This is a genomic window from Ensifer sp. GW823-FHT05D09 (genome assembly GCF_058795755.1).
The window spans coordinates 839,453-897,123 of sequence record NZ_JBXAIA010000001.1 but is presented as its reverse complement, the minus strand read 5'-3'; the positions used below and the strand labels follow the sequence as shown (position 1 = coordinate 897,123).

The 57,671-nt window shown below is 62.6% G+C and carries 48 protein-coding genes and 1 riboswitch (2 of these 49 running past the window's edge); of the genes, 24 read left to right on the top strand and 24 right to left on the bottom strand.

Annotation, left to right across the window (positions count from 1 at the left end; translation table 11 throughout):
• Together tldD and AC1Q80_RS04350 are read right to left on the bottom strand one after the other, a co-directional pair.
• A protein-coding gene (gene tldD, locus AC1Q80_RS04355) for a metalloprotease TldD (RefSeq protein ID WP_173419213.1) crosses the window boundary here: on the bottom strand, positions 1-754 show its 5' portion. Its footprint begins 662 nt before the window's first position; 754 of the gene's 1,416 nt are visible here — the first part of the coding sequence; the start codon lies at positions 752-754; its stop codon lies off the left edge, out of view.
• A 78-nt stretch (positions 755-832) separates the two neighbouring features.
• Positions 833-2,032, bottom strand: a complete 1,200-nt coding sequence (locus AC1Q80_RS04350; RefSeq protein WP_492359712.1) for a winged helix-turn-helix domain-containing protein — start codon at positions 2,030-2,032, stop codon at positions 833-835.
• A 115-nt stretch (positions 2,033-2,147) separates the two neighbouring features.
• Here AC1Q80_RS04350 and AC1Q80_RS04345 point away from each other — a divergent pair, with 115 nt between their 5' ends.
• From AC1Q80_RS04345 to AC1Q80_RS04325, 5 genes are read left to right on the top strand one after another with little or no spacing between them, the layout of a single operon-like run.
• Positions 2,148-2,828, top strand: a complete 681-nt coding sequence (locus AC1Q80_RS04345) for an energy-coupling factor ABC transporter ATP-binding protein (RefSeq protein WP_492359711.1) — start codon at positions 2,148-2,150, stop codon at positions 2,826-2,828.
• Positions 2,822-3,427: an energy-coupling factor transporter transmembrane component T family protein gene (locus AC1Q80_RS04340; protein WP_492359710.1), complete on the top strand. Its 606-nt coding sequence runs from the start codon at positions 2,822-2,824 to the stop codon at positions 3,425-3,427. Before AC1Q80_RS04345 ends, AC1Q80_RS04340 begins: the two co-directional genes overlap by 7 nt.
• A 36-nt stretch (positions 3,428-3,463) precedes the next feature.
• Positions 3,464-4,027: a biotin transporter BioY gene (locus AC1Q80_RS04335; RefSeq protein WP_173419209.1), complete on the top strand. Its 564-nt coding sequence runs from the start codon at positions 3,464-3,466 to the stop codon at positions 4,025-4,027.
• A 3-nt stretch (positions 4,028-4,030) separates the two neighbouring features.
• Positions 4,031-5,527 carry a class I adenylate-forming enzyme family protein gene (locus tag AC1Q80_RS04330; RefSeq protein ID WP_492359709.1) on the top strand — a complete coding sequence of 499 codons (1,497 nt, stop codon included), beginning with the start codon at positions 4,031-4,033 and terminating at the stop codon, positions 5,525-5,527.
• Positions 5,511-6,698 (top strand): thiolase family protein, encoded by a 1,188-nt coding sequence (locus AC1Q80_RS04325; RefSeq protein ID WP_173419207.1) that lies wholly within the window; start codon positions 5,511-5,513, stop codon positions 6,696-6,698. The genes AC1Q80_RS04330 and AC1Q80_RS04325 overlap by 17 nt, the downstream gene beginning before the upstream one ends.
• A 5-nt stretch (positions 6,699-6,703) precedes the next feature.
• Here the strand turns inward: AC1Q80_RS04325 and AC1Q80_RS04320 are convergent, their stop codons facing one another.
• Positions 6,704-7,105: an acyl-CoA thioesterase gene (locus tag AC1Q80_RS04320; RefSeq protein ID WP_173419206.1), complete on the bottom strand. Its 402-nt coding sequence runs from the start codon at positions 7,103-7,105 to the stop codon at positions 6,704-6,706.
• Between the two features lie 16 nt (positions 7,106-7,121).
• On the opposite strand from AC1Q80_RS04320, the gene AC1Q80_RS04315 reads away from it, so the two are divergent.
• The 5 genes from AC1Q80_RS04315 (at position 7,122) to dxs (ending at position 12,556) form a co-directional block, all read left to right on the top strand.
• Positions 7,122-8,096 (top strand): zinc-dependent alcohol dehydrogenase family protein, encoded by a 975-nt coding sequence (locus AC1Q80_RS04315; RefSeq protein WP_492359708.1) that lies wholly within the window; start codon positions 7,122-7,124, stop codon positions 8,094-8,096.
• A 63-nt stretch (positions 8,097-8,159) separates the two neighbouring features.
• Entirely contained in the window at positions 8,160-9,089 is a 930-nt protein-coding gene (locus tag AC1Q80_RS04310; protein ID WP_492359707.1) for a histone deacetylase family protein, read from the top strand.
• A 2-nt stretch (positions 9,090-9,091) separates the two neighbouring features.
• Complete coding sequence (locus tag AC1Q80_RS04305) at positions 9,092-9,343, top strand: exodeoxyribonuclease VII small subunit (RefSeq protein WP_025426149.1); 252 nt, start codon at positions 9,092-9,094, stop codon at positions 9,341-9,343.
• Positions 9,344-9,458: 115 nt separating this feature from the next.
• On the top strand, positions 9,459-10,382 hold the full coding sequence (locus AC1Q80_RS04300) for a pirin family protein (RefSeq protein ID WP_492359706.1): 924 nt from the start codon (positions 9,459-9,461) through the stop codon (positions 10,380-10,382).
• A gap of 260 nt (positions 10,383-10,642) precedes the next feature.
• A complete protein-coding gene (gene dxs / locus AC1Q80_RS04295) occupies positions 10,643-12,556 on the top strand; it encodes a 1-deoxy-D-xylulose-5-phosphate synthase (protein WP_173420962.1) in 1,914 nt (637 codons plus the stop codon).
• A 103-nt stretch (positions 12,557-12,659) separates the two neighbouring features.
• Here the strand turns inward: dxs and AC1Q80_RS04290 are convergent, their stop codons facing one another.
• A complete protein-coding gene (locus tag AC1Q80_RS04290; protein WP_492359705.1) occupies positions 12,660-14,873 on the bottom strand; it encodes a methyl-accepting chemotaxis protein in 2,214 nt (737 codons plus the stop codon).
• A gap of 250 nt (positions 14,874-15,123) precedes the next feature.
• On the opposite strand from AC1Q80_RS04290, the gene AC1Q80_RS04285 reads away from it, so the two are divergent.
• Both AC1Q80_RS04285 and AC1Q80_RS04280 read left to right on the top strand, forming a co-directional pair.
• Positions 15,124-15,894, top strand: a complete 771-nt coding sequence (locus AC1Q80_RS04285) for a TlyA family RNA methyltransferase (RefSeq protein ID WP_173419201.1) — start codon at positions 15,124-15,126, stop codon at positions 15,892-15,894.
• The gene (locus AC1Q80_RS04280; protein ID WP_492359704.1) at positions 15,891-17,141 is read left to right on the top strand and encodes a class I SAM-dependent RNA methyltransferase; all 1,251 of its coding nucleotides are present in this window, start codon (positions 15,891-15,893) and stop codon (positions 17,139-17,141) included. The genes AC1Q80_RS04285 and AC1Q80_RS04280 overlap by 4 nt, the downstream gene beginning before the upstream one ends.
• Before the next feature lie 53 nt (positions 17,142-17,194).
• Here the strand turns inward: AC1Q80_RS04280 and AC1Q80_RS04275 are convergent, their stop codons facing one another.
• The 4 genes from AC1Q80_RS04275 to AC1Q80_RS04260 all read right to left on the bottom strand — a co-directional run bounded on the left by AC1Q80_RS04275 (position 17,195) and on the right by AC1Q80_RS04260 (position 24,725).
• On the bottom strand, positions 17,195-19,405 hold the full coding sequence (locus AC1Q80_RS04275; protein ID WP_492359703.1) for a methyl-accepting chemotaxis protein: 2,211 nt from the start codon (positions 19,403-19,405) through the stop codon (positions 17,195-17,197).
• Between the two features lie 337 nt (positions 19,406-19,742).
• Positions 19,743-21,842 carry a methyl-accepting chemotaxis protein McpU gene (gene mcpU, locus AC1Q80_RS04270; protein ID WP_173419199.1) on the bottom strand — a complete coding sequence of 700 codons (2,100 nt, stop codon included), beginning with the start codon at positions 21,840-21,842 and terminating at the stop codon, positions 19,743-19,745.
• A gap of 340 nt (positions 21,843-22,182) precedes the next feature.
• Positions 22,183-22,935 (bottom strand): crotonase/enoyl-CoA hydratase family protein, encoded by a 753-nt coding sequence (locus tag AC1Q80_RS04265; RefSeq protein WP_492359702.1) that lies wholly within the window; start codon positions 22,933-22,935, stop codon positions 22,183-22,185.
• Positions 22,936-22,946: 11 nt separating this feature from the next.
• Positions 22,947-24,725 (bottom strand): acyl-CoA dehydrogenase family protein, encoded by a 1,779-nt coding sequence (locus tag AC1Q80_RS04260; protein WP_492359701.1) that lies wholly within the window; start codon positions 24,723-24,725, stop codon positions 22,947-22,949.
• 198 nt (positions 24,726-24,923) lie between these two features.
• On the opposite strand from AC1Q80_RS04260, the gene AC1Q80_RS04255 reads away from it, so the two are divergent.
• A complete protein-coding gene (locus AC1Q80_RS04255; RefSeq protein WP_492359700.1) occupies positions 24,924-25,913 on the top strand; it encodes a transporter in 990 nt (329 codons plus the stop codon).
• A gap of 63 nt (positions 25,914-25,976) precedes the next feature.
• Here the strand turns inward: AC1Q80_RS04255 and AC1Q80_RS04250 are convergent, their stop codons facing one another.
• Positions 25,977-26,420, bottom strand: a complete 444-nt coding sequence (locus tag AC1Q80_RS04250; protein WP_492359864.1) for a BA14K family protein — start codon at positions 26,418-26,420, stop codon at positions 25,977-25,979.
• A 417-nt stretch (positions 26,421-26,837) separates the two neighbouring features.
• Between AC1Q80_RS04250 and AC1Q80_RS04245 the strand changes: the two genes are divergently transcribed.
• Complete coding sequence (locus AC1Q80_RS04245; RefSeq protein WP_492359699.1) at positions 26,838-27,902, top strand: glycoside hydrolase family 25 protein; 1,065 nt, start codon at positions 26,838-26,840, stop codon at positions 27,900-27,902.
• 98 nt (positions 27,903-28,000) lie between these two features.
• Here AC1Q80_RS04245 and AC1Q80_RS04240 read toward each other — a convergent pair whose 3' ends face one another.
• On the bottom strand, positions 28,001-29,098 hold the full coding sequence (locus AC1Q80_RS04240) for an FAD-binding oxidoreductase (RefSeq protein WP_492359698.1): 1,098 nt from the start codon (positions 29,096-29,098) through the stop codon (positions 28,001-28,003).
• A 1-nt stretch (position 29,099) separates the two neighbouring features.
• Positions 29,100-30,344, bottom strand: coding sequence for an aromatic ring-hydroxylating oxygenase subunit alpha (locus AC1Q80_RS04235; protein ID WP_173419193.1), 1,245 nt, complete (start codon positions 30,342-30,344; stop codon positions 29,100-29,102).
• A gap of 106 nt (positions 30,345-30,450) precedes the next feature.
• Positions 30,451-30,652, bottom strand: a riboswitch (cobalamin riboswitch).
• A 316-nt stretch (positions 30,653-30,968) separates the two neighbouring features.
• Here AC1Q80_RS04235 and AC1Q80_RS04230 point away from each other — a divergent pair.
• The 3 genes from AC1Q80_RS04230 (at position 30,969) to AC1Q80_RS04220 (ending at position 34,215) form a co-directional block, all read left to right on the top strand.
• Positions 30,969-31,568: a DUF6656 family protein gene (locus AC1Q80_RS04230; RefSeq protein ID WP_173419192.1), complete on the top strand. Its 600-nt coding sequence runs from the start codon at positions 30,969-30,971 to the stop codon at positions 31,566-31,568.
• Between the two features lie 86 nt (positions 31,569-31,654).
• Positions 31,655-32,629, top strand: coding sequence for an L-threonylcarbamoyladenylate synthase (locus AC1Q80_RS04225; protein ID WP_173419191.1), 975 nt, complete (start codon positions 31,655-31,657; stop codon positions 32,627-32,629).
• A gap of 152 nt (positions 32,630-32,781) precedes the next feature.
• On the top strand, positions 32,782-34,215 hold the full coding sequence (locus AC1Q80_RS04220) for an FAD-binding oxidoreductase (RefSeq protein ID WP_492359697.1): 1,434 nt from the start codon (positions 32,782-32,784) through the stop codon (positions 34,213-34,215).
• 12 nt (positions 34,216-34,227) lie between these two features.
• On the opposite strand, the gene AC1Q80_RS04215 is transcribed toward AC1Q80_RS04220, so the two are convergent.
• Positions 34,228-36,678, bottom strand: coding sequence for a DUF1217 domain-containing protein (locus tag AC1Q80_RS04215; RefSeq protein ID WP_173419189.1), 2,451 nt, complete (start codon positions 36,676-36,678; stop codon positions 34,228-34,230).
• A gap of 325 nt (positions 36,679-37,003) precedes the next feature.
• Between AC1Q80_RS04215 and AC1Q80_RS04210 the strand changes: the two genes are divergently transcribed.
• Positions 37,004-37,570, top strand: coding sequence for a DUF6101 family protein (locus AC1Q80_RS04210; RefSeq protein ID WP_112808618.1), 567 nt, complete (start codon positions 37,004-37,006; stop codon positions 37,568-37,570).
• A gap of 376 nt (positions 37,571-37,946) precedes the next feature.
• Here AC1Q80_RS04210 and ubiA read toward each other — a convergent pair whose 3' ends face one another.
• From ubiA to AC1Q80_RS04195, 3 genes are all read right to left on the bottom strand, one after another.
• Positions 37,947-38,906 (bottom strand): 4-hydroxybenzoate octaprenyltransferase, encoded by a 960-nt coding sequence (ubiA, locus tag AC1Q80_RS04205; RefSeq protein WP_492359696.1) that lies wholly within the window; start codon positions 38,904-38,906, stop codon positions 37,947-37,949.
• Positions 38,907-38,981: 75 nt separating this feature from the next.
• A complete protein-coding gene (locus AC1Q80_RS04200; RefSeq protein ID WP_173419187.1) occupies positions 38,982-39,788 on the bottom strand; it encodes a MipA/OmpV family protein in 807 nt (268 codons plus the stop codon).
• 163 nt (positions 39,789-39,951) lie between these two features.
• Complete coding sequence (locus tag AC1Q80_RS04195; protein ID WP_173419186.1) at positions 39,952-40,767, bottom strand: AraC family transcriptional regulator; 816 nt, start codon at positions 40,765-40,767, stop codon at positions 39,952-39,954.
• A 109-nt stretch (positions 40,768-40,876) separates the two neighbouring features.
• Here AC1Q80_RS04195 and AC1Q80_RS04190 point away from each other — a divergent pair, with 109 nt between their 5' ends.
• The 5 genes from AC1Q80_RS04190 to AC1Q80_RS04170 all read left to right on the top strand — a co-directional run bounded on the left by AC1Q80_RS04190 (position 40,877) and on the right by AC1Q80_RS04170 (position 47,697).
• Positions 40,877-42,076, top strand: coding sequence for an MFS transporter (locus tag AC1Q80_RS04190; RefSeq protein ID WP_173419185.1), 1,200 nt, complete (start codon positions 40,877-40,879; stop codon positions 42,074-42,076).
• Between the two features lie 169 nt (positions 42,077-42,245).
• On the top strand, positions 42,246-43,286 hold the full coding sequence (locus AC1Q80_RS04185; protein WP_209787267.1) for an ABC transporter substrate-binding protein: 1,041 nt from the start codon (positions 42,246-42,248) through the stop codon (positions 43,284-43,286).
• On the top strand, positions 43,283-45,646 hold the full coding sequence (locus AC1Q80_RS04180) for an EAL domain-containing protein (protein ID WP_173419183.1): 2,364 nt from the start codon (positions 43,283-43,285) through the stop codon (positions 45,644-45,646). Before AC1Q80_RS04185 ends, AC1Q80_RS04180 begins: the two co-directional genes overlap by 4 nt.
• Before the next feature lie 147 nt (positions 45,647-45,793).
• Positions 45,794-47,065 (top strand): phosphoribosylamine--glycine ligase, encoded by a 1,272-nt coding sequence (gene purD, locus AC1Q80_RS04175; RefSeq protein WP_492359695.1) that lies wholly within the window; start codon positions 45,794-45,796, stop codon positions 47,063-47,065.
• 107 nt (positions 47,066-47,172) lie between these two features.
• On the top strand, positions 47,173-47,697 hold the full coding sequence (locus AC1Q80_RS04170) for a plant virulence effector HPE1-like domain-containing protein (RefSeq protein WP_492359694.1): 525 nt from the start codon (positions 47,173-47,175) through the stop codon (positions 47,695-47,697).
• A 117-nt stretch (positions 47,698-47,814) separates the two neighbouring features.
• Here the strand turns inward: AC1Q80_RS04170 and AC1Q80_RS04165 are convergent, their stop codons facing one another.
• The 5 genes from AC1Q80_RS04165 to AC1Q80_RS04145 form a co-directional block, all read right to left on the bottom strand.
• A complete protein-coding gene (locus AC1Q80_RS04165; RefSeq protein ID WP_492359693.1) occupies positions 47,815-48,330 on the bottom strand; it encodes a 2-thiouracil desulfurase family protein in 516 nt (171 codons plus the stop codon).
• Positions 48,331-48,343: 13 nt separating this feature from the next.
• The gene (glyS, locus tag AC1Q80_RS04160) at positions 48,344-50,509 is read right to left on the bottom strand and encodes a glycine--tRNA ligase subunit beta (RefSeq protein WP_492359692.1); all 2,166 of its coding nucleotides are present in this window, start codon (positions 50,507-50,509) and stop codon (positions 48,344-48,346) included.
• A gap of 113 nt (positions 50,510-50,622) precedes the next feature.
• On the bottom strand, positions 50,623-52,563 hold the full coding sequence (locus tag AC1Q80_RS04155) for a DUF2207 domain-containing protein (protein ID WP_492359691.1): 1,941 nt from the start codon (positions 52,561-52,563) through the stop codon (positions 50,623-50,625).
• Positions 52,564-52,670: 107 nt separating this feature from the next.
• Complete coding sequence (locus AC1Q80_RS04150; RefSeq protein ID WP_492359690.1) at positions 52,671-53,939, bottom strand: 3-phosphoshikimate 1-carboxyvinyltransferase; 1,269 nt, start codon at positions 53,937-53,939, stop codon at positions 52,671-52,673.
• An 87-nt stretch (positions 53,940-54,026) separates the two neighbouring features.
• Entirely contained in the window at positions 54,027-54,575 is a 549-nt protein-coding gene (locus AC1Q80_RS04145; RefSeq protein WP_077504170.1) for a LemA family protein, read from the bottom strand.
• A 354-nt stretch (positions 54,576-54,929) separates the two neighbouring features.
• On the opposite strand from AC1Q80_RS04145, the gene AC1Q80_RS04140 reads away from it, so the two are divergent.
• Positions 54,930-55,133 carry a hypothetical protein gene (locus AC1Q80_RS04140; protein WP_492359689.1) on the top strand — a complete coding sequence of 68 codons (204 nt, stop codon included), beginning with the start codon at positions 54,930-54,932 and terminating at the stop codon, positions 55,131-55,133.
• A 2-nt stretch (positions 55,134-55,135) separates the two neighbouring features.
• Here the strand turns inward: AC1Q80_RS04140 and AC1Q80_RS04135 are convergent, their stop codons facing one another.
• The 4 genes from AC1Q80_RS04135 to AC1Q80_RS04120 form a co-directional block, all read right to left on the bottom strand.
• Entirely contained in the window at positions 55,136-55,684 is a 549-nt protein-coding gene (locus AC1Q80_RS04135) for an AAA family ATPase (protein WP_492359688.1), read from the bottom strand.
• Positions 55,681-56,643 carry a glycine--tRNA ligase subunit alpha gene (locus tag AC1Q80_RS04130; protein WP_173419174.1) on the bottom strand — a complete coding sequence of 321 codons (963 nt, stop codon included), beginning with the start codon at positions 56,641-56,643 and terminating at the stop codon, positions 55,681-55,683. Before AC1Q80_RS04130 ends, AC1Q80_RS04135 begins: the two co-directional genes overlap by 4 nt.
• A gap of 110 nt (positions 56,644-56,753) precedes the next feature.
• Positions 56,754-56,945 (bottom strand): membrane protein, encoded by a 192-nt coding sequence (locus AC1Q80_RS04125; protein WP_025426113.1) that lies wholly within the window; start codon positions 56,943-56,945, stop codon positions 56,754-56,756.
• A gap of 141 nt (positions 56,946-57,086) precedes the next feature.
• On the bottom strand, positions 57,087-57,671 hold the 3' portion of the coding sequence (locus tag AC1Q80_RS04120; protein WP_492359687.1) for a S49 family peptidase. It continues 282 nt past the right edge of the window; the window shows 585 of its 867 coding nt (coding positions 283-867); its start codon lies off the right edge, out of view; the stop codon is at positions 57,087-57,089.

The window sequence follows — 57,671 nt, the reverse complement described above, 5'->3', positions numbered from 1 at the left end:
CGTGCAGCATGACGCCCGGCCAGCCAGAGGCCAGCACCACGTCCATCGTGCCGGCAGGCGCATCGATCGCGTCGAGATTGACGAGCGCCTGGCGCAGCGCCTCGTCCGCACCCTTCTTCCAGTTTTCCGCAGTGATGAAATCGCCGAAACCGCGCCGCCCGCCGATACCATAGGAGCCGCTTTCCTGACGATCGCCATCACCGGCAACCACCGAGATGTTGATACGCGTCATCGGCCGGATGTCCTGAACGCGGTGGCCGTCGGCGCGCAGGATGTCGACGAGCTGCCAGCTCGCGGCGATCGAGGCTGTTACCTGTCGGACCTTGGGGTCCTTTGAGCGCAGATAGGCATCGATTTCTTGCAGCAGTGCGACCTTCGCTTCAAAGCTCGGTTCACCGATCGGGTTTTCATCGCCATAGAGCTTCTTGTTGGTGCGCTGCGGAGCCGCCGCATAGGAGCCGGCATAACCGCGCGTTACCTGGCCGACCGCATCGGCGGCGCGGCCAAGCGCTGCCAGCGACAGCTCGCCGGCATGGGCATACCCGACTGATTCGCCGGCCACCGCCCGCAGGCCAAAACCCTGGTCGGTGTTGAAGCTGCCGCCCTTCAGCCGGCCGTTGTCGAAGGAGAGCACTTCGGCCTGAGCATGTTCGAGAAACAGCTCGCCATCGTCGGCGCCGGCAAGCGTCTCCGACAGAACCTTGCGGATCGCTGCCTCATCGGCATCGAAGAGGCTCATCAGATCGGTGTTCATGGTCGTGCGCTCCCGCGTCATAAAATTCGATGGCCTTCATTTAGGAAGGCGAGCGGTTCAAGCCAAGGAAAATATCGATCAGGAGAGCGACGCGTTCCAGCCGTCGAGGCGTTCGATGCGCTCGACGCCGGTGAAGCGGGCAACGCGTTCCAGTTCCGCATCGATACGCTCCATGCGGCCGGAAGACGCCTTGACGCCGCGCTCCAGCCAGAGCCGCCGCACGTCAAGGCTACCGCGCTTGCGGTCGGCCTTCATGTCGATGCGGCCGATCAGCCGGTCGCCCTCGATCAGCGGGAAGACATAGTAGCCATATTCCCGCTTCGGCTCGGGCACGAAGATCTCGATGCGATAGAAGAAGCCGAACAGCCGCTCGGTGCGATTGCGGTCGCGCAGCAAGGGATCGAAGGGGCTCAGGACACGAACACGGCCGGGCGGCTCGAGAATGTCGCCAAGCGTGTCGGGAAAGCCGGAAAGCGCATAGGACGATCGCGGCTTGCCACCGTCGAGCGGCTCGATCGCCACGTCGATCAGTTCGTCGCGATGTTCCGCCACCCAGGTCTTCGCTTCGTCCGGCGAAACCAGATCCCAGAAGGCGGCGATCTCACCATGGGTGGCAAAGCCCAGGCGTTCGAGCGCGCTGCGGCAGGCCCAGTCGATGAACTCGTGATGCTCCACCTCGGCATCGTGATGGTGGGGCGGGATCACCCGCTCGGTCAGGTCGTAGACCTTCTGGAAATTCTCGCGCCGGGCAATCGCCAGCTTGCCGGTGCGCCACAGGATTTCGAGCGCGGTCTTCGAGGGGTGCCAATTCCACCAGCCGCCCGACGTGTGTTCGGCCTCCTTGAGCTCGCGGGCAAGCACCGGGCCGCCCTTGGCGATGCGCTCATAGGTGTCGTCACAACTTTTCTCAAAACCCTCGCCGCGCCACTTGCTCCAGCGCTCGACGATGGTTTCGCCTTCCCATTTGAAGCGGTGCTTCCAGTAGCGGTAGAAGCTGCTGGGGATGATCGATGCATCATGGGTCCAGTGCTCGAACAATTCGCCGTCGTCTTCGAGCAGCGATATCAGGTGCTCGCGGCGGTAGGTCTGGTTGCGCGAAAATAGGATCTGATGATGGGCGCGCTCCACGGTCGCGATGCTGTCGACCTGCACGAAGCCGATGTCATGGATCAGCTTCAAGAGCCCGTCCTTGCCGAGCGCGCGGTGCGGCGCGCCGGAAAGACCCTGCTTTGCGAGGAAGATGCGCCGGGCATCGCTATTGGAGAGCCGAATCGTCATGAGAGAAAGAATAGGCTTTTATTCCCATATTTCAAATGGGAAGCTTGACCCGAAGCGCATTGCCCTTCTGCGCCGTCTTGGCCTATAGAGCAGACCGCAAACCGCGAGGGACGGGATGGACATCCGCTTTACCGATTGCTCGGTCCGCTTCGGCGAACGGGTGGCGTTGCAGCCGCTGACGCTGGAAATCACCGAAAGGCGTGTCGGCATTATCGGCCTCAACGGCTCCGGCAAGACCACCTTCGCGCGGCTGATCAACGGCTTGATGAAGCCTTCCGCCGGCCAGGTCACCGTCAATGGCCTCGATACGGTCAAGGACGAGCGCGCGGTGCTCTCCGAAGCCGGCTTCATCTTCCAGAACCCGCAGCACCAGCTGATCATGCCCGTCGTTGCCGACGATATAGGTTTCGGGCTGAAGAACCGCGGCCTCAAGAGTGAGGAAATCGATCGGCGAACGCAGGCCGTCCTGTCGCGCTTCGGCGTCGAACACCTGGCGCGCCGCCGCGTCCACGAACTCTCAGGCGGCGAGACCCAGTTGATCGCCATGGCGAGCGTTGTCGTTACCGACCCCAAGATCCTGATCCTCGACGAACCGACCAACCAGCTCGACCTGCGCAACCGCCGGCGGGTTGCCGACACGATCGCGACACTGGACGAAGATACGCTGGTCATCACCCACGACCTGCCGCTGGTCGAAAATGTCGAGCGCCTGCTGCTTTTCCACGAGGGCCGGCTGGCGGCCGACGGCAGCCCACACGAAACGATCCGCCGCTACCACGAGATCGCCGGATGCTGACGAGCCTGCACATCGAGGGCAACAGCTGGCTGCATCGCCTTCCGGTGCGCGCTAAGCTTTTGACTTTGGTGGCGCTGAGCATTCTGCTTTTCCTCAGCGGCTCGCTGCCTGTGCAACTGACTGCGTTCGTGATCTCGGGTGGGCTCTATCTCTCGGTTGGCCTTTCCTGGCGCGAAGCGCTGAAGCGCGTCGGCTTCGTCTTCTTCACCATCTTCTTTCTCGCGGCCGTGAACCTCTTTCTTCTGCCCTTGAGCGAAGTCTCCGTGCTGACCCTGCGGCTGATGGCGCTCGTGCTGTTTGCCGCGGCCGTCACCGCAACAACGACGATCGGCGCCTTCATGGACGAGATCACGGTGCTGCTGACACCGTTCGAACGACTGGGCTGGGTTCGTGCCGCCGATGTCAGCCTGGCGCTCGGGCTCGTCCTGCGCTTCGTGCCCGATATTTTCGCGCGCTACCAGGCCATCCGCGAAGCACACCGGGCGCGTGGGCTGCCGGTGCGGCCGTTGACGATCATCGGTCCACTGATCATCCTGACACTCAAAGATGCGGATACGATCGCTGCGGCGATTGACGCCCGCGGTTTTCGTCGCCAATAAATTCGCGCACCCTAATAAACAAGGAACAGGAACAGCATGAACACCAGAGACCTCGTCCTTATCGCCCTCTTTGCCGCGATCGTCGTCGTGCTCGGCCTCATTCCGCCGATCACGCTCGGCTTCATTCCCGTGCCGATCACCGCGCAGTCCATGGGCGTGATGCTTGCCGGCTGCATCCTCGGCGCCAAGCGCGGCGCGCTGGCTTTCCTGCTCTTCCTGCTGCTCGTCGCGATCGGCCTGCCGGTCCTCTCAGGAGGTCGTGGCGGTCTTGCCGTTTTTGCCGGCCCGTCCGGCGGCTTCATCCTCGGCTGGGTCGTTGCCACGTTCGTCACCGGCCTGATCGCGCAGCGCTTCGTCCGTGAGGGCCAGCCGGAAGTCCGACAGTTCGTCGGCTTTTTCCTCGCCTCGATTATCGGCGGCATCGTGGTGCTCTATGCCATCGGCATGCCCTGGGTATCGGCCGTCACTGGCACGCCGTTCATCACGGTTGCGACCGGTTCGCTCGCCTTCCTGCCCGGCGACATCTTGAAGGCCGCCATCGCGACGCTTGCGGCACGGGCCGTCTTTGCCGGCTATCCGCTGCTGCACGTTCGCGCCTGAGCCATGCCGTTTGCCGCCGCGCTTGCGCGCCACACGGACCAAAATCCGCATGCCCCGGCCTTCCATATGGAAGGCCGGGTTTTCACATTCGGGGAGCTTGCGCTTTGCGCCGGCCAGCTCGTTTCAGCGTTCGGGAAACTGACGGTAGACGCACCGAGTGAAAACGCACTGCCCGGCACCACGAGGCTGATCGCCCTCGAGATCGGCAACCATCCCCTTTTCACGGCAGCCTTTCTCGCCGCAACATCGGGCGGCTATTGCGTCGCATTGATCGATCCGCATCTGCCGGAGGCGACGCGCGCCGCGATGCGGGAGCAATTGCGCCCCGACATCGTCGTTTGCGCCGACGGCGACGGGCTGCTGCTGGGCGCACCCCTTGCCGGCAACGACAAGGCCTTCATCGCCGGTTCCGGCGACAACACGTCGCCGCTTGTCATCGGCGCCGATGAAGAACCGTTTCTCGTCGTCTTCACCTCCGGCACAACAGGCATGCCGAAAGCGATCGTGCGCGATCGCGGCTCCTGGCGGCGCAGCCTGAAGACGGGGCAGGATTTTTTCGGCATCGGCAGCGATACCCGCACCTTCGCGCCCGGCCCGCTGGCCCATGGGCTGACGCTTTATGCCCTCGCCGAAACCCTTGTCGCCGGCGCCGAATTCATCGGCATGGCGCATTTCGATGCGACGCGCGCCTCCGAAATCATCACGTCGCTGGAAGTCAGACGGCTCGTGCTGGTGCCGACGATGCTCCGGCGGCTCTGTGCGTCGTCCTCAGTTTTGACCTCCGTCCAGAAGATCACCGTTGCCGGCGCCAAGCTGACACCGGCAGACCGCGCCGCCGCGGCGGCAACTTTTCCGCTGGCCGACATCGTCGAGTATTATGGCGCCTCCGAGCTCGGGTTCATCAGCGTTGCCGGCCCCGGCGATACCGCATCGGCAACCGCCGTCGGACGTGCCTTTCCCGGTGTCGGCCTCATCGTACTTGACGAGAGTGAGAGGCCGCTGCCAGCAGGCGAGACCGGCACGATCTTCGTCGACAGCGACCTGATTGCGAGCGGCTATATCGGCGCCGGCGACGGCGCGGGCCTCCGGCGCGTCGGCAAACTCGCAACCGTTGGCGATCTCGGCTTCCTGAATGCCGACGGCACGCTGCATCTCGTCGGTCGCTCCGGCGGCATGGTGCTTTCCGGCGGCAACAACATCTATCCGCAGGAAGTCGAGGCGACGCTTGCCGGGCATGTCGATGTGCATGCGGCCTTCGTTCTCGGCCTCGACCATCCCGACCTCGGCAGCGAGCTGGTCGCGGTCATCGAGCCCAACGCTGGTGCAATCGACCGGGCGGCCCTCGCCCGTCATCTCGATATCCATCTGCCGCGCTATAAACATCCGCGGCGAATCTGGCTTTGCCGTGCCTTGCCCATGACACAATCTGGTAAGGTGGCGGCCGGCACCCTCAAGCAATGGATTGTGGATGGACATGACGCCCTTGAGCCCTTCGTCTGACCCAGAGCGCATCCCGGTGATCGTGGCGGCCCTGCGCACGCCTGTTGGACGCGTGCGCGGCGTGCTCGCAGAGGTCGAGCCGGCACGCCTCGCCGCGCCCCTGATCAACCGCATCCTGAGCGACGTCGGCCTGGCTACCGATGTGGTCGACGACGTTATCCTCGGCAATGCCGCCAATTGCGCCGGCAATCTCGGGCGGCTTGCAGCACTCGAAGCCGGGCTTCCGGTATCGACGTCGGGCCTGACCATCGACAGGCAATGCGGCGCCGGTCTGGAAGCCATCATGCTCGCCGCACGCCTCATTCAGGCGGGCGCCGGACGCTTCTATCTCGCCGGCGGCACCGAAAGCGCCAGCCGCGCCCATATTCGCCTGAGGCCGCCAACAGCGCCGGGCGAAGAACCTCAACCGATCAAACGCTCGCGCATGGCTCCGGACGAGATCGGCGACCCCGATATGGGCGTTGCGGCGGAAAACGTCGCCACCGCCTGCGGCATTTCCCGCGAACGACAGGATGCTTTCGCGCTCGAAAGCCAGCGACGTGCTGTCGCCGCACAGGTCGCAGGCCGGTTTTCGAGCGAAATCGTACCGATCGAAACGACAGCCGGGACCGTCGACACGGACGAATGCCCGCGCGCCAACGCGTCGCTCGAAACCCTGCAGCGGCTGAAACCCGTCTTCGTCAAGGACGGCACGGTGACGGCGGGCAATGCCTGCCCGATCAACGATGGTGCGGCGATGGTTCTTGTGACCAGCCTTGCCGAAGCGCAGCGCCGCGGCCTTCCCTTTGCGCTCGAATTCGTCGACGCGGCAACCGCCGGCGTGCATCCTGACCTGCTCGGGCTCGGTCCGGTGCCGGCGATGGACAAGCTGAAAGCGCGAAATCCCGGGCTCGATGCCGACGCGGTCGACTTCATCGAATTCAACGAAGCCTTCGCTTCGCAGGTGCTCGGCAGCCTCGACCAGCTGGGCATTTCACCGGATAAGGTCAACATCGACGGCGGCGCTATTGCGCTTGGCCACCCTTACGGCGCGTCCGGAGCGATCCTCGTGGTCCGGCTTTTCACGCAGATGCGGGCGGTCCTACAGGAAACGCGGGCACTGGCGATGATGGGCATCGGCGGCGGCATGGGCACCGTTGCGCTGTTCCGCAGCCTGCGGCCTATCGGTTAGCATTGTCAGAGAATGTAGCTGCCGAGCCATTCGCGGGTTGCGGCCGGCACCGGCAGCGGCGTGTGCCGCTCGCGATCGACGGCGACCCAGACGACCTCGAGCTCGGCCGCAAGCTGGCCGGCCGCCTCGACCCGCACGGCAAAGCTCACCGAGCTGCCGCCGATCTTGGCTACGGTGACGATGAAGCGCGCCGGCTCGTCATAACGCAGTCCCCGATGGAAGACGCAGGCCGAGCGGCGAACGAGATAGGCCGGCTCGTGAACGACCGAAGGACGATGCCGCCAGAGATGAGAAAGGGCCGCTTCGGCGTGGGCATAGTAGGCGGCATTGTGCATGTGGCCATGCATGTCTATATCGCGAAACGGAATGCGGATTTCCGTGACGTTGTCCCTCTCCCTGCCGTCCATGCGAGGCCCTCTTAAAATGCGCTCCACCCTCGTTAGCCAGTTCGGCGGTCCGCGACAAGTGATTGCACTCGTCGATGCCGAGCGCGTCGCGCCGGGGCCTGGCGAGGTCGAGGTCATGCTCTCCCTGGCGGCCATCAATCCCTCCGACCTTATTCCCGTGACAGGTGCCTACAGCGCCCGGACCACCTTGCCCTTCGTGCCCGGCTTCGAGGGCATCGGGACAATTGCCCGCGTCGGCGCCAGCGTTACGACGTTGAAGCCCGGCGATCGTGTGATCCCGATCGGCGCGAGCGGCCTCTGGCAGGAATATCTGGTGCGACCCGCCGCATGGTGCTTTTCCGTGCCCGACGATATCGACGACCGCCAGGCGGCCACCAGCTACGTCAACCCGCTGACGGCACTCCGGCTGATCGAAGCGCTGAAGGCGCATTTCGGGTCGATCGCCGGCCGCTGGATCGGTGTGACCGCCGCAGGCTCGGCCATCGGCGGCATGCTGATGCAGCTCATCGCAGGCGAAGGTGCACGCCCGGTTGGGATCGTGCGCAGCCAGCGCAGCGCCGAACGACTGGCTTCCGGCGCACCCGGCGAAGTCGTCGTGGCCGATCAGGACAATATCCCTTCGCCTCTCGCCTTCGACGCCATCCTCGACGCGGTCGGCGGCCCTTTTGCCGGAGACCTTATAGGCCAGACGCTGCAGCCCGGCGCTGCATTCATCCAGTATGGCGCCCTCAGCGGCGTGCCCGTGCCGATCCAGGCGATCCAGGCGCGGCCGGGCGTGCGCTTTTCCTTCCTGTGGCTCAGAACCTGGGTGCACGCGGCCGGGCGGCCAGCCATCGAGGAGGCTTTCGCTGAGAGCTTTGCCGGGCTTCGAACCGGCCTCTTCTCAAGCCGGATTGCGCGAACCTATCCGCTCAGCCGCCTTGATGAAGCCTTGACGCATCAGGAGGACCCCAAACGCGACGGCAAGCTGCTCCTCGATACGCGCTGTTGAAAATCAGGACTTTCCCTTGGGCGTGCCATGGACCTTGGCCGGTTGCAGCACTAGTTTCGGCGCATGACCACGCTGCTCTATGAAAATCCGGTCTTCCTGGAACACGAGGTTCCGGAAGGTCATCCCGAACGGCCGGACCGGCTGAAGGCGCTGAACCTTGCGCTCGAACACCCGAATTTCGCCGACCTCAAGCGCATAAAAGCAGCGAAGGCGAGCGAAGACCTGGTGCTTCTGGTGCATCCGGAGGAGCATCTGCGCACCGTCAAGCGCGCCATCCCCGACGAAGGCATCAACGATCTCGAAGCCGACACCTATGCCAGCCCCTTGAGCCTCGAGGCGGCACTGACCGGCATCGGCGGCGCCGTCGAAGCGGTGGATGCGGTTTTCACAGGCAAGGCCGACAACGCCTTCGTCGCCGCCCGTCCACCCGGCCACCACGCCGAGAAGAACAAGGCGATGGGCTTCTGTTTCTTCAACACGGTTGCGATTGCCGCCCGCCACGCGCAGGTGGCCCATGGCGCCGAGCGCGTCGCGATCGTCGATTGGGACGTGCACCACGGCAACGGCACTCAGGACATCTTCTGGGACGATCCGTCGGTGCTTTTCTGCTCCACCCACCAGATGCCGCTCTATCCCGGCACCGGTGCGAAGGACGAGACCGGCGTGAAGTGCAACATCGTCAACGCGCCGCTCTCGGCCAACACCGGCAGCGAGCATTTTCGCGAGGCGTTCCGGTCGCGCGTGCTTTCAGCGCTGACCAATTTCCGGCCGGACTTCATCCTGATCTCGGCCGGCTTTGACGCCCACCACCGTGATCCGCTCGCGCAGATCAACCTCGTCGCCGAGGATTTCGACTGGGCGACCGGTCGCCTGCACGAGATCGCCGACCGCAGCGCCGGCAACCGAATGGTCAGCCTGCTCGAGGGCGGCTATGACCTGCAGGGGCTCGCCGAGTCGGCCGGCATACATATTTTGAGATTGATGAGAGGGTAACCATGACCACCACCACGCAACCGGACGTTTCGGCCCTCTCGTTCGAGCAAGCCGTCGAAGAACTGGAGCGCATCGTCTCGGCGCTGGAGCGCGGCGACGTCGCGCTCGACAAGTCGATCGAGATCTATGAGCGGGGCGAAGCGCTGAAGAAACACTGCGAGGCATTGTTGAAGGCGGCCGAGGACCGGATCGAGAAGATCAGGCTCGACCGCGCCGGCAAGCCGCAGGGCGTGGAACCGCTCGACGCGGAGTAATCGGCCCGGGATTGGTCAACGTCCGGAAACGCTGCGTCTTTGCCTTGTGCCTACCGGTAATCCGCGTCAGGCGCTAGGCTCGCTCAAGACGATACGAACAACGGGAGCGTGCACCATGTCCTTCTTTCCTGGCCCCGACCCGCTCGCGGGCGACAAGCCCGCCTGCGACGCCATCGAACATCTGATCATTCCGCGCACCAGCGACATCGGCGGACTTCAGGTTCGCCGGGCGTTGCCGACCGCCAAGCGTCGGCTCGTCGGGCCGTTTATCTTTTTCGATCGCATGGGCCCGGCGCTCCTGCGCGCCGGCGAAGCCATCGACGTGCGGCCGCATCCGCATATCGGCCTTTCGACCGTCACCTATCTGTTCGACGGCGAGATCAAGCATCGCGACAGTCTCGGTACCGAAATGGTCATCCGCCCCGGCGACGTGAACCTGATGACCGCCGGCCGCGGCATCGTTCACTCAGAGCGCTCGCCGGAAAACCAGCGCGGGCATGAACGTTCGATTTCTGGCTTGCAGACCTGGCTGGCGCTGCCCGACCACAAGGAAGAGATCGACCCGATCTTCGACCACACGGAACGGCACATGCTGCCGCAGCTCAAAGACGGCGGCATCGATGCCCGTGTGGTCATCGGCAGCTTCGAGGGCCAGAAATCGCCGGTCTCGGTCTTTACCGACACGATCTATGTCGACTTGAACATCGCACCCGGCAAAAGCGCGCCATTTGCGGCGAACTGGGAAGAGCGCGCGCTCTATATCCTCTCAGGCGAAGCGATCATTGCCGGCGACCACTTTGCCGACAATCAGTTGCTGGTCTTCCGTCCGGGCGACAACATCACCGTCACCGCCGGTCCGCTTGGCTGTCATATCATGCTGTTCGGCGGCGCCGCACTCGGCTCGGCCCGCCATATCTGGTGGAATTTCGTGTCGTCGTCGAAGGAGCGTATCGAAATGGCCAAGGAGGAGTGGCGCACCGGCCGCTTCGATATCGTGCCCGGCGACGAGGAGGAATTCGTGCCTCTGCCGACCGGTTGAGCGTAAGAGACAACAGCGGCGAGTTGCCGCTTCCAGTTGCCGCATGTTTCCTTAAATCGATTTCGATTCAGGGAATCATGCGGTAGTGTCTTGGATGACGACGCGGTAGTGTCTTGGATGACGACGCAGGAAAGCCTACTTTTGCATTCAGCAACAATTGCGTCTAAAGAGCCGCTTTAACTATACCACCAACTATTCGCGCACCCGATCCGTGCGGTGCGCATGAGGCATGCAGCGTGACACAACTGCCAACCACCCCGATGCCGGCAACACCCTTGCTCGACAAGGTGACCTTTCCCGACGATCTGAAGAAGATCGACGACAAGGATCTGCCGCAGCTTGCCGGCGAAGTTCGTGCAGAGATGATCGACGCGGTCTCGCGCACCGGCGGCCACCTTGGTGCCGGCCTGGGTGTGGTCGAATTGACGATCGCCATCCACAAGATATTCAACACGCCGCATGACCGCTTGATCTTCGACGTCGGCCATCAGTGCTACCCGCACAAGATCCTGACCGGCCGTCGCGACCGCATCCGCACCCTGCGCCAGGAAGGCGGTCTCTCCGGCTTCACCCGTCGCGCCGAAAGCGAATACGACCCCTTCGGCGCGGCCCACTCTTCGACGTCGATTTCCGCCGGCCTCGGCATGGCCGTTGCTGCCGACCTCGACGGCAAGAACCGCAATGTCATCGCCATCATCGGCGACGGTGCGCTTTCGGCGGGCATGGCCTACGAGGCGCTGAACAATGCCGGCGCGCTCGACGCCCGCCTGATCGTCATCCTCAACGACAACGACATGTCGATCGCCCCGCCGACCGGCGCGATGAGTGCTTACCTGGCGCGCCTCGCCTCCGGCCGCACCTATATGGGCATTCGCGAAGTCGGCAAGAAGCTGACGGCCTATCTCGGCAAGACGGTCGACCGGGCGATCACCCGCGCCGTCGAACACGCCCGCGGCTACGTTACCGGCGGCACGCTGTTCGAGGAGATGGGTTTCTATCATATCGGCCCGATCGACGGTCACTCCTTCGAGCACCTGCTGCCCGTGCTGCGCAACGTGCGCGACAACGCCAAGGGCCCGGTGCTGATCCATGTGGTGACACAGAAGGGCAAGGGCTATCCTCCCGCCGAAGCTGCTGCCGACAAGTATCACGGCGTCAACAAATTCGACGTCATCACGGGTGCGCAGGCCAAGGCAAAGCCCAATGCCCCGGCCTACACGTCGGTCTTTGCCGAAGCTCTGACGCAAGAAGCCGGGTTCGACGACAAGATCGTCGCAGTCACGGCAGCCATGCCGTCCGGCACCGGGCTCGACAAGTTTGCGCTTGCCCACCCCAAGCGCTGCTTCGACGTCGGCATTGCCGAACAGCACGCCGTGACCTTTGCGGCCGGTCTTGCCTCCGAAGGCTACAAGCCGTTTGCAGCGCTTTACTCCACCTTCCTGCAGCGCGGCTACGACCAGGTGGTCCACGACGTGGCGATCCAGGGCCTGCCGGTGCGTTTCCCGATCGACCGTGCCGGCTTTGTCGGCGCCGACGGACCGACCCATGCCGGTTCATTCGACACCACCTATCTCGCCACCCTGCCCGGCTTCGTCGTCATGGCGGCGGCCGACGAGGCGGAGCTGAAGCACATGGTGCGCACGGCAGCAGCCTACGATGCCGGCCCGATCTCGTTCCGCTATCCGCGTGGCGAAGGCGTCGGTGTCGAGATGCCCGAGCGCGGCCAGATCCTGGAAATCGGCAAGGGCCGTGTGGTCAAGCAGGGCTCGAAGGTGGCGCTGCTTTCCTTCGGCACCCGTCTTGCCGACTGTTTGATGGCCGCCGAAGATCTCGATGCGGCGGGCCTTTCGACGACCGTTGCGGACGCACGCTTTGCCAAGCCGCTCGACCATGACCTCATCCGTCAGCTTGCGCGCCATCACGAAGTGCTTGTTACCATCGAGGAAGGCGCTGTCGGCGGCTTCGCCAGCCACGTGCTGCAGTTCCTCGCTGAAGACGGCCTGCTCGACGGCGGCCTGAAGGTTCGCCCGATGGTGATGCCCGATATCTGGATGGAACAGGCCAAGCCGGAAGCGATGTATGCCGCCGCCGGCCTCGACCGTGCCGGCATCGTTTCGACCGTCTTCAAGGCGCTCGGCCAGAAGCACGATATCGGCCTTGGCGCGGCCGGCTAAAAGCTAGAGACCCGAGAGAGAAACAGACGACCGCCGCGACAGCAGGCAGTCCGAAAGACAGAGACCCCGGCGCTGAACCGGGGTCTTTTGCTTTGCAATGCGATCAGAATTCCTGCCAGTCGTCCTGCGCCACGGCCGCATTGCCATGTGATATCGGACGTGCGGCACTCGCCGCGCGCACTGGTGCCGCGGGCGCCGCCATCGTGCGCGCCATGGCGCGCAGGTCGCTTGCCGCAGTCGCACCATTCGTTCGACCCGGCAGGGTGAAGCGGGCAATAAGCTCGCGCAGGCGTCCGGCTTCGCTGGCAAGCTGAGCGCTGGCGGCGTTGGCCTCTTCGACCATGGCCGCATTCTTCTGCGTCACCTGGTCCATCTGGTTGACGGCGGTGTTGACTTCGTTGAGGCCCACCGACTGTTCGCGTGCCGAAATGGCGATCGCGTCCATGTGCTGGTTGATCGTGGCGACGTGGCCACCGATCGCCTTCAGTGCCTCGCCGGTATCACGCACCAGCTTGACCCCACCTTCGACCTCGACGCTGGAATTGCGGATAAGCTCCTTGATCTCCTTGGCGGCCTTGGCCGAGCGCTGGGCAAGTTCGCGCACTTCCTGAGCAACGACGGCAAACCCCTTTCCGGCATCGCCTGCCCGCGCCGCCTCGACGCCGGCATTGAGCGCCAGGAGATTGGTCTGGAAGGCGATTTCATCGATGACGCCGATGATGTTGGAGATCTGGCCTGAGGAGCTTTCGATCCGGCGCATCGCCTCCACGGCGCTTGCGACCACGACACCGGATTTGGCAGCGCTTGAATTTGCCTCGCCGGCCACGGCGCGTGCTTCTTCGGCACGCCGGGTCGAGCTTGTAACATTGGCGGTGATCTCGTCGAGGGCCGCCGCCGTCTGCTCCAGCGAGGCGGCCTGCTGCTCCGTGCGCCGGGACAGGTCGTCCGCACTTTCGCTGATTTCGCGCGAGCCGCCGTCGATCGAGCCGCTGGAATCAGCCACCGCTGCCAGCGCATCGCCAAGCCGGGAAACAGCCGAATTCAGATCATGACGCAGTTGTTCGAAGTCCGGCGCAAATGGCTCGGACAATTGGAAGGCGAGATCGCCAGCCGCCAGCCGCTGAAGGCCCCCGGCAAGACCTGAGGTCGCCTGGCGAAGGCGTGCCTGGGCGGCAGCTTCGGCCTCCTCCTGCAGGCGCACGCGCTCCGCATCGGCACGGGCGCGGTTTTCCGCAGCTTCCGCCTCCAGCCTCTGGTTGGCGATCGCCGCCTGCCGGAAGATTTCGACAGCGCCGGCCATCTCGCCGATTTCGTCCTTCCGGCCGGCATAGGGAATAGCGGATGCAGTGTCGCCCTCGGCGAGACGCGTCATCGAACGGGTGGTGGCGACGATCGGTTTGGAAATTGTCCGACCGACGAGGAAGACGGTGGCGGCGATGATCGCGATCGCTGCGAGAATGGCGCCCAGCGCGATCTTCTCCACGAAAGCCTGCATTGAAGCGCTCTCCGTCTCGGCTTCAGCCTTCTCAGCCTCAATCGCGGTCGCCATCTGCTCGAAGATTGGCTCGACGTTGGAGAAAGTCTCGGACATCCGCCTGCGCAACGCAGTCTCGTTCTCGGCCAGCGCGGCGTAGTCCGCAAAGGCAGCCCCATAATTTTTCAATGCTGCCAAGATCTTGGCTTGGTTTTCCTTGCCACCGAACAATTCGGCCGGGAAACCGGCGAAGGTCTTCACCTCCTCGGCATGTTTCTCGACGTATTTGTGATCGCGCCGCATGATGAAGTCTTTCTCGTGGCGCCGCATCGTCAGCATGCTCGCCTGCAGCCCTTTGTCCGAAACGGACTTCAGCGCCTCCTCGATCGCGTGGACCGCGGCCCGCATCGCGCCTTCCTTGCCGGCCGACGGTTCAAGACCGAGTGTGCGATTGGCATCGGCAACGGCCACGAATTCACCGAGGTAGCGTTTGTACCCTTCGGAAATCAGCTTGAGTTGCGCCTGCGTCGACTGGCTGTCGAGCAGGTTGCCGAGCGCGGTGATCGTCCCGTTCGCCTTGGCGGCGACGTCCTGATGCGAAGCGGCATACTTCTCCTCCCGCCGCAGCAGAAAGTCCTTTTCGGCGCGACGATTCTGCAGGAACTGGCTTTCTAGGATCAGGAGCGCCCTGTCCGCGTCGCGATGCACCTGGACCTGCTCACGATACCCCTCCTCGATATCCCGCTCGACGATGAAGATGCCGACGATGGCGAGAATGCCGGCGACGGCGATCGGCACCAGCAGGCCGATACGGTGCGAAAGCCTGAGATGAAAGCGGGGCATGCGGAAACTCCTTGCGCCAGACGGCGTCAGGTCGAGGGATGATCAGATGTGTCGGGAGGTCCGATTAAGGGGCGGAGATCCTGCTTCATGCAGGTTGCGACATTTGGTGAAATTGCCACGCATCATTTAAGGAGGCGTGAATATTAGCCGGGTTTCTTGGGGGTCTTTATTGCTGCGTCTTTCCCGCCGCAAAGCTCGCTTGACAGCGAAGGGGCTTGCCATAAGGCCAGCAAGCCGCCATGAGAGGCACATGTCAGAAGATCGTCAGAATGAAGAACACAAGAACAGGGTCCGCCTGGACCAGTTGCTGCTCAACACGGGACTGGTCGCCAGCCGCGCCCGTGCGCGCGACGCGATCCAGCGCGGCACCGTCAAGGTAGACGGCCGCACGGTCACCAAGCCATCCCTGGCTTTTGCCGAAAGCGTGACCATCACCATCGACGATCCGGCGCAGGATTATGTTTCGCGCGCCGCGCTGAAGCTTGCCGCAGCGCTCGATCATTTCGGGCTCGATCCCTCAGGCGATAGCTGTGTCGATATCGGCGCCTCGACCGGCGGCTTCACAGAGGTGCTGTTGAAGCGCGGCGCCGAGCATGTGGTTGCGATCGATGTCGGCCATGGCCAGATCCATCCGCGCATCGAGAGCGATCCGCGTGTTACCAGCATCGAGGGCCTCAACGCCCGGGCGATGACCGAAGACGACATCGACAACCGCGACGTCACCTTCATCGTTTCCGATGTGTCCTTCATTTCCTTGAAGCTCGCCTTGCCGCCGGCACTCGAAATGGCGCTGTCCGGCGCGCACTGCATCCTGCTTGTCAAACCGCAGTTCGAGGCCGGCCGCGATGCGATCAGCAAGGCGGGCCTCTTGAAGGATCCCGACAGCGCACCCGCTGTTGCCGCCGAACTTGAGCGCTGGCTGGTCGAAGACATGGGCTGGCAAAGCCTTGGCCTCATCCCCTCCCCAATTGCAGGCGGTGACGGCAACGTCGAATTCCTGCTGGCCGGGAAAAAGCCATGAGCACGCAGACCCTGACGATCGCCCGCCTCGGCGCGCAGGGCGACGGCATCGCCGAGACCGAAGACGGTCCGGTCTACGCACCCTTTACGCTGCCGGGCGAAAGTGCTGCCCTTGCGGTCAACAAATCCCACGGCACGCTGATTTCGCTGCGCGAAGCGTCGCCGGATAGGGTCGAGCCGCACTGTCGGCACTTCGGCCCGGATGGCGAGAACGGCACCTGCGGCGGCTGCACGCTGCAACATGCCGGCGATCCCCTCTATCAGACATTCAAGCGCGACCTGGTGATCAACGCCCTGAAGTCGAAGGGCTTGAAGCCGGACGTCGCGCCGCTGATCACAGCCCATCCGGGCGAACGCCGCCGCGCCGTCTTCACCGCCCGCAAGACCGAAAAGGACCTGCTTCTCGGCTTCAACCAGGCGGAAAGCCACCACATCGTCGCGATTTCGGAATGTCCCGTCGCGAGCCCGGGTATTGTCTCGCGGCTCGCCACCATCAGCAAGATCGGTGCGGCCATGGCGGTCAACGCCGAGCCGTTCCGCATCACCGTTCTCGAAACGCTTTCGGGCCTCGACCTCTCGGTCGATGGCATCAAGGGATTTGGCGACCGCGAACGCCGGCGCACGGTCGAGACGGTTCTTGGCGAACGCGGCATTGCTCGCGTCAGCCTCAATGGCGAGATCATCGTCGAGCCGACCAAGCCCATCATCGAATTCGGAGGTGTCGCCGTTTCACCGCCTCCTGGCGGCTTCACCCAGGCAACACTTGCTGCGGAAGAGGCAATGGCGGCGCTGGTGCTCGATCATATCGGCAAGGCAAAACGCGTTGCCGACCTCTTCGCCGGCAGTGGCACATTCGCCCTTCGCCTGGCCCGCAAGGCCCGGGTGCATGCAGTCGAAGGCGAAGACAAGGCGCTGAAGGCGCTCGACTTTGCCGCCCGCAACACGCAAGGGCTGAAGCCGGTTACGATCGAAAAACGAGATCTCTTCCGCCGCCCGCTGATGGCGCAGGAGCTGAAGGTCTACGACGCCATCGTCTTCGACCCGCCCCGCGCAGGTGCTGACGTGCAGTGTCAGGAGATCGCCCGCTCCGGCGTCAAGAAGATCGTCGCCGTCTCCTGCAATCCGATCACGCTTGCGCGCGATCTCGCAATCCTCGTTGCCGCCGGCTATCGCATCACCTCGGTGACGCCGATCGACCAGTTCCTCTGGTCGGCCCATGTCGAGGCTGTTGCCACATTGGAGAAATAGAAAAGGCCCGGATCTCCGGGCCTTTTCTCATTGTTCGTGCCGATATCGCAGCGTTACGCCGCGCGACGACGGGGCGCCGGCGCGTAGGCGCTCTGGGTGTTGCCGAGGTTGAACTGGGCAAGAAGCGCGTTGAGCGAGGCAGCTTCGGAAGCAAGGCCATGGCTCGCCGCCGTCTGCTCTTCCACCATCGCCGCGTTCTGCTGCGTGCCCTGGTCCATGGTGTTGACCGCCGTGTTGATCTCCTGAAGACCCGTCGACTGTTCGCGCGTCGCCGTCACGATCGCGCTCACATGCTTGTTGATCTCTTGGACTTCGGCAACGATCGTTTCCAGTGCCTTGCCGGTATCGCCGACCAGCGTCACGCCGCTGCGCACCTGGTTGCCCGAGGTGGTGATCAACGCCTTGATCTCCTTGGCGGCATTGGCCGAGCGCTGAGCAAGTTCGCGTACTTCCTGGGCGACGACGGCAAAGCCGCGGCCCGCATCGCCTGCCCGCGCCGCCTCGACGCCGGCATTCAGTGCCAAAAGGTTGGTCTGGAAGGCGATCTCGTCGATGACGCCGATGATGTTGGAGATTTCACCCGAGGACTTCTCGATGGCGTGCATCGCATCGACGGCGTTGGCAACGACCTCGCCGGACTTTTCGGCACCAGCCCGGGTGCGGGCGACCAGCGAACCGACTTCCTCGGCGCGGCGGGCGGAGTCCTTGACCGTGGTGGTGATCTCTTCGAGCGCCGCTGCCGTCTCTTCGACGGAGGCTGCCTGTTGCTCGGTGCGGCGGGCGAGATCGTCGGCCGCCGAGCGGATTTCCGTCGCGCCGGCATCGATGCCGCGGGCGTTCGCCCCGACGGCGCAGAGCGTGTCGTGCAGCTTGGCGACCGAGTTGTTGAAGTCGGCGCGCAGGCGATCGAGACGATCGGCGAAGGGATTGTCGATGCGGTAGGCGAGATCGCCCTCGGCGAGACGACCGAGACCGGTTGCCAGACCGTCGACGGCCTGCTGCACTTCGGCTGCCTCACGCGCATCCCGCGCCTGGCGTTCCAGACGCTCACGCTCCGACAGCGAACGGTTCGCATCCGCTTCGTCTTCGAGCTTGAGCTTGGCGATGGTCGCATCACGCAAGACCTGCAATGAACGGGCGAGATCACCGATCTCGTCCTTGCGTTCTGCTTCCGACAGGTCGACATCGGTCTTGCCGGCAGCGATTTCACCGGTGACGCCGATGACCGCTGCAACGCGCTTGCGGAAGCGGGTGGCGAGCGTCCAGCCGACCAGGATCATGATCAGCGCTGCGACGGCGATAACCGCGACGGAGATCATTGCAAGCTGCGAGAGACCGGCAAACACGGTCGCCTGCGGCACCGATACCACGACGTACCAGGTCGTATCCGGCAGAAGCTTGACTGGCACGGCAACGGCGATATGCACCGAGCCATCCGTATGGGTGAGTTCGAGCGCATGCTCGGTCTTGCCCAGAAGCTGCCCCCAGCCGCCGGCATCGAGCCCGGTGTCCTTCAGCGATTTACCGAGGAATTTCTCGTCAGGGTGGCTGATGATGCTGCCGCCCTGGCTGACCAGCGAAACGAAACCGGTACCGAACGGCGCCAGCTTGCCAAGCTCCTTGGAGAGCTGGCCAAGCGCCATGTCGACGCCATCGACGCCAACGAAGGCATTGTCGAGCTTCAGCGGCACCATGATCGACGTCATCAGCACGTCCTGGCCGTTGATCTTGTAGAAGTAGGGCTCGGTGATCATGTCAAGGCCGGTCTTCTTGGGAACCTGATAGTAGTCACCCGCGCCCGGCTTGTCGTAGTCGATCAGCGCCTCGTGGACGATCTGGTCGCCGGAGCGCGCGATGTAGGGGATAAAGCGACCGCTGGCGTCATGGCCCGGCTTGCCGACATATTCCGCATCCTTGCCGTCGAAGGCGTTTGGCTCCCAGGCGGTGCTGAGGCCGACGGCCAGAGGGTTGTCGCCGATCAGCGTCTTCAGCAGTGCGACCGTACCTTCGCGAGATGCGGTGCCACTGTCCTTCATGGCGTAGAGGGCGGAGCGCATGTTGCTGGCGAGCGTCTTCGTCTCTGCGAACCTCGCTTCGACATTGGCAGCACTTGCATAGGCGGCGTTGGTCATCTCCGCGATGCTGCGCTCTTTTAGCTGCTGGTAGGATAGCCAGAACACGATGGCAGCCGTGACCATACAGGTCAAAAGGCCAGTCATTACGATGGCAAACATGTTGCGTGCGGTCGCAGTCTTAAGAATCACCGTTCGTCTCCCTTCGCGCGATCGCTTGAAAAGCGGATCACGAGCAAACTTCGAACGCGTGATGGAAAAGCCAAAACACGCGCAGCGTGAGGCAGGTGTCTGGAACACAGCGCGGCGGTCCTGAGGCGTTTTCAGGAGATGGACCCGATCGGCGGATGTGCGGTGCGAAGTCATTTCGCGGCAATCGGACGGTAGGCCCCGACACTTTATCAAAACGTAAAAAAGCAGAGTTCGAACAACGAATTACGGTTTCCGCGCTGGATTTTCGAGAAGCGGCGTCAAAACGCAAAGACCCGGGGTTGTGCCCCGGGTCTCATTTCGCATCCAGGATGTTTTATTATGCGGCGCGACGGCGCGGTGCTGCGGTCGGCGCGTAGGCGCTCTGGGTGTTGCCGAGGTTGAACTGGGCGAGAAGCGCGTTGAGCGAGGCGGCTTCGGACGCCAGACCATGGCTTGCCGCCGTCTGCTCTTCCACCATCGCGGCGTTCTGCTGCGTGCCCTGGTCCATGGTGTTGACCGCCGTGTTGATCTCCTGAAGACCCGTCGACTGTTCGCGCGTCGCCGTCACGATCGCGCTCACATGCTTGTTGATCTCCTGGACTTCGGCAACGATCGTTTCCAGTGCCTTGCCGGTATCGCCGACCAGCGTCACGCCGCTGCGCACCTGGTTGCCCGAGGTGGTGATCAACGCCTTGATCTCCTTGGCGGCATTGGCCGAACGCTGCGCCAGCTCACGCACTTCCTGGGCAACGACGGCAAAGCCCTTGCCCGCTTCCCCGGCGCGCGCCGCTTCGACGCCGGCATTCAGCGCCAGGAGGTTGGTCTGGAAGGCGATGTCGTCGATGACGCCGATGATGTTGGAGATTTCGCCAGAGGACTTCTCGATCGCATGCATCGCCACGACGGCGTTGGCGACGACCTCGCCGGACTTTTCCGCACCGGCGCGGGTGCGGGCGACCAGCGCGCCGACTTCCTCGGCGCGGCGGGCGGAGTCCTTGACCGTGGTGGTGATCTCTTCGAGCGCCGCTGCCGTCTCTTCGACGGAGGCTGCCTGTTGCTCGGTGCGGCGGGCGAGATCGTCGGCCGCCGAGCGGATTTCCGTCGCGCCGGCATCGATGCCGCGGGCGTTCGCCCCGACGGCGCAGAGCGTGTCGTGCAGCTTGGCGACCGAGTTGTTGAAGTCGGCGCGCAGGCGGTCGAGACGATCGGCGAAGGGATTGTCGATGCGGTAGGCGAGATCGCCGTCGGCAAGACGGCCGAGACCGGTTGCCAGACCATCGACGGCCTGCTGCACTTCGGCTGCCTCACGCGCATCCCGCGCCTGGCGTTCCAGACGCTCACGCTCCGACAGAGAACGGTTCGCATCCGCTTCGTCTTCGAGACGAGCACGTTCGACCGCATTGGCCTTGAAGACGGCGACGGCAGCAGCCATCGAGCCGATCTGGTCGGTACGCTCTTCACCGGGAATTTCGACGTTGTGGTTGCCCGAAGCGAGCTTTTCCATCGCGCCGGTCATGTCGGTGACGGGGCGGATGACCAAACGGTTGAGGAAGGTTGCAAGGAAGACGAGCATGACGCCGACCGCAAGAATGGTCGCGACGGTGGCGGCAATGCGGAACTGATCGATCGCGGAATAGGCGACATCGGCATCGATCACGAAGCCGACATACCATTCGACGGAAGGCAGGCCCTGAACGGGCACGAAGCTGACGATCATCGGCTTGCCGTCGAGTTCGGTGTTCATGATGCCGGAGCTGATCGTCGGTGTGTCGATCGGGAAGGCATCGGCAAGCGTCTTGGTAACAAGCTTGGAATCCGGGTGGACGAGGATCTGACCGTTCTTGCTGGCGAGGAAGGCAAAACCTTCACCGCCGACGTCGATGCCCTTGACCATCGAGACCAGTGTTTCCAGCGAGAAGTCGCTGCCGGCGACGCCGTATAGCTTGCCGTCACGCTTGACCGGGATGGCCGCGCTGATGATGAGTTCACCGGTCGAGGCGTCGACATAGGGCTCGGTGAGGACGCGCGCGTCGGCCTTTACCGCCTGCTGGTACCACGGACGCTGGCGCGGGTCGTAGCCGGCGGGCATCGGATTGTCAGGCCAGGTGATGAACTTGCCCGCCTCGTTGCCGACATAGGTCGACATGAACTCGCTGGTCAGGACGTCGTTCTTGAGGATCGGCTGGACGCCGGCGTCGTCAGCCGCACGGCCGGCGGCATCGGCCACCATCGCCGTCAAGGTGACGCGACCGTTCAGCCACTTGGCAACGCTCTGTGCCGCCTGATCGCCGGAGGACGAAATGTTTTCTTCGACGGCCTTCGTCGTGGTGTCGTACTGGAGGCTGTCGATGTAGACGGAAAAGCCGGCGAAGGCGGTGACAACGACACCGGACGCGGCAACCAGAATGCGCGTCATGAGGTTCGATCGCTTGGACAAGATGGGCTCCTAACAGGGGCCGGCGTGCTTCGCCGGACATGAGCTCTCGATGATTTTCACGCGCAGCATCGCTCAGCCGCCGGAATGGCGGTTGGGGCAAGCCTCGGGAAAACGTTGAACATGCCAAAAGGCGGAAGCGGCCATGCTTCATGCGGCCGGGGCCACCCTCGTGAGGATAGGCCTATCGCGCCGCACGCTAGCGTTTGCTATTTAAGAAGCGATTAAAATTGACATATGCGAGTTCGGGATGCCGGCAGCAACGCGATCTTCACAATGGGACGGCTAGAAGGTCGCCCCCGCCTTTGCATTTCAGGCGCCGAAAACGACGTCTGGCAGAGATTTAGCGGCGCATGAAGGCTTCAAAGGCCGCCCTCGCCTCGGCGCTTTTTAGCTGTGCTGCGAAGTGCTTCGCCTCTTCGTCGATGCGCGCCAACACGTCGCTGCGGTCGCCGCGCACGAGATCGCGGGCAATACGCAGGGCCTCCGGCGGCTTCTTGGCAAGGCGGGCGGCGAGCGACAGGGTCTCGTCTTCGACCGCATCCTGGCCGACGATCTTCCAGATCAGGCCGGCCTCGAGCGCATCACGCGCCTCCAGCGGCTCGCCGGCGGCAAGCAGGGCGAAGGCCCGCTGGTGGCCCATGACGCGCGGCGCGATCAGGCTCGAAGCCGCTTCCGGCACCAGAGCCAGATCGACGAAGGGCGTCTTGAAGACCGAACGGGCAGAAGAGATCGTCAGATCGCAATGCAGGTGGATCGTCGTGCCGATGCCGATCGCCAGCCCGTCGACACCGGAGACGACCGGCTTGGCCGCGCTCGCGAGAGCCTTCAGAAAATCGATGACCTCCGTACCCATCGAGCCGCCCATGGCAAACGCCAGGAAGTCGGCCATGTCGTTGCCGGCGGAAAAGCAGCCGTCCGTGCCGAGAAACGCGGTGACGCGAACGGCCGGATCGCTACCGGCGACGGTCAAGGCATTGGTCATCTTCGCGTACATGTCGCGCGTGATGGCATTCTTCTTTTCCGGCCGGTTGAGGCGGATGAGCTGAACACCGGGATAGGCGTCCGGACGCTCGACGAGGACGTGGTCGGTCATGATATTTCCTCTCAACCCAAGACAGCACGTGCGGCAGCGAGGCTGTCGGCACCGGTAACGACACGATCCTTCAAGGCGGAGGTTTCCGCCAGCATGTTTTCGGCGGCGAACCGGCTGAGCGCGATGCGCTGCTCGTCCTTGCCGTCAGGCGCTTCGGCAAGACCACCCTTGGCAAGGTAGGCGCCGGTCAAAGCGAGGCCGAACAGGCGCTGATAGGCAGTGGCGCCTGCCAATGCCTCTGAGAGCTTGCCGGCTGACACGGCCGCGAGCAGCCATTCCGTCGCATCGGAGAGATCGTCAAGCGCTGCATCGAGCCGCGCGGCCGTCGCGCCGAAACCTTCGCGGTTGGAGGCGCTGACCGCAGAAGCGATCTCGCGCAGCTCGGCGACGAAGCCGCGGACATGCTCGCCGCCCGAAAGCGGCAGTTTGCGGGTGACGAGATCGATCGCCTGGATGCCGTTGGTGCCCTCGTAGATCGGGGCGATACGTGCATCGCGCAGGTAACGGGCGGCCCCCGTCTCTTCGATGAAACCCATACCGCCGTGGACCTGGATGCCGAGCGAAGCAACGTCGACGCCGGCATCGGTGGCGAACGACTTGGCGATCGGCGTCAGCAGGCTGGAACGCTCCTGCCAGTACGTCGCCCTGGCGCCGTCAGCGTGGCCCATGTCCACCGCATGGGCACAGGCGTAGGCGATGGCGCGCGAACCTTGCGTCAGGGCCTTCATCGTCAGCAGCATGCGGGCGACATCCGGGTGCTCGATGATCGGGCTCATGCCTTGGCCGGACCAGCCGGGTGCCTTGCCCTGCGTGCGTTCCTTGGCAAAGGCGATAGCCTTCTGGGTGGCGGCGTCCGCGATCGCGACACCCTGCATGCCGACCGCAAGCCGGGCGTTGTTCATCATCGTGAACATGCAGGCAAGGCCGCGGTTTTCCTCGCCGATCAGGTAGCCGATCGCACCCCTCTCGGCGCCGAACTTGCCGTCGCCGTAAATCATCGTGCAGGTCGGTGAACCGTGGATGCCGAGTTTGTGCTCCAGCGAATGGCAGAACAGATCGTTGCGTTCGCCGAGCGAACCGTCGTCATTCACCAGGAATTTCGGCACCAGGAACAGCGAAATACCCTTGGTGCCCGCAGGCGCATCCGGCAACCGCGCGAGCACAAGATGGACGATGTTGTCGGTAAAGTCGTGTTCGCCCCAGGTGATGAAGATCTTCTGGCCGAAAATGCGGTAGGTGCCGTCGTCGCGGCGCTCGGCCCGAGTCTTCAGAACACCGAGATCGGAGCCGGCATGCGGCTCCGTCAGGTTCATGGTGCCGGTCCACTCGCCGGAGACCATCTTCGGCAGATAGGTCGCCTTCAGCGCCGCGGAGCCGTGCTTCTCCAGCGCGTCGACGGCACCCATTGTCAGCGTGGGCCCGAGCGCGAAGGCCATCGAGCCGGCATTCCACATTTCCATCGCCGCGACATGCAGCATATGCGGCAGGTTCTGGCCACCGAATTCTTCCGGCGCCGTTAGCCCGTTCCAGCCGCCGCCGATCCAGTTGTGGTAGAGATCGCGCCAGCCATCCGGTGTCTGGACCTTGCCATCGACGAGGCGCGAACCCTGCCTGTCGCCGACGTCGCCGAGCGGCGCCACTTCCTCGGTCGCGAACCGTCCGGCCTCCGACAGGATTGCATCGACGAGGTCTTCGCCGAGATCGCCGAGGGCGCCGCTTTCCAGCGCGCCAGCCATGCCGGCCACGTGCTTCAAGGTGAACGCAATCTCGTCAACGGGTGCCTTGTACATGATGATCCTCCCAGATTCCGGGCCGCTCACGCGGCCGCCGGCGCATCTTCGTTTGGCCGAACACTATTGATTTTTACGTAAACGTCAACGTCAATTCAGACCACCATACGATGGCTGCCGGCGCAGGCCGCACCGTAACAAAACTGTCATCAACGGCGCATAGAAGCCAGTAACGATGGCTCTCGCCAAGGCGTTCACATGAACCTGATTTCCCCAGAAATACCCGGCCTTGTCTGGGCCTACCGCTTCCTGCCGGGCGAAAGCCGATGCCAGCGCATCGCCAACGATGCCTCGATCGACGGACTGCTGAAGGGCGACGGCTGGATCTGGCTGCATCTGGCGCTGTCGGACGCGCGCACGCCAGGCCTGATCGAGCGGATCGGCAACCTGCCACCGGCGGCCGTGACGACGCTGACGAGCCACGACACCCAGGCCGCCATCACCGTGTCCGACGACGTCGTGCATGGAACCCTGGTCGATTTCGAGCGTACGTTCGACGCGGTGACGAAAACGATCGGCTGGCTGCATTTCGCCGTCAGCGACAAAGTGATCATCACCACCCGGCTGCACCCGCTGCGCAGCATCGACCGAGTGAAGGCCGCGGTCGAAAAAAGCACCAAATGCGCACGGCCGATCGATCTGTTCGAAATGCTGGTGGTGGAATTCCAGCGCACGCTGATCTCGTTGGTGCTGGAACTGACCGAAGAGCTGAACGTTATCGAGGACCACGTCTATGGCGAGGCCGGCCACCGTCAGCAGCCGGGCCTGGCGCCGCTACGCCGGACCGTCGTTCGCCTTCATCGGCACCTGCGCACGATCCTCGCCCTGCTTCGGCGCGCCGGCGCGTCGGAGGAAGACGAGGTGCCACCCGGCTTCATCGACGTCACGGAGCGCCTTTCGGATCGGCTGGAGGCTGTCGACCGCGACGTCTTCGCGCTGCAGGAGCGCGCCCGACTGTTGCATGAGGAGATCGACAGCAAGATATCCTCGGAAACCAACCGGCACCTCTACATCCTGTCACTGATGACGGCCTTCCTGCTGCCCCCGACGCTGGTCACCGGCTTTTTCGGCATGAACACGGGCGCGCTTCCCTTCGCCGACGGCAGCGGCACGCTGTACGCGGCGCTGTTCATCGGGCTTTCGATGGGCCTTGCCTGGTGGATCCTCCGGCGGATCGGCATTCTCTGACCTTGCCGACATGAGAAAGGCCGGAGATTGCCCCGCCTTTCTCATCGTCTATTTCCCTAACACTCAGCTGTAAGGCGAGTAGCACTGCCGTCGCGGAGCGCCATAGGGCTGATAGGTGTTGTCGTAGGCACGATAAGACCGATAGCGGTCATAGCACCACTGCACGTGGCGGCTGCCATAGGCAGGAGCGGGACGCTCGTAGCGCGGCGGCTGGGCGATCGCACCGCCGACGATCACGCCGGTGCCGAAGGCGGCCATCGGGTACCACCAGCCATCGTAGTAGCGATATCCGGGCCTGCGATAGTTATAACCGCGATAGCCATTATAATAATAATATCCGCCGCGGCGTTCGTAGCCGGGTCGGCGATACTGGATCTCGGTTGCGTCGCTCAGGCGTTCGACTTGGCGCTCGACACGCGGCGGAGCCGGTATGAAAGCCTGGGACGGCGCGGCCGACGTCATCAAGACTGCCGAAGCAATCACTGTGGCGAACCAATTGCCCGTCATTGTTCTCATATAACCCTCCATAAGAGCCATGCGCGCTTCCGGCGCCTGCGAACCACCATCACGAGTTCTGTGCGATCTCATCCCGTTTCGGCACCGCGCGCCGGCGTCGCCTGATCGAAAGAAGCGAAATCGTCCATCAACGCCTAAGTGACGGGTTTTGTTCCATGATCCGGAACGAAAAATCGCGCCTCCTCCGATGCGACACCGCATCGTGAGACGCTGGCGTCCCAATCATGATAGGCCCCTTGCGATTCTGTGACGCTGCAGACAGGGCAATGGCCGAGCGAAATGACAGCAATAGTAGGTGCAGCTGATATACAGCCACAAGTCTCTATACATTCGCCGCGGTCTCAAGCACAGTCGGCTCGGGGACTGGGATTTACGATCCATTAACTGTAGTGTCGGCAATCTCACTGAATGGCAAAGCGGTATATCTCCACTGTACGGATGATTCTGCGCCTCGCGACCCTTCTGGGTCTGGCATTCGCGGCGGCAAACGCGCGCGCCGGTGAGCTGGAGCCCTGGAAGACGAAATCAAACGCCATCATCGTCGATGCCTATGAGATGAACAGCATCGACTGGGAGGCAATGCTTGCCGACAAGCGCATCTCCGGCTTCATTGCCAAGGCTTCCGACGGTCTGCCGGAAAGCTTCTCCTGCACCGGCGATCATGGTGGCGACACGTTTGCCCACTGCAAGACGATGTGGCGCAAATACGCGGTCAGCCGCGAGCTATATCAGACACGGCGGATGATCGCGCGCTCCCATGGGCTGCTCTGGGGCGCCTACCATCTCGCCCGCCCCGGCAACCCGGTCGATCAGGCCAACCATTTCCTCGACTATGCGGAGCCCCGCGACGACGAGCTGATGGTGCTCGATCTCGAAGGCATCGACCCCAAAAAATACATGTCGCTCGAAGACGCGGCGATCTTTGCCGGTCACATCAAGACCCGCACCGGCCGCTATCCGATGCTCTACACCAACCATGTGACGGCGAAATACATCGCGGCCAACCGCTCCAGGTATCGGCTGCTGTCGCGGCTGCCGCTCTGGTATGCCCGCTACAAGCCGGATATCCGTCAGGTTTTCCCGATGGGCAACTGGGACAGCTACGCGCTGTGGCAGTTCTCGTCAGGCGTCAATTGCGGCAAGCGCCGCTGTCCCTATCGTGTGCCCGGCACGCTCGACGACATCGACGTCAACGTCGCCGCGATGACCAGCACCGCCTTGCGGTCGATCTGGGCGGACGGTGTCCTGTTGCCGGAAAAACCGATGCCTCTCGTTCTCTTGGCGAAGGCCGACAACGGGGCCGGCGTATCCAGCTCTGCCCAGGCAAAGGCTGCGATCGAAGCCCAACCTCTGCTCATCAGCCGCGCGGAAGCCGCCAGTGCTGCGGGCGAAGGCGTCGACATGATGGCGACGGGATCGATCGATTTCGGCCGTCATGATCGCGCGGTGCGGCTGGCTGCCGCCAGCCGCTGACGGGCCTACAGGCCCGTGCGTCTTTTCAAACACACGAACGTTGCTGTCGATCTCCCAATCGCTGCAGGGAGGAACCTCCCCGCAACCATTGCCCGCGATCAGGCCTCGATCTGCACGTCCCCGAGCGGGCGCGAGCAGCAGGCAAGGATATAGCCTTCGTCGATTTCGTCGTCGAGAATGCCGCCGTTGTGGTTCATCTCGACCTCGCCGGCGACTTTCATCACCCGGCAGGTGCCGCAGATGCCGCCTTCGCAGGCAGCCCCGATCCTGACGCCATTGGCGCGTGCCGCCTGCAGGATGGTCTGGCCGGGCTTGGCCTCGATCTCCTTGCCGCTCATGGTGAACACCACCTTGGCGACCTGCGCGTCAGCATCGGTTGCCACCCCTGCCCTGACTGCGATCTCCTCGGCGGCTGGTGCTGCGGCCGGCTGGAAGCTTTCCTCGTGATAGCGGCTCATGTCGAAGCCGGCTGCCTTCAACAGCTCGCGCACGCCGCGCATGAACGGCTCCGGACCGCAGCAGAATACGGTGCGTTCCAGGAAGTCGGGCGCAAGCAGCGGCAGCTTGGCGCCGTCGATGCGGCCGCGCAGGCCGTGCCAGCCGTGCCGGGCCTCATGCCCCTCGACCACAAAGCCGAGGTTCAGCCCCGACATCTGGCGCGCCAGCACTTCGAGCTCTGAGCGAAACAGAATATCATCCGGCCGGCGCGCGCAGGAAATGAAGGTGACGTCGGTCTCCGGAATGCAGTCTGCCATCCATCGCGTCATCGACATCATCGGCGTGACGCCGGAGCCTGCCGAAATGAACAGGTATTTTTCGCCGGGATGGCGCACGAAGCTGAAATCGCCGAGCGGGCCGAAGGCCTTCAGCCGCATGCCCGGCTTCAGGTGATCGAACATCCAGCGCGTGCCGATGCTGTCGGCCTGCGCCTTGACGGTGACGGCGATCGAAAGCGGCCGGGAAGGCGTCGACGACAGCGTGTAGGTGCGCATCACCGGCTCGTCGTCGGTCACCGGCAGTTCGAGCGTGACGAACTGACCGGGCAGATAACGGAACCAGGCCGGCTTCTCGGGCCGGAAGGTAAAGGTCATCACATCCGCGGTCTCCATGACCGCGGATGTGCATTCGAGCATGTTCTGCCTGTCGATCCAGACATGGAGTTCATCGAAGTGATGGAACGAGGATGCCATCTGCATATCAGGCGACCCTAAAGAGCGGAGCGGCTTCGCCCTGGAGGCGCTGCTCCATGAACTTGCAGTACCATTCGACGAACTGCATCACACCGCCTTCGTGATCGGGCGAATAGGGCCCTGACTGGTAGGCCGGCGAGCGGATACCGAAAGCGTTTTCCTCGACGATCTGGCGATCCTGATCGTTGGTCTCGGTCCACACGTGCGTCAGTTCTTCCAGATTGTAGTCGACGCCCTCGACCGCATCCTTGTTGACCAGCCACTTGGTCGTAACCTGCGTCAGCTCAGGCCCGAGCGGCAAAACGCGGAAGGTGATCGCATGGTCGGCCAGCACATGGTTCCAGGTCGACGGATAATGGAACAGAAGCAGCGTACCGATATGCTTCTGACTGACATCCGCCGACAATTGCCGCCGCACGGCGCGGGCGCCGGACATGGTGTAACTCTCGGCGTCGTCGATCAACGGCATGCGCGCCGAGCGGAACTGGCCGGTCTCGGACATGCGGAACTCGCTCGGAAGCCCGGACGCTTCGCATTTTTCCCAATGGGCGGCGATGACAGGATCATCTTTGGCGCCTTGCACGCCGGTCGCCGTCGGGGCTTCCGGATAGGTCCGGCAAAGCTCGGGATGGTTGGCTGCGCAATGGTAGCACTCGCGGTTGTTTTCCCAGACGAGCTTCCAGTTGCCCTTCTCGATGATGGTGCTTTCGAAGGCGACCTTGGTTTCGCCGAGGCGGTGCGGCGCGAGATAGGGCGCGACCATGTCGCGGAACGGAGCGAAGTCCATCGGCTGTTCGGACAGGTTGATGAAGATGTAGCCGCCGACCGTTTCGCAGTGGATCGGCTTCAGGCTGTGGGCGGCCTTGTCGAAATCCTCGCCCATCTGACGGGCAAAGAGCAACGTGCCGTCGAGCTCGTAGGTCCACTGATGGTAGGGACAGACGAGCTTGGCCGATGAGCCCTTGTGCTGCGAGCAGACGCGGGAACCGCGGTGACGGCAAGAATTGTGCAGCGCGCGGATCGTGCCCTGCCGGTCGCGGACGATGACGACGGGGTAGTCGCCGACCTGAACGGTGAAATAGTTGCCGGCGCGCGGGACCTCGCAGTCGTGGCCGATGAACAGCCAGTCCTTGTACCAGATGCTCTCGAGATCCTGCCTGTAGTAGTCGGGGTCGATGTAGAAGGCCCGGTCGAGGCTGTAGCCGTCGCGTCGACCCTTCAGCTTGCGGAGCATATCGCCCTTGATGTCCATGTCCTATCCTCGTTGGCCTTGTTTCGGAGAGGCAGGACTGGAACCCACGCAGGCGCAATGCCTGTGCGATGACGGCTCCGATCCGGCTGCCCGCCGCAACCCGTTACGGTCTATTCGTGTCAAGGCTGGTTTCCGGGCTCAGGAGCTATCCGCAAGGACCAGCCCGGCGCCTTCCCGGACGGAACCGTCCAGTGGCTTTTTGCCGAGGCTTTCGCTCCACCACCGTTGCGGGGGCAGCGCCGGGTTTTGACCGGCTTCCCAATTCTCCGTCTTCCCTAAGAGGCGGCACCTTGAGTAGGCATATCTAATCGCGGAAGCCGTCGTCGCAGCTGCCGATTAACGACATCCAATTCCAGAAAGACGACACAGTGCATCCCGTGTCTGAAACACCACAAGGCCGACTATTTGTCATTATAAACAATGAGATAGATCAAATATTGGGCAGTTGTCGTTTTTTCCGGCAAAGCCGGCGCGAAAGCGCGAAGCCTTCGCCATTTTGCGACATCCGTTGCGGCGTCGGCTCATCCATCCTGGCCGGCGCAATGAAATCTTCCATTAACCATAATGCATTAGCGTCGCCTGACGGAGAAACCGGCCGAACCGGCAAACAGCGCATTGAAGTCCATGGCAAAGCTCAAATACTACGACGCCGCAGCCGAGAAGCTGCCCACGATCGCTCCGAAGACAGCGGTCCATACCGAGTTCCTGCGCACCGGCCGCATCGAAAGGCGGCAATGGTCGCAGCGCGAACGGCGCTATCTCAGCTATGACGAGGTTGCCCAGCGCACCGGCCACAAGCTGACGACCGCCGGCGAAACGACGCACAAGCGGATGAACGGCTTCCACACCTCGATCCAGTTTCCCAAGATGATCTTCCACCGCACGCTCGCCGGCCGGCCGCATCTGGGTTATTGCCATGTGACGGCCGCGAGAACACATCTCGCCCAATCCAAGGACGTGACCTGGTCCTTCTACTTCGCCAACTTCTTCTGCGATCTCGGCGACGAAAAGCACTTCTTCGAGCGTATCCAGGCCGGCTATTCCAGGATGTACTTCGCCGTCGCGATCGAACCCGACGCGCAGGAAGGTCAGATGACCATCAATCGCAGCGTCAGCGACAACGGGCTCCTGTTTCGCACCGACGACCCGAAGGTCGCGCTCAAGAACGTGCTGATGCTCGGCGCGCGCGATGAGGCGCTGCGGCGTATCATCCGCAGCCTCTGAACCACCGGCACGCTCTGTCTGAAGAAAATCGTTCTGTTTTCCTCGTGGCTCCTTTAAGGAGACCTCGAAAGGGAAACGGAAGCGATATGGCCGAAATCATCGACACACGGACCGAGCCGGAACGCGCGATCGAGCGCGCCTGCGCTGTGCTTGCCGAAGGCGAGCCCGTCGCCATTCCCACAGAAACGGTCTACGGCCTGGCCGCCGATGCCACCAATCCGGATGCGATCAGCCGCATTTATGAGATGAAGGGGCGCCCGCGCTTCAACCCGCTGATATCGCACGTGTCCGACATGGCGATGGCTGAAGCCCATGTGATATTCGATCCGTTGTCGCGACGCCTGGCCGAAGCCTTCTGGCCCGGCCCGCTGACGCTGATCCTGCCCCAGCGCCCGACAAGTTCCGTGCATGCGCTCGCCTCGGCCGGTCTCGACACCCTGGGCATCCGCATGCCCGATGGCTTCTCCCGTCGGGTAATTGCCCGTTTCGGCCGCCCGCTCGCGGCACCGAGCGCCAATACGTCAGGCAAGATCAGCCCGACGAGCGCTGCCCATGTGGACGCCGATCTCGGCCCACGCCTCAAGCTCATTCTCGACGCCGGCTCGGCCGAGATCGGGCTTGAATCGACGATCATCAAGGTCGAGGACGGGGCTTTGCGCCTGCTGCGTCCGGGCGGTCTCGACGTCCTCGATATCGAAAATCTGACCGGCCTTGCCGTGTCGAGACCCGAAAGTGCCGGCGCGACAATCGAGGCTCCGGGCATGCTCGCCTCGCACTATGCGCCGGGCGCTGCAGTCCGGCTCGACGCCGGCGACGTGCGCCCGGGAGAAGCCCTGATCCGCTTTGGCAACACAGTGCTCCCCGGCGAAGAGCATGCAGCGATCGTGCTCGATCTCAGCCCGGCAGGCAGCCTGCGCGAGGCAGCTGCCAATCTGTTCGACTATATGAAGAAAGCCGATGCCAGCGGCGCCGCGACCATTGCCTTCGCTCCCATCCCCTCAGAAGGTTTGGGCGAAGCGATCCTTGACCGGCTGCAGCGTGCGGCAGCCCCAAGAGACTGACCGACAGACATTTTTGCAGCGCCGTGCGTCAAATATGACGCGCAAACGACGCTGTAACGCTTTAAACTCGCTGCACAATTTTCTCCTTAAATCGATTCCGATTTAACGAATTATGCAGTAGCGCCGCCGGGCGCATTTGCGAAGGCAGGGCCATGACGACGACGCTCCCCTCTCCCGAACTGATCGCCTCCTTCATCGACATCGTCGGCAGCGCCAATGCGCTGACGAACCCGGCTGACCTTGCCCCCTATCTCATCGAATCCCGCGGGCTCTACAAGGGCACCACGCCCATGGTGCTTCGACCCGGTTCGGTCGAGGAAGTATCGCGCATCATGAAACTTGCAAGCGCAACCCGGACGGCGATCGTTCCTCAGGGCGGCAACACCGGCCACGTGGCGGGACAGATCCCGCGCGAGGGCAAGGCCGACATCGTCCTGTCACTGCAGAGACTGAACCGAATTCGCGACATCGACCCCGTCGGCAATGTCATCGTTGCCGACGCCGGCTGCATCCTCGCCGATATCCAGAAGGCGGCCGACGACAACGACCGGCTATTTCCGCTGTCGCTGGGGTCTGAAGGGTCGGCCCGCATCGGCGGCAACCTCTCGACCAATGCCGGCGGCACGGCGGTGCTTGCCTACGGCAACATGCGCCAGCTTTGCCTCGGCCTTGAGGTGGTGCTGCCGACCGGCGAGATCTGGGACGGGCTGCGGCGGCTGAAGAAGGACAATACCGGCTACGACCTGCGCGATCTGTTCATCGGCGCCGAAGGCACGCTCGGCGTGATCACCGGTGCCGTCCTCAGGATGTTTCCGAAGCCGCTTGGCCACCAGGTGGCCTTTGCCGGCGTCGGCAGCGTCGAGCATGCGCTTGCCCTCTTCGACAGGGCATCAAGCCTCTGCGGGTCGGCGCTCACCGGTTTCGAACTGATGCCACGCCTCGGTGTCGAGTTTACTGCCAAGCATATTCCTGGCGTGCGCGACCCGATGGACACCGTTCACCCGTGGTACGCGCTCATCGACATTTCCACGTCCGATTCCGCAGAAAGTGCCGAGCGCATGGTCCATGAACTGCTTGAGCAGGGCATCGTCGCCGGGTTGGTCGAAAACGCAGTGATCGCCACGAGCGAGGAACAGCGCAAGGCCCTTTGGCACATGCGCGAAAGCATGTCGCCGGCGCAGAAGCCGGAAGGCGGCTCGATCAAACACGACGTTTCCGTCCCCGTTTCAAGCATTCCCGCCTTTATGAAAGAGGCCGATGCAGCTGTCATGCGGGCGATGCCGAGGGCGCGCATCTGCTCGTTCGGCCACATGGGCGACGGCAACATCCACTACAATATTTCGCAGCCCATCGGTGCCGACAAACAGGTCTTTCTTGATCGCTGGCGGGAAATGAACGCCATCGTTCACGGCATCGTCGCGAAATATAATGGCTCGATCTCGGCCGAACATGGCATCGGACAACTGAAGCGCGACGAGCTCGCCGAAGTCCGCACTCCGATCGAGATCGAGCTGATGCGTCGCATCAAGCACGCTTTCGATCCGGCCGGCATCATGAACCCGGACAAGGTCTTGCGGGCGGACTGATGGCGCGGGGGCCTACCGCCCGCCAGACCTCAACTGTGCGAGCGAAAACAGCGCATCGGCGCTGATGCCGCCGCCACTGCCGCCGGTGAGGATAGCGAGACCGGGAGAGACGTCGGTATTGTTCTCGACGTCGTACAATGCGGTGAAGCGCTGCATCAGCTTCGCAAGCTTTTCAGGGTCCTGCAGATCCTTGATGTCCATCGTGCGCTCGATGTAGGCGGCCTGCATCTCGATCTTGGCGCTCGCCATGCCTTCGGGCATGCTGTAGGCGGTGCGGATGACCTGCATCAGGGCGTTGTCGGCGAGCAGATCGTAGGGCGTGGTGATTTCCGAAGCCTTGCGCTTGAAATAGAGCGCCAGGCGAACACCGGCATTGTCCGCGCCCTCGTTCTCCTCGAGCGTCTGGTTGAGGTAGAGATCGATGGTGGTAATCAGACCGCGCCGTGTCTGTATCTGTCCGGCTTCGCCGCTGACGATCTTTCCGTCCTTGTCGAAATTGAAGGCCGACACGATCTCGCGATATTTCAAGCCGTTCGGATCGGTGTTGATAAAGCTCTTGCGATCGTCGAGATCGGACGCGAACATCTGCTTGAGGTAGTCGGTCTTGACGCCTTCAGGATCGATGCCGGCGCCGATGAGCACGATATCGACAAGCCGCTTGTCCTTCAGAAAATCGTCGAGCGTCTCGACCTTCTGGATCTGCGTCGTATAGTACTTGCTTTCCTCTTCAGCCTTCGTCTTGGCGGTTTTCTTTTCGTCCTCGGTGCCAAAACGCGACTTCTCGACGATGTAGGCCTTGGCCATATTGACGATGTCGGCCTCGTTCTGCGCCAGCTTCGGCGCGCCGAGCGTGCCATCGGGGTTGAAATTGAACGCCTTCACCAGCTTGGTGTAACGCTCGTCCCGCAGGGAATTGGCGTAGCTTGCCGGATCGTTGAGATCGCTCGTCAGAATCTGCTTGAGCCTGCGCGGCGTCAGATCCTCTTTTTCAAGACCAAACGCGCTCAGCACGAACGATCGCAATTCGCTGTTGCCAATGAGATCATCGACCGTTTTCAGCGTCTTGATCTGGAGTTTGTACCGGCCGATCTTGGACTCGTCGTCCTCATCGTCAGCGTCGTTGTAGTGGACCATGTAGCCGTCGGTGGTCGTCTTGGTCTGCTCCGCCGTCTGCGGCTTTGTGTCCGCCGGCAATGTGCCGTCCGGTTTGAAATTGAACGCGGCAAGCAGAGCCTTGTAGGCCTTGTTGTATTCACCACCGAACTTGTTCACGTAGCTGTTCGGATCGTTGATGTCGCTGGTGAGAATGTTCTCGATCGTCGCGCCGACGGCTGTCGGAGGCAGCCCGAAGGCCGTTCTGACATAGTTGAGCATGCGCGTATCGGCCACGAGCTCGGCCACCGTGGTGATCGAACCGATCTTCTGTTCGAAGTAGTCCCTGTTGAGCACGGCGCCTGACGGCGTCAGACGCGGGCTGCTGAAGATATAAGCCTCATTCAGCATCTTCTTCTTTTCGTCGGTGATCGCCTTGCCGCCCGACGGTACACTGCCATCGGGCTCGAAGTTGAACGCGGCGTTCAATTGGCGATACGAGTCGAGCATGCTGATCTGGCGCGTCAACAGGCTCACTTCGGTCGAAAGCTGCGAAGCCAACGCATTCGTCTGATCACCGCGTGGCGGCAGTTTGGTGTTGAGATCGGCGACAATGGCGTTCTTGGCGTCGATCTGCGCCTGGATCGCCGGCTTGTCAGCCTCTGCCGCGGCGGCGAGCTGTGCCGTCAGCGTGCTGATGTCATTGACGGCTGTCTCGCGCGTCTCAAGGTCGGTCAGCGTCTTTTCGGCTTCAGTGCGCCGGGTCTGCGCCGCAGTCTGGGAGTTGGCGAGATCCGCCGGCTCGGCTGTCAACGCGTAGCGCACCTGATCGTAGGAGTAGTTGCGCTTGTCGATGTTGAAGATTCCGAAGGCATAGGAACGCAGGCGTTCATTTCCAAGGAATTGATCGACGTTGGTGACAAGGTCCATCGCCGCGTTGAAGTAGGCGTTGTCTCCTTTGAGAACAGTGTCGAGATTGGAGACACGTTCGTTGTAGAGACCGATCAGCGCGTCCTGCTGTGCCGTCGTCTGTGCGGTCGCCGACGATGTGCTGAAGTTGAACGCCTCGGCAAAGTTGCGGTAGCGCTCATCAGTCAGCCGGTTGGCAAAGCTGTCCTTATCCTTGAGGTCGCTTTCGAGCACCTGGCGCATGAAGGCCTTGGCATAGGCCATATCCTCAAGGCCATGCGCCTTCATGGCATAGGCATAGAGGCGGTAGTCGTCGAGGAACGCATCGACGGTTTTCACGCTGCCGATCTTTTCCTTGTAGTACTGGGCCTCGCGCGCGACCAGCGGCTGGTCAGCCACGCGATTGAGACTGGTCCTCAAATCGCTCGTGATCCGGCTGTAGTTGAGATAGGTCGAAACCATGCCTGCTGCCCCGTCGCTTAACTCAAGGGGTGGGTCACACCCTCCCCCGAAACAGAATTCTGACGCGGCATGATTGCACGACAGGCTTGTGTGTGGCTTTTCGCCGGCGTTCCACGACGATGCGACAAATGCCGCTGACCCTGTTGACGAAACAGAAACCTTGGCCGGTCGGCTTTTGCTAACCATCGAAAAACGCAAAGTTTTCTTAACCGCGATTTTTAAGTCGGCCGGAAGGGGAGCCGCCTATTCTCCAGCCCATAGAGGACGAAAAGTCCCGAAGAGAAGACCGGAAATCGGCTCTCAAGGAAAAACAAGGGCGATTGAAATGCGCAATACACTCTCTCAACCCGCATGGGTCGAAAATACGCTCCGGCTCGATCCGAAGCGTTTTCCTCAGCAGGCAAGCTACGTCCTGCGTGGCCACACAGGCAATGTCACGATCAGCCTGGACGAGCGTGGCGCGGTTCTGCGCAAGGTGCTACCATCAAGCGGCCTGCCGCTTTCGATCGCACTGCCGGCGCGGGCATTCAAAGGGGTCGCGGCACGCGCGATCGACCACGGCGACGGAGACGTTACAGTGACGCTTGAACTTCATCATGACGATCCGGACCTTTGCGTTCCGCTGCTCGTCGCACATGATCTTTCCGACATAGCTGCCGATTGGCGCGCCTGGGCAGAAGCATATCGCATCCCGATGCTGATGGTCGAAGCCGATGGTGTGGCTCGCGCTTTGGAAGAGCATCTCGGCGACGTGCGCACCGCGCCGATCAAGCCGCGACGCCGCCATTCCTTCTTCGCCGACCGCCGGCCACGGTTCCTCGTGCGCCGCTCCACCGGCCGGCTTGGCGTTGCCATGAAGATCGACGGGCGAGAAATAATCGCCCGCAGCTAAGTATTCCCGAATTCCTCCAGTGCAAAAACCGGCCGTTCCCTGCGGCCGGTTTTTGTTTGCGGCCAATGCCAAATTGCCATCGTGAAAACCGGGATGTTCCTTCGGAAACAGCCGCTTCGCCTTCTTCGTGCCATATCCGGTCCATAGCCAAGGTCAGGAAGAAGGAGATATCCGATGCGCAAACATATCGCCGCCACCGTTGCCGCAGTCACCGCCATTTTCCGCGCGCGTGCCAAGGCGAAGAAGCGCAAGGCCGTGACGGACGTCAGCTGGGCTTAACCCGGTCCCAGCTTTGCCGACACATCGGCAAAGACAGAAAGCGTGCATCAAGCAGATTGCGTAGACTGCCCGATCCTCCGCCAAGACGGAGGATTTTTCATACCGCGCGCACGAGCAGCGCCGCGACAAGCCCGGTGAAGATAATCAGCCCCACGACACCGTTGAACTTGAACAAGGCCAGGCATTGTTCCGGGTCGTGAATGTTCAGCACCAGGATCTGATAGATCAGCAGCCCGGCTGCAACAAGCAACCCGAAATAGGCAAACAGCCCGGCACCGGCCGCGAGGAACGACAACAGCATCAGCACGACGGCAAGCCCGTAGAGCCCGATCAGCCAGGGACGTGGGTTGTCGCCGAAGCGGCGAGCGGTCGACCGCACGCCGATCAACTCGTCATCTTCCCTGTCCTGGTAGGCATAGATCGTGTCGTAACCGATCGTCCAGGCGATCGCTGCGCCATAAAGCAGCACGGGCGCTAGCGAAAGCGTTCCGAACTCCGCCGTCCAGCCCATGATCGCACCCCAGGAGAAGGCAAGCCCGAGGAAAAACTGCGGCCAATCGGTAAAGCGCTTGGCAAAGGGATAGATCGCCACAAGCCCAAGCGAGAGAATGCCGAGCAGAATGCTGAAGGCATTGAACTGCAGCAGGATCACCAGCCCCACGAGCGCCTGCAGCACCATGAAGGCCTTTGCCTGAAAGCGGGAGACCCGACCCGATGGCAATGGCCGCGAACGTGTGCGCGCCACTTCCATGTCGATGTCGTGGTCGATGATGTCGTTGAAGGTGCAGCCAGCCCCGCGCATGGCGATGGCGCCGGCGATGAAGAGAAAGCTGTGAAAGACGAACCGACCGGCCGAGAACTGTCCGGCAGCAGCCGCCGCGCCCGAGGCCAGGGCGACCGACCACAGGCATGGCCACATCAGCAATTGCCAGCCGATCGGACGGTCCCAGCGGGCAAGTTGCGCATAGGGCCAGAGCGCGCGCGGCAACGCGCGATAGACCCAGTTATTCGACGGCGCGTCGTGGACGCGCCCGGAATCGGCGGAGGACGTGTTCATGCCCCTGTTTGACGCCACGCGCCGGGACGGTCAAGCGGTTCGATGCCGCACCGTCCCGAAGCGGAGTGGCGCCGGTCAGTGAAGCGTGAAGTCGAAGCGATAGGTGGCCGACAGGCCGACGAGGACCTGGTTGCGGCTGCCGCGTTCGCGCACGAGGCTGGAATCGGCGGCCGATCCCATCAGGCGGCGATATTCGGCATAGGCGCCGGTTTCGAGTTTCTCGGTTGCCTGCCAGTTGATCGCAGCGCCAACACCGGCAGAATGAATGCCGCCATGCGGACTGTAGGGGCTGAGGCCGGACGCTGCCGATTCGGCATCGTTCACACCGTAATAGGCGCCGAAATAATCGCTGGTGGCAGCGGTCATCCGCGGACCGGCAGAAATGCGCACATTGCTGCTGATGTCGGTAAAGGCGTCGGCGGTGACATCGGCGACAATGCCGTGATGGCTGCGAATACCCTGGCGGACTTCCGCGCGCACGCGCATCCAATCGGTCGGATACACTTCGGCGAAGCCGCCAAGCTCGCCGCCGAACTTGACGGGAGCGAGGCCATTCAGATCGCTGGATGTGCCTGAATCGCGTTCGAAGATCAGCTTGCCTGCGACACCGGCGCGGAACCCGCCCTGATCGAGCAGCGCATAGGACATGTTGTCGTTGCGCGAGGAGAAGCGAACGGTGCTGCCGGCCTTGCCGAGCGATACCAGCGGTGCGGCTTGGAACATGCGCTTGGAGGCGCCTTCGTACTTCGGGCCGAGAAAGCCGGTGGCACCGACCTTCAAGTACCAGTCGCCGGACCAGAAATACTGGCCGTCACCGGCCGAGGCGGTGCCTGCGGACAACAAAAGGGTTCCAGAAAGGAAGAGAAAAGAACGGATACGCAAGGAACAACTCCGGAAGAATCATTCGCCGGGGCGAAGTTTGAACCGTGCCCCATGCGCGCGACAATGGCGCAATCTGAATGGGCACGGGGCGACTTATTGCCCCTTGTTCCTACGATTCCGTTAACCAGGTCAATTCAGCTCCCGTTTCCCATGACGGCCGCAGCTATCGCCCTTGATACATTTTCAAGTAGTGGCTGGGGGCACTTCCGAGCATGCGCCGAAACATTGTCGTGAACGCCGCGACGTTCTCGTAGCCGGCATCGAGCGCGACGTTGGTGATCGGTTCGCCGTCCGCCAGCCGCGGCAGCGATGCGAAAATGCAGGCCTGCTGGCGCCAGGTGACGAAGCTGACGCCTGTCTCGTTGCGGAACATCCGCGTGAATGTCCGTCGGCTCAAACCCAGCCGATCGGCCCATTGGTCGATGTTCGCGGTCGCCGATGGCGCCTCCAGGAACTGTCGGCACAAAAGTGCCAGCTTCTGCTCGCGCGGAAAAGGCAGGCCGAGCGGCCGTTCATGCAGAAGGGCGATCTCTTCCAGCAGAAGATCCATGATCAGCTGCTCCCGCCGCTCGGACATGGTCTCGCTCTCGACGCTGACCAAGGCATCGACAAGAGTGCCCGCAAGCGGGGTGATCTCCATGACCATCGGCCGCTCGGCACGCAGCAGCGACTGAGTAAAATAGATCGAGTGCATGCGCACATCGCTGATCATCTCGGTCGAATGCTCGACCCCGGCCGGGATCAAAAGCGCGTGCCCCGGTGGAACGAGCCAGCGCCCGTGCGCCGTGCGCACAAGAACAACACCCTGGCGCGCCCACCACAATTGCGTGCGGGTGTGGCTGTGCAGCGGAACAGTCAGGCCCGCGCCGTAATCGCGGCCAAGGGCGAGGACGGCCGAATTCCCTGTCTCGATCCAGTCGAGGTTCCTGAAATGGTCGGCATCGGGCAGTTCGGGCAAGTTTACTCGATGGATCGGCATTGGCCCACTCGCGAAAGAAGTCGACCACATCACAAAAGCAGGCCACGAGCAAGATCAGTAGAGATATCCCGCGCCGCACACAACCATCGAGACGGCAAGGACACATTCCATGGCAACGGTTACTTCAACCGGGGGCATAACCCCGGAAAAGACGGCATTTTCCGTCATCCTGGCAGTGAGCTTCTGCCACATGCTGAACGACATCATGCAGTCGCTGCTGACGGCGCTCTATCCCTTGCTCAAGGCGAACTATTCGCTCGATTTCGTGCAGATCGGCCTTCTCACCTTCACCTTCCAGTTGACAGCCTCGATGCTGCAGCCGGCCGTCGGCATCATCACCGACCGCTGGGCGCTGCCCTATTCGCTGCCGGTGGCGATGCTGTCCACGTGCTCCGGCCTGATCCTGCTCGCCAACGCCCATGATTTCTCGATGCTGCTTCTGGCTGCAAGCCTGATCGGCGTCGGCTCGGCAATCTTCCATCCGGAATCCTCGCGCATCGCCCGCCTTGCCTCCGGTGGGCGGCATGGCCTGGCGCAATCGCTGTTCCAGGTCGGTGGCAATGCCGGCAGCGCCATGGGGCCGCTGCTTGCCGCCTTCATCGTGCTTCCGTTCGGCCAGGGCAGCCTCAGCTGGTTCTCGATCGTTGCGATCATCGGTTTCTTCGTGCTTTCCTGGGTCAGCACCTGGTACGTGCGCCACCGCCGCTCGTCGATGAGCAAGCCGGCGCCGAGCCGCGCGCTTCCACTGCCGAAGAACCGCGTGATCTGGGCCGTTGCCGTGCTGGTATTGCTGACGGCCACCAAGAACGTCTACATGGCGAGCATCTCCAGCTACTTCACCTTCTTCGTCATCGAGAAGTTCAGCGTTTCCGTGCAACAGGCGCAGCTGATGCTCTTCCTGTTCCTGGGTGCAGCCGCTGCAGGCACCTTCCTCGGTGGTCCGATCGGCGACCGCTACGGCGCACGCTTCGTCATCTGGTTCTCGATCCTCGGCGTCATCCCCTTCGCGTTGATGCTGCCCTATGCGAACCTTTTCTGGACGGGCGTTCTGTCTATCATCATCGGCTTCATCTTCTCCTCGGCATTTTCGGCTATCGTCGTCTTTGCGCAGGAACTGGTGCCGGGCCGGGTCGGATTGATTGCCGGCGTCTTCTTCGGCTTCGCTTTCGGGTTCGGCGGCATGGGTGCAGCTCTTCTCGGTATTTTTGCCGACCGGCAGGGCATCGAGTTCGTCTACACCATCTGCTCCTACCTGCCGCTGCTCGGCATTCTGACGATCCTTCTGCCCAAGATGCCTGCGCGCCACTAGCGTGTGCATCGAACCGCAGATCTTCAACGGGCGCCGCCCTGCGGCGCCCGTTCTGTTTTCCGCGTGGCAGTGCCGTGCACCAACCCTGCTATTTCCCGCAGCCCTGCGTAATCATTCATCAATTTTTGCGCGCTACGGTCGCTGAATGGGGCTTGGGCAAGGGTAGACAATGCGAAGGCGATCGGCGATTCCTGCCTTTTTGACGACGTTGCTTTTGGCAACGGCGGGGCAAGCCGAAACGCTCAACCTGCTGATCTGGGAATCCTATATCGACCAGGCGATCCTCGATCGCTGGACGGCGATAACTGGCGTCGGAATCCACCAAGTCTACTACGACAGCGGCGACACCCGCGACGAGGTGCTGGCCGATCCGAACAGCATCGTCGATCTGGTGGTGACCGGGGAGAACGGTGCTGCGCTTTTCGGGCGCAAAGGGGTGCTGGAAGCGGTCGACGAAAGCAATGTCGCCTCGCTCAGGGACTATGACGAAAGCTGGCGCACGCGCTGCTCGAACCACGGTCTGCCGTACCTCTGGGGCACGATGGGCATTCTCTATCGATCGGACGTGCTGCCGGAAGCGCCGACATCCTGGCGAGACCTGATGCAGCCGGCGCCGGCACTCCACAAACACGTAGCGATGTATGACGATCACAACGAGGCTTTCGTTGCGCCGTTGATGCTGCTCGGCCAGTCGATCAATACCAACGAACCCGAAACGCTCAAGACCGCCTTCAACATGATGAAGGAACAGGCGCCGTCGGTTCTCACCTATGAATACGTCATCAGCTCGATCCAGAACCAGGCGATCGGTAAGGACATCCATCTGGCGCTCGGCTACAGCGGCGACCAGCACGTCCTGAACGAAAAGGCCGGCACCCCCGGCGTCTGGCGCTATGTCGTGCCCAAGGAAGGCACGCTTTCGTGGCTCGACTGCATGTCGGTCGTCGCCAAGTCGCCGAACAAGGCGCGAGCGCTCGCTTTCCTCGACTATATCGGTTCGCCCGGAAGTGCTGCCGCAAATGCGCAGACGCTCAACATGCCGACGCCCAGCAAGGCCGCGTTTGCCCTCTTGCCGGAAGCGATCCGCGCGGACCAGGCGATCTACCCGTCGCCGGACATTCTGGCCAAGAGCCAGTACCAGCAGGAACTGTCAACGACGTCGGTGCAGCTGCGCCGGCGCATCATCAGCACATTGGCGAATTTCCAGTGACCCTCGGCAAGCGCGCACTCATCCTGATCTTTCCCGTGGTGTTGGCCGGCTACCTGCTGGCGGCGGTTTCGGTCCATGTCACCCAGAGTCGCTCGATCCGGGCGCTCGAACATGCCAAGCTGTCGCAGCGGCTGGAGCACGCCGCCGCCGTCTTCCAAAACGAGATCGGCCGCAGCAAGGGCTTCCTCAACGCGCTGCTGAACAGCAATTCGCTGCGCCAGTACATCTCCGAAACCGACAAGAACTACCGGGCCAATGCGCTCGGCGTGCGGCTGCAGGAAAGCGTGAAATCGCTTTCCGACGACCCGATGGGCTACGTGTCGCTGGCGATCCTGACATCGGACCTGCAGTCCGAATATTATTTTGAGAACAGCTGGGATCCCTTCGCCGAAATCGACGAGGCGCAGCTCAACCTGTCGCGGCGACTGATCCGCGAAGAGAAGCTAGCCGACTGGACCTATCTCTCCGACGTCGGACAGAAGGCCCGTATCGTCTATTCGTATTTCCTCGATCCCGTTACGTTCACGCGGCCGCTACCGAGCAAGAAATCGGGTGCGCTGCTGATCCAGGTAGCAATCCAGCCGGACCGTTTCCTCGATATGCAGGAAACCCTGAAGCAGGAATACGGCGCCGACGTCGTGCTTCAGCCGTGGCCGCTGGCGGTCACTGACGACCTTTCCGCAAGCGTGCACCTCGGACCATCACTCTATGCGACGCTGACGGTTTCGAGCGATCATTTCGACCGGCTGATGGCACAGCAGAAGCTGCTGCTGGCGCTTGGCGCCGTGGCCATGAGCCTGTTTTCCATCTGGCTGATCATCGTGCTCATCCGCCGCTTCATCACCGATCCCATTGCTACGCTCGACGCCAACGTCATGGCGGTCATGGTCGGCGCCCATGACGAGATCCGCAACATGGCGGAGAAGGGCGAGATCGGGCGCCTGACCGAAAACATCAGAGAGTTGCATCGCCAGTCGGAACAATCGCTCAAGCTGGTGCAGCGCAGCTCCTGGACCGATACGTTGACCGGCATCAGCAATCGCGGCCATTTCAACGCCGTTGCTGCCGGCATCGTGCGCGAGGCGATCGTCTCGGGTGAAAAATGCAGCCTGCTGTTCATCGACATCGACAACTTCAAGTTCGTCAACGACAAGCATGGCCATGAGATCGGCGACGAACTCTTGAAGACGCTGGCGACGCGGATCGCCGAGAACGTCGAAGCGATCACCGAGCGGCGCGGCCAGAAGCCGGCAATTCTCGCACGGCTTTCAGGCGACGAATTCGCGGTGCTCGTGCGCTCCCGACCGGGTGACGGCACCGTACGGGAAGTCTCGGCCGCCATCCTCGCACTGTTTGAAGACGGCTTCGAAGTCGCGGGCAAGAGCTACCCGGTCACGGCCAGCATCGGCGCTGCCATCTGCCCCGACGATGCGACCAATCTCGCCGAGCTGATCTCGAATGCGGATGCCGCGATGTATCAGGCAAAGACCAGCGGCAAGAACCGCTCTTCAAGGTTCTCGCGCGCCCTTCACGACAAGCGCACGCGCCTGCGCCAGATCCAGGATGAGCTGCGCTCGCTCGATCCGGACGAACAATTCCATCTGGTCTACATGCCGATTGTCGATACCGATGGGCGGGTGACGGGTTGCGAAGCGCTTTTGCGCTGGTATTCGCCGGTGCTTGGCAATGTGACGCCCGATGAATTCGTACCGATCGCCGAAAGCTCCGGCCTTTTCACCAAGATCGACTGGTGGGTGATCAACCAGGCGATGTCCGACTGCGCGCAACTCAAGGCACTGTTTGGTCCCGATACGATCCTGGCGATCAATATCTCCTCGGCCGAACTGCATTCCAAGGCCATTGCCGACTATTTCTCCGATTGCCTCAACCGACATGGCCTGCAGCCGCAATCAATCGAGATCGAGCTGACGGAGACATTCGCGGTCAAGTTCAGCGACCAGCTTCGCCGCAACATCGACGAGCTTCGCCAGAAGGGCTTTCGCCTGTCGATCGACGATTTCGGAGCCGGATACACCTCCGTCCAGCAGATCATCGAATACACCGCCGATACAATCAAACTCGACCGGGCGCTCGTCTCGAACCTGACCGCATCGCAATCGCTGCCGGTTCTAAGGGCGTTGATCGCACTCTGCCACGCCAAGGACGTTGCCGTGGTCGGCGAAGGCGTCGATACGCCGGAGAAACTCTCGATGCTGACGGCTGCGGGCTGCGACCTGTTCCAAGGCTACCTCATCAGCAAGCCGCTGCCGCTCGAGGATCTCGGCATCTGGGCGCTGACGCGCACGGCCCGCTACGGCAACGAAAGGGATGATCGCAAGAACCAGCAGGCAATCGCCTGAACGCACCTTCGCGCGTTTCATCTCGCAGCGCCTCCGGTGGGTGCTTTGCGTCGCGGGAATCGTGCGCCAACCCTCCCTGCCCCCTTGACCTGACAGCCGCCTCGCCTTAACCGCAACGCAACAATTTCAGCATGTCGGGAGCAGGCAATGAAGGTTCTTCTGATCGGATCGGGTGGACGCGAACATGCGCTGGCATGGAAAATTGCGCAGTCGCCGAAACTGACCAAGCTTTACGCCGCGCCCGGCAATCCGGGTATTGCCGAGGAAGCGACCCTCGTCGCGCTCGACACCGACAATCACGCTTCAATCGTCGACTTCTGCCTGAAAGAGGCGATCGACTTCGTCGTCGTCGGACCTGAAGGTCCGCTCGTGGCAGGTCTCGCGGATGTGCTGCGCGCCGCCGGCATCGCGGTTTTCGGCCCTTCCGCTGCTGCGGCCCAGCTTGAAGGCTCCAAGGGTTTTACCAAGGACCTTTGCGCCCGATACGATATCCCGACCGGCGCCTACGGCCGCTTCACCGACGCTGAGACAGCCAAGGCCTATGTGCGCGACCAGGGTGCGCCGATCGTCATCAAGGCCGACGGCCTTGCCGCAGGCAAGGGCGTCACCGTTGCCATGGAACTCGACGAAGCACTCGATGCGATCGATGACTGTTTCGACGGCGCCTTCGGCGCGGCTGGCGCGGAAGTGGTGGTCGAAGCCTTTCTCGACGGCGAGGAGGCAAGCTTCTTCTGCCTGAGCGACGGCAAGACCGCGCTGGCGCTCGCCTCGGCGCAAGATCACAAGCGCGTCGGAGATGGCGACACCGGCCCGAACACCGGCGGCATGGGCGCCTATTCGCCAGCACCTGTGATGACATCCGAGATGACTGAACGCACGATGAAGGAGATCATCGAGCCGACCATGCGCGGCATGGCGGAAAGCGGGCATCCCTTTTCCGGCGTGTTCTTCGCCGGGCTGATGATCACCGCCAAGGGGCCGGAGCTGATCGAGTACAATGTGCGTTTCGGCGACCCGGAATGCCAGGTGCTGATGATGCGGATGAAAAGCGACCTGTTGCCGCTGCTCCATGCCGCTGCCACCGGTACGCTTGCAGGCATGGAAGCCGAATGGCGCGACGAGACGGCACTGACCGTGGTCATGGCTTCAAAGGGCTATCCGGGCAGCTACGACAAGAACACGCCCATCGATGCGCTGCCGGCAGCCTCGGCGCAGACCAAGGTGTTTCATGCCGGCACAGCGTTGAAGGACGGCAGCCTGGTCGCAACGGGTGGCCGGGTGTTGAACATAACCGCGATCGGTGAAAGCGCGAGCACTGCCAGGGATCGCGCCTATTCGGCTGTTGCCGGCGTATCCTGGGACAACGGCTTCTATCGCCACGATATCGGCTGGCGAGCGGTTGCCCGCGAGAAGGCCTGACCGCCGTCGGCAAATACACCGGATCATTCAATTTTTACCAATTCTCCTGACGGGAAAGTAAGAGAGAACGCATATTCTCGCCGAGAACAAACTCGGAGAGAAGACCGATGCGCCTGTTGCTGATCACCACCGCCGTTGCGCTTGCAACCTGCAGCGCCTGGGCATCGTCGATCGACACCATCGTTTCGGGCGAAGCGGTCAACTCCAGCGTGGCGGCGGTGACTTGCCCACAGTGCCCTCCCCTGCAGACCAGGAAGAAGATCACCTATGTGGTGCCCGAAATCGACAAGGGCAGCGACAAGGTCGAACTCAAGAAAATCAATGGCGAGATGAAGCTGGTGCGCACCGAAGCCTGGCTCGGCGGTTCGCCCGTTGTTTTCGTCAGCAAGCCACCCGTGGATGTGGTCAAGGCATCCGATGGAACCGGCCAGGCCGATGTGGCGACAGCCGCTGCGCTCGGCGACCTCGTAAACCCGGGCGATCATGGCACGGTCGCCCCAACGATCGACGAGACTGCCAAGACCGCCGCGGTTCAAACCATGACACAAGCGGGACCTGCCGTTGCGGCAGCGGCGACCGGCGAAGCCTCACGGCAATTTGATCCGACCAGCCTCGAACTTCGGCTAAACTGAGGGCCTGAACGGGAAAGTTCCCTGCCCCAGTCAGCCGCCCCTGCATTCAAGGGCTGACGGGCGTTTCGCTGAAAAGCGAGAGATTGCGCCCCTGAGAGAAGCGGGGGCGCAATCTTCTTATTCAGGCTTTCTATCGGCGTCGCACGCCCCATCGACCCGTTCGATCAACGCTTCGATTTCCCTGTCGGAATAGACCTCGATGCCGTTCCTTGCGAGCAGCGCGGCCGTTACTCCTTGTCCTGCGTGGCGGGCGCCGGAGAAAGTGCCGTCATAGACGAAGCCCGATCCGCAGGACGGGCTGCCGTCGATCAAAAGCGCGAAACGACAGTCCGTTTCAAGCGCGAGCGATAGCGCATTTTCCGCGGCGGCAAGGAACTCGCCGGTCACGTCGCGGCCGGTGTTCTCGACCACAGCCGCACCACCGTCGAGTACATCCACACCTGACTTGCCCGACGCGATCTCGGCGGGCGGGCGCGGCACCGGCATGCCGGCCGACATCTCGGGACAGATGGTGACCAGCCGGCCCTCTTCGCGCCAGCGGTCGATCGCCGGGTGGACAATCGTCTTCGACGCCCCATCGTAGCGCACCGCTTGCCCCATGAGACAGGCGCTGACGAGGATCTTCGCCGTCATGCGCCCCTCCCCGTCATCCCGCGATCTTGGAGAAGTCGGCAACCGTGCCGGTCGCCGAGCGGATCAGACCAAGCAGCGCCAGGCGGTTTGCCCGGATCGACACGTCATCGTCGTTGACGAGAACATCGTTGAAGAACTGGTCGACCGGCTCGCGCAGCTTCGACAGAGCCTGCATGGCCGAGCGGAAGTCTTCCTTGGCGATCGCATCGCGGGCTTCGCCGGAGCCGAGCTGGACTGCGGAATGCAGCGCCTTTTCGGCATCGAGGCGGAAGAGGCCGGCATCAACTGCGTCGGCAACCGCCGTGCCCTTCTTCTCTTCGGCGGCCAAGATCTGTGTGGCCCGCTTCGTGCCGGCCAGCAGGTTCTTGCCCTCTTCGTCAGTGATGAAGGCGGTCAGCGCCTCGACGCGGCGGGCGATCATCAGCAGATCGTCGGCATCCGGCGTCAGCACCGCATCGATCAGGTCGTGACGGGCGCCGAGATCGCGCAGATAGACCTTGAGGCGATCGTGGAAGAAGGAGAGCAGGTCCGCCGACACATCGTTCGCCAGCGCCGGCTTCTGAGCCCTGAGCGCTGTCAGCGCGATCTCAAGGAACGGCACGAGCGGCAGGCGGGCCTTGCCTTCGAGGATCAGACGAATGACGCCGAGAGCGGCGCGCCGCAGGGCGTAGGGATCCTTGGAGCCGGTTGGCTTTTCGTCGATCGCCCAGAAGCCGACGAGAGTGTCGAGCTTGTCGGCAAGCGCAACGGTGACTGCGACAGCATCGGTTGGCGCGCGATCCGAGGGACCATTCGGCTTCCAGTGATCTTCGATCGCCGTGGCGACAGAGCCGTCTTCACCCTGGAGCAGCGCATATTTGCGGCCCATGATGCCCTGGAGTTCGGGAAACTCCCCGACGGCCTCGGTGCGCAGATCGGCCTTTGCCAGCACCACGGCACGGTCGACCAGCGTGGCGTCGGCGCCGGTCACCTTGGCGAGTTCTGCGGCAAGCGCACGGATACGGGCGACACGTTCGCCCTGCGTGCCGAGCTTGGCATGGAAGGTCACGTTCAGCGCGTCGAGTTTCGCCATGCGCTGGTCGAGCGGCTTGCCGAGATCGAGGCCAAACTTTTCGGCCGACGGTTTCAAGGTCTCCAGATCCGGCAGGCTGCCCTGGTCGCGGTGCCAGAAGTGGGCGGCGTCCGACAGGCGGGCGCGCACGACCTTGCCGTTGCCGTGCACGATCTCCTTGCCACCGTCCTTCGCCTCAATATTTGAGACGAGGATGAACTTGTTGGACAGCGTCTCGGCACCCGGCGCACGGGTCACGAAACACTTCTGGTTGGTCTTGATCGTCAGACGGATGATTTCCGAGGGGATTTCGAGATAGCTCTCTTCAAAGCTTCCCATCAGAACCTGCGGCCACTCGACGAGGCCCGAGACCTCTTCGAGCAGACCTTCATCCTCAACGAGTTCGAGGCCGTTGGCGAAAGCTACATTGTGCGCGTCGGCCAGGATCATCTGCTTGCGGCGCTCGCCGTCGAGCACGACCTTCGCGCGCTCCAGCTTCTCGGCATAGTCGGCAAAGCGGCGCACGGTGATCGCTTCGGGCGCATGGAAGCGATGGCCATAGGTGATGTTGGAGGCGACGATGCCGTCGACCTCGAAGGGGATCACATGGGTTTCGTCGGTTTCCGAGCCGAAGGTGCAGACGATCGACTGTAGCGGACGCACCCAGCGAAGGGCGCCCGGCCTGGCCGAGGCGGCACCGGAGCGCATCGGCTTTGGCCAGGGAAAGTTGCGGATAATGTCCGGCATCGCCTCGGCGACGATCTCTTCGGCAGGACGGCCCGGCTTGACGATGTGGGCGACGTAGAAATCACCCTTCTTCGGATCGCTATGGACATGCGCCTCGCTGATCGAAGACAGGCCGGCGCCACGCAGGAAGCCTTCGATCGCCTTTTCGTTGGCGTCGGTGCGCGGGCCCTTGCGGTCCTCGCGCACATCGGCGGAACGGGCGTTGAGGCCGCGGATATCGAGCGTCAGCCGGCGCGGCGTCCAGTATTCGCGCGCACCCTCATAGGTCAAACCCGCTTCGACCAGTGCGTCGGTCAAGAGCTTCTTGAGGTCGCCGGCCGCCTTGCGCTGCAGGCGGGCGGGAATTTCCTCGGAGCGGAGTTCGATAAGAAGATCGGGCATGGGAGATGACTTTTTCTGTTCCGGACGGTTGCCGCCGACTTAGCAAGCTCTGGTGAAAATGTCACCAAGCCCGACGATGAATTTGACCCGCAGCAAGGAGGATCGCGGCGAGATCACCAGCCACCGCCGCCACCACCGCCGCCGCCGCCACCGGAAAAGCCGCCGCCGGTGGAAAAGCTTGACGACGAGGATTTCGGCGGGGGCGGCAGAGAGGAGGTCATTGTGTCGGCCATCGAACCGGCAAAGCCGCCGATGCGATCGCCGAAAGAGGTCGAGCCGAAGCTATCGCCATGGTACCAGGTGGGCTGGTAGGCGGCGGCTGCAGCGGCGCCTGCGGCGGCTGCAAGCAGCCAGCGATCGAAGGTTTGCGTCCACGGCTTTTCAACCCCGAGGGCCACGGCATAGGGCAGCAGCGTCTCGAAATGCCGGGGCGACATTTCGGGTGCCCCTTGCATGTTCATCCGGTCTTTCTCGGCAAGCGTCATGTATTGCCGGAGGCCGTCGATGCCGTCCATCATCCGGGTGCCGAGCGGCGTCGGGGCCCCCATCAGGAAGAAGAACAGCACGTTGACCAGCACGATGCCGCCGATCGCAAACAGCAGCGGCAACTCGTCCGTCTCGGCGGCGGAATAGAACACCACCGCCAGAATGCTGGAAAAGATGGTGAAGGCGACGAAGCCGATGAAAGCGATCACCACGATCGACATGATGCGGCTCATCAGGCTCTTTTCGCGCTGCAAGGACTTGCCGAAGGAAACGGCGAGGATCGAAATGACAAAGGCGATGAAGACCGGGACGATCACCAGCGGGATGCTGTCCTCGCTCAAATCGCCGAACAGGAACACGGCAGCGATCGCCAGGATCGAGAGCACCACGCCAGCGACGATATAACCGGTGTTTTCCAGATAGTACTTGCCGCGATGCTCGCGCTCCATGGCATTGCGGAAGTCCGCGCCGGTCGCCTGCACCTTCGTGCCGTTGGCCCGGTCGATCTTCAGCTTGCCGCCGGCGGCATTGACGGCCTTCATCAGGCTCGCCTCGCCGGTCGGCAGCTTTTCGCTGCTGCCCTTGCCGGTTGCGGCAATGACGATGGCGCTCTTCAGGTCCTCAAGCACCACATGGCCCTTGACCGCAAGGCTGAGCGCCGACGCAGACAGCGCCGTCCAGCCCTCACCGGAAAAGCCCCTGTTGTCGATGTAGTTGACCAGCGCCGGCGAAATGCCTTCGGGCGCGTCCCAGCGCGGCACCATGACGCCGCGTGCCGGGTCCCGCCCCACCTTCAGCCAGGCGCGGCCGTAGTAGAGCGCCACCACCAGAAGACCCGCTGCGGCGATCAGAAGCGCCATATGATCGCGAATCCACCAGGCATTTTCCTTGCTGGAGGAAGGCTGCTCGATGCTGCCTTTCGGCATCTTGACCGCAATGGTCAGCCCCTCCTTCGGCTCCAGCCGCCGGGTGGTCGCAAAGAAAATCTCGCTGCCTTCCTCGGAAGCTCGCGCGTCCTTGCCGGTTGCGCCGTAGCCACCGGTGAACACGTCAAGCGCCTCGGGTCGCACACCCTCCGGCAGATTGACGGTGGCGCTCGCCTCATCGATCGGGAATGCCCATTCGGTGCCTGTCACGTTCCAGTAGAGTTCGTCGTGATCCTCGAAGAAGCGGATCTGCCGGCTGGTCTCATAGGTAAATTGGAACGTGTGATCGCCGTGGGGCAGAAATATCTCCGCCGAGCCGGTGTAGATACGGATGCCGCCCGAGATCGATTCAGTGCGGTAAGGCTCCTCCTCGCCGTCGCGCTCGACCGAAAGCAGCTTGAAATCCACCTTGCTGCGGCGACCCTTAGCGTCGGTAAAGGTCAACGGCAGGTCACGAAAGATCCCCCGCCGGATCTGGTTGCCTTCGGCATTGGCCGTGATCGTCTCCGTCACAGTCAGCGTGCCGTCCTTGGCGACATCGATCACCGAATGATAGGACGAGAACACTTCGTCCGCACGCCCGGCACCCGCCGTCGCCAGCAGGAACAACAACATGCCAAGCAGGGCGACGAAACGGGCCATACGGTCTCAGACCTTTCGATCGATCTTGAGGGACGATTTCATGGTTTTTCGCATTTCCTGACGGAAAACCGCTTCGCACCTTTCCCGAAAAGGCTTGAGGCGCGATATCAAGGACGGTCACCGGTGTAGGCGACGCCGAGCGATGCCAGCGCGTCCCAATAGGCCGGATAGGTCTTGGCGACGCAGCCGGGGTCCTCAATGGCAATGCCGTGGATCTTCAGCCCGGCAAGGGCGAAGCTCATGGCGATGCGATGGTCGGCAAACGTGTCGATCGACGCCGGCAACGTCTGTCCGGCCAGTCCCGGATCGGAAGAGACGATGAGATCGTCGCCCTCCTCGTGCGCCAATCCCGGGCGGATGGCGGTCAGGCCCAGCGACAGAGCGCGAACGCGGTCGCATTCCTTTACCCGTAGATTGGCAAGGCCGACGAAACGCACCGGTGTCTCGTTGAATGCGGCAAGAACCGCAATCGTCGGGATCGCGTCCTGCATCTGTGAGCCGTCGATGACGGCAGGAAGATGCGGGAACTGGGAGATGACGTCGTGGGCGCGGGCATCGGGCTGCGAAAAAACCGACGCCGGCACGCCGAGGTCGATGGCACCGCCCGTCAGCACTTCCGCCGCCCAGAGATAGGTCGCGGCCGATGCGTCCGGCTCGATAGCGAAATCGGCGGCGCGATAGCCCGTCGGCGCAACCTGCCAGACGGATGGGCTCAATTGCTCGACCTCGGCGCCGAAGGCGCGCATCGCCGCAACGGTCAGATCGATATAGCCACGCGCGCCGATCTCGTCGCCGGCAAGCTCGATGCGGACAGGGCCTTTGGCGCCGGGGGCCGCCATCAGCAGCGCCGACACGTATTGGCTGGAAAGGCCCGCGTCGATTTCGATACGGCCGGCAGGGAAACCGCCCTTGCCGTTGACGGTGACCGGCGGGCAACCTGTTTCCGACGTCACCTCGACGCCAAGCGTACGGAGCGCGTCGACAAGCGGCTTAATCGGACGCTTGCGCATGTGCTGGTCGCCGTCGACGACCACCGGGCCGTCGACGAGAGCGGCAGCCGCCGTCAGGAAGCGTGTCGCGGTTCCCGCATTGCCGAGGAACAGCGGTGCCGACGGCGATGCCAGCCGACCGTTTCCGGTGACGACGAATGTGGTGTCGTCCGGCTCATCGACTTGGACGCCCATCGCCCGCAGCGCATCGGCCATATAGCGCGTGTCGTCGCTCTTCAGCGCGCCGGTCAACCGGCTCGTGCCCTTGGCAAGACCCGCAAGAAGCAGCGCCCGATTGGTGATCGACTTCGAACCCGGCGGGCGGACGTGACCGCGCAGGGGATGGTCGGTCGGCAGGATGGTCAGCTTCTTCACGGTATCACTCATGCTTCGGTCTCTTGATGCAAATAACGCCGCGCTCTCGGCTTCGGCAGGTCTCATATCATCTGGTTGCGGTCTCGGGTAACGTCCCGATCAGAATTTAACTTGCGGCACCGCACGGTCCGCCTCGTTGGCGATCTCGAAATAGCCGGCCTTCACGAAGCGGAACGCGTTGGCGATGAGGTTCGACGGGAAGCTCTCGACCTTGACATTCAGATCGCGCGCCGCGCCGTTGTAATAGCGGCGAGACATCTGGATCTCGCCCTCGATGGTTTCCAGCGAGCGCTGCAGTTCGGCAAAATTCTCGTTGGCCTTCAGATCCGGATAGGCTTCGGCAAGAGCAAAGAGTTTTCCGAGTGCCTGCGACAGGGCCCCTTCGGCCGCCGCCCGTCCCTCGACATCGCCTGATGGCACGGCCTGGGCGCGATTGCGCATCGCGATGACTTCCTCAAGCGTCGACTTCTCGTGCGCGGCATAGCCCTTCACGGTCTCGATCAGGTTGGGGATGAGGTCGGCGCGCCGCTTCAGTTGCACATCGATGCCCGACCAGGCTTCCTCGGCGATCTGCCGCGCCTTGACGAGGCCGTTATAGACGAAAACCAGATACAGGATAACGGCAACGCCGATGGCCAGACCAATCATGGGACACCCTCCAAAAAAGCTCGGCAGAGATTACTGCATAAATTCTTAAATCGGAATCGATTTAGGCGCAAAATTATGCAGCAAGTTTAAAGCGTTACAGCGTCCTTGACCCGCCATGTTCCATGCGCGGCGCTGCAAGATCGGCTCTCCAGCTTCAAAGCTCTTTCTGCCGCATCCGGACGGAGAAAAACACCCCTCCCGAAATGCCGGCCGAAGGCGGTGAACGCTCTGTTCACAGCCGCGGCCCGTCCCAACGTCAAAACACATCGATTCCTGTTCCATCGGGAACGGCGAGGATCCGGATGATGGACGATAGTCGGGATATCGAATAACCCCGAAGACGAAGTGAAGACCATGAAAACGCTCGCAACCCTCACCAACCTAGTCGCCTTTTCGGCGCTGTTCGTTGCCTATGCGAGCGTCACCTCGATCGAAAGGCCCACAGGCGTCCGCCGCGCGCTGCAGACCTACTCCAGCCAGTCTCACGATGGCGCCTACCCCACACTTGAGCAGATAACGAAGAAGAGCGGATGCCCGCGCGATACCGCTGAAGCCTGACGTCAAGCCATCCGCGCCGCAATCTCGCTGGCGGCTTGCTCGGCACCGAGGCTGGTGACGTCGAGCTCGACCAGCTGATCGCTTTTTCCCTTCAACAGAACATGCCGGCGCCTAAGATCTATCAGCACCTGCGGATCCGTCAGCTTGTGCGCCTTGGCACGACCGGCACGCGTCAACCGCTTCAGATTTTCCTCCATCGAACAATCGAGAACGACCGCAACGAAACGGGCGCTGCGATCGGCAGCCAGTGTCGCATAATCGTCAAACGCCCGGCTGTCGAATGCATCATCCGACAGTGCATCGGTGAAGAGGAAGGATTGCGCGGCATCAGCCCTGCGCACGTGGTCGAGAACGGCCGTCCTGACCGTCGCCCGTAGCGACCGATAGAGCGGCGTGCCCCTCGCAAACAGCGCCTCGGCGGGATTGATCAGCGTGTGATTGTCGGCAAGCCTCGCGCCGAGATGGCCGGCGAGATGGCGCGCGATGGTGAGCTTCCCGGTGCCCGGCCAGCCATTGATATGAACGATGAGGCTGGCTGGCTCGGCGATCAAGCGGCGTCCCGGTTGAGGTTCGCGCCGCCGGCGTCGGTCAAGAGGAACGCCTCGCCGCAGGCCTTGGCGAGCGTGCGCACGCGCAGAATATAGCTCTGGCGCTCGGTCACCGAAATCACCCCGCGCGCATCGAGCAGGTTGAAGACGTGGCTCGCCTTGATGCACTGGTCATAGGCAGGGAATACGCACTTGTGCAGCTGGTTGTTGGTGCCGTCGTCAGGCGCGCCGGCGGCCAGCAACGCCTGGCATTCCGTTTCCGCGTCGATGAAGTGCTGGTGCAGCATGGCAGTGTTGGCGTACTCGAAATTGAAGCGGGAATATTCCTGTTCCGCCTGCAGGAAAACGTCGCCATAGCTGATCTTCTCGGCGCCTTCGCGGCCGTTGAAATTCAGATCATAGACGTTGTCGACACCCTGGACATACATCGCCAGACGCTCGAGACCATAGGTCAGCTCCCCGGAAACCGGCGAGCATTCGATGCCGCAGACCTGCTGGAAATAGGTGAACTGCGACACTTCCATGCCGTCGCACCAGCATTCCCAGCCGAGGCCCCAGGCGCCGAGCGTCGGGCTTTCCCAATCGTCCTCGACGAACCGGATGTCGTGCAAAAGCGGATCGAGGCCGATTGCCTCCAGCGAGCCGAGATAAAGCTCCTGCAGGTTGGACGGGTTCGGCTTCAGGATCACCTGATACTGATAGTAGTGTTGGAGACGGTTCGGGTTCTCGCCATAACGGCCGTCAGTCGGGCGACGCGAAGGCTGGACATAGGCCGCACGCCAGGGGCGGGGGCCGAGCGCACGCAGCGTCGTTGCCGGATGAAACGTGCCGGCGCCCACTTCCATGTCGTAGGGCTGCAGCACGGCGCAACCCTTGTCGGCCCAATAGTTGTGCAGCGTCAGGATCAGGGCCTGGAACGAGCGCTTGGGGTTCATGTGGTCGGGCAGCGAGGCGGTGGTCATGGGGAACGTCCGAATTCTTCATGAAATGAGAGCCGGACAGGTGCCACGCCGGGCGGCAGGGGTCAAGCGCTCAAGGCGACCTGCGTGCACGCAAAAGGGCGCGAAAAATCTCAGTCGTCTTCGCGCTTCAGCCTGTATTCACCGGTCTCGGGATCCTTGACGAGGGTTCCACTGGCGCCGGTCTGCTGCTCGCGGCGCGTCTGATCGCGTTGACGCGTCAGTTTCTGGGCGTCCGCGATGAACTTGCGATAACCGATCCATAGAACGAAGCCTGCGATCAGGAGCAGGATAAGCTGCGGCATTTTTCCTCCCTACTGCATATTCTCATCCTTAAATCGAGTTCGATCTAAGGATGAGAATATGCAGCCATTCAAAGTGCTACAGCGACCTTTGCGCGTCCCATCAGAAGCGCGGCGCTGCAGGCCCGTCGCGCCGGTCGCGGCTCAAAGCCCGAAACGCGCCCACAATGCCCTTTCCTCGACTGCTTCGGCAAGACCCGCCATGGCAGAAGCGGCGATCGGCGCGGCGATATCGGCGGAAATCGATGCGCCCGTTTGCCGACGCCCGAACAGACTGCGTGCCGGCTGGATCAGTTCGAGCCGTGCCTTTTCGCCGTAGCGCTTCTTCACCTCGCCGCGCAGATCGCCGAGACCGTCGATCAGGCCGAGTTCCAATCCGCGCCGACCGGTCCAGAACAGACCGGAAAAGACGTCGGGATGGTCGGCGAGCAATTGCCCGCGGCGGGCCTTCACCATCTGGATGAAGGTATCGTGGATATCGAGCTGCAGGCTTTTCAGGAACTCGATGTCGCGCTCCTTTTCAGGCTGGAACGGATCGAGCATGACCTTGTTTTCGCCGGCGGTATAGACCCGCCGCTCGACGCCGATCTTCTTCAACAGTTCCGGGAAGCCGAAACCGCCGGAAACGACGCCGATGGAACCGACGATCGAGGTCGGATCGGCAATGATCTCGTCACCGGCAAGCGCGATCATGTAACCGCCGGATGCGGCCACGTCCTCGACGAAGAC

Excerpts from the sequence above, each read along its gene's own strand:
- AC1Q80_RS04265 (WP_492359702.1), bottom strand. The coding sequence starts at position 22,935 with ATGACCGACCACGTCCTCGTCGAGCGTCCGGACGCCTATCCCGGTGTT.
- AC1Q80_RS04280 (WP_492359704.1), top strand. The coding sequence starts at position 15,891 with ATGAGCACGCAGACCCTGACGATCGCCCGCCTCGGCGCGCAGGGCGAC.
- glyS (WP_492359692.1), bottom strand. The coding sequence starts at position 50,509 with ATGCCCGATCTTCTTATCGAACTCCGCTCCGAGGAAATTCCCGCCCGC.
- AC1Q80_RS04290 (WP_492359705.1), bottom strand. The coding sequence starts at position 14,873 with ATGCCCCGCTTTCATCTCAGGCTTTCGCACCGTATCGGCCTGCTGGTG.
- AC1Q80_RS04340 (WP_492359710.1), top strand. The coding sequence starts at position 2,822 with ATGCTGACGAGCCTGCACATCGAGGGCAACAGCTGGCTGCATCGCCTT.
- AC1Q80_RS04305 (WP_025426149.1), top strand. The coding sequence starts at position 9,092 with ATGACCACCACCACGCAACCGGACGTTTCGGCCCTCTCGTTCGAGCAA.
- AC1Q80_RS04195 (WP_173419186.1), bottom strand. The coding sequence starts at position 40,767 with ATGCCGATCCATCGAGTAAACTTGCCCGAACTGCCCGATGCCGACCAT.
- AC1Q80_RS04300 (WP_492359706.1), top strand. The coding sequence starts at position 9,459 with ATGTCCTTCTTTCCTGGCCCCGACCCGCTCGCGGGCGACAAGCCCGCC.
- AC1Q80_RS04310 (WP_492359707.1), top strand. The coding sequence starts at position 8,160 with ATGACCACGCTGCTCTATGAAAATCCGGTCTTCCTGGAACACGAGGTT.
- AC1Q80_RS04215 (WP_173419189.1), bottom strand. The coding sequence starts at position 36,678 with ATGGTTTCGACCTATCTCAACTACAGCCGGATCACGAGCGATTTGAGG.
- AC1Q80_RS04125 (WP_025426113.1), bottom strand. The coding sequence starts at position 56,945 with ATGCCGCAGCTTATCCTGCTCCTGATCGCAGGCTTCGTTCTATGGATC.
- AC1Q80_RS04250 (WP_492359864.1), bottom strand. The coding sequence starts at position 26,420 with ATGACGGGCAATTGGTTCGCCACAGTGATTGCTTCGGCAGTCTTGATG.
- AC1Q80_RS04130 (WP_173419174.1), bottom strand. The coding sequence starts at position 56,643 with ATGACCACCGCCTCGCTGCCCGACCACATGAACCCCAAGCGCTCGTTC.
- AC1Q80_RS04255 (WP_492359700.1), top strand. The coding sequence starts at position 24,924 with ATGAACCTGATTTCCCCAGAAATACCCGGCCTTGTCTGGGCCTACCGC.
- AC1Q80_RS04190 (WP_173419185.1), top strand. The coding sequence starts at position 40,877 with ATGGCAACGGTTACTTCAACCGGGGGCATAACCCCGGAAAAGACGGCA.
- AC1Q80_RS04245 (WP_492359699.1), top strand. The coding sequence starts at position 26,838 with ATGGCAAAGCGGTATATCTCCACTGTACGGATGATTCTGCGCCTCGCG.
- AC1Q80_RS04330 (WP_492359709.1), top strand. The coding sequence starts at position 4,031 with ATGCCGTTTGCCGCCGCGCTTGCGCGCCACACGGACCAAAATCCGCAT.
- AC1Q80_RS04145 (WP_077504170.1), bottom strand. The coding sequence starts at position 54,575 with ATGATTGGTCTGGCCATCGGCGTTGCCGTTATCCTGTATCTGGTTTTC.
- AC1Q80_RS04165 (WP_492359693.1), bottom strand. The coding sequence starts at position 48,330 with ATGACGGCGAAGATCCTCGTCAGCGCCTGTCTCATGGGGCAAGCGGTG.
- AC1Q80_RS04235 (WP_173419193.1), bottom strand. The coding sequence starts at position 30,344 with ATGGACATCAAGGGCGATATGCTCCGCAAGCTGAAGGGTCGACGCGAC.
- AC1Q80_RS04230 (WP_173419192.1), top strand. The coding sequence starts at position 30,969 with ATGGCAAAGCTCAAATACTACGACGCCGCAGCCGAGAAGCTGCCCACG.
- AC1Q80_RS04170 (WP_492359694.1), top strand. The coding sequence starts at position 47,173 with ATGCGCCTGTTGCTGATCACCACCGCCGTTGCGCTTGCAACCTGCAGC.
- AC1Q80_RS04315 (WP_492359708.1), top strand. The coding sequence starts at position 7,122 with ATGCGCTCCACCCTCGTTAGCCAGTTCGGCGGTCCGCGACAAGTGATT.
- AC1Q80_RS04220 (WP_492359697.1), top strand. The coding sequence starts at position 32,782 with ATGACGACGACGCTCCCCTCTCCCGAACTGATCGCCTCCTTCATCGAC.
- purD (WP_492359695.1), top strand. The coding sequence starts at position 45,794 with ATGAAGGTTCTTCTGATCGGATCGGGTGGACGCGAACATGCGCTGGCA.
- AC1Q80_RS04350 (WP_492359712.1), bottom strand. The coding sequence starts at position 2,032 with ATGACGATTCGGCTCTCCAATAGCGATGCCCGGCGCATCTTCCTCGCA.
- AC1Q80_RS04225 (WP_173419191.1), top strand. The coding sequence starts at position 31,655 with ATGGCCGAAATCATCGACACACGGACCGAGCCGGAACGCGCGATCGAG.
- AC1Q80_RS04155 (WP_492359691.1), bottom strand. The coding sequence starts at position 52,563 with ATGGCCCGTTTCGTCGCCCTGCTTGGCATGTTGTTGTTCCTGCTGGCG.
- AC1Q80_RS04335 (WP_173419209.1), top strand. The coding sequence starts at position 3,464 with ATGAACACCAGAGACCTCGTCCTTATCGCCCTCTTTGCCGCGATCGTC.
- AC1Q80_RS04320 (WP_173419206.1), bottom strand. The coding sequence starts at position 7,105 with ATGGACGGCAGGGAGAGGGACAACGTCACGGAAATCCGCATTCCGTTT.
- ubiA (WP_492359696.1), bottom strand. The coding sequence starts at position 38,906 with ATGAACACGTCCTCCGCCGATTCCGGGCGCGTCCACGACGCGCCGTCG.
- AC1Q80_RS04240 (WP_492359698.1), bottom strand. The coding sequence starts at position 29,098 with ATGCAGATGGCATCCTCGTTCCATCACTTCGATGAACTCCATGTCTGG.
- AC1Q80_RS04140 (WP_492359689.1), top strand. The coding sequence starts at position 54,930 with ATGAAAACGCTCGCAACCCTCACCAACCTAGTCGCCTTTTCGGCGCTG.
- AC1Q80_RS04150 (WP_492359690.1), bottom strand. The coding sequence starts at position 53,939 with ATGAGTGATACCGTGAAGAAGCTGACCATCCTGCCGACCGACCATCCC.
- dxs (WP_173420962.1), top strand. The coding sequence starts at position 10,643 with ATGCCGGCAACACCCTTGCTCGACAAGGTGACCTTTCCCGACGATCTG.
- AC1Q80_RS04345 (WP_492359711.1), top strand. The coding sequence starts at position 2,148 with ATGGACATCCGCTTTACCGATTGCTCGGTCCGCTTCGGCGAACGGGTG.
- AC1Q80_RS04285 (WP_173419201.1), top strand. The coding sequence starts at position 15,124 with ATGTCAGAAGATCGTCAGAATGAAGAACACAAGAACAGGGTCCGCCTG.
- AC1Q80_RS04185 (WP_209787267.1), top strand. The coding sequence starts at position 42,246 with ATGCGAAGGCGATCGGCGATTCCTGCCTTTTTGACGACGTTGCTTTTG.
- AC1Q80_RS04210 (WP_112808618.1), top strand. The coding sequence starts at position 37,004 with ATGCGCAATACACTCTCTCAACCCGCATGGGTCGAAAATACGCTCCGG.
- AC1Q80_RS04260 (WP_492359701.1), bottom strand. The coding sequence starts at position 24,725 with ATGTACAAGGCACCCGTTGACGAGATTGCGTTCACCTTGAAGCACGTG.